The organism is Rhizobium sp. CG4 (genome assembly GCF_023701965.1).
In the GTDB taxonomy this organism is placed as follows: Bacteria; Pseudomonadota; Alphaproteobacteria; order Rhizobiales; family Rhizobiaceae; genus Agrobacterium.
Genome location: NZ_JABAEG010000006.1, coordinates 230,686 through 288,356, shown reverse-complemented (window position 1 = coordinate 288,356; position 57,671 = coordinate 230,686). Strand labels below are relative to the sequence as shown.

The window sequence follows — 57,671 nt, the reverse complement described above, 5'->3', positions numbered from 1 at the left end:
ACAAAACGTTCGTTTCTTGGCACGAGCGGCGCCGGCAGAACAATATTGAGATCATATTGTTCGAAACGGCTTTCGGTGCGCATTTCGATGACGTCACGGAAGCCCTTGGTGGTGATGAAGGCCGTGCGCGCGCCACGTCGTTCAATCAATGCGTTGGTCGCCAGCGTGGTGCCGTGGATGATCGTATCGATCTCGGAAAGCTCGACACCCGCCACCTCCGCCACCTGTCGGATACCCTTGACGATCGCGTTTTCGGGATAAGAGTAATCGGTCAACACTTTGATCGAATGGAGCGTGATGCCTACCTCCATCGCAACGTCGGTGAAGGTGCCACCGATATCGACACCGACCCTGATCTGCTTGCCATCTTTCGCCATTTTATAACTCATGCTCCGTAAGCGAGCTGCTGGTTGTGCCGGGCGCGGGACGTTCAATTTTTGACGTGCGTCCGCCGTTCCCCCACCCACACAATCAGGTGGAGGCCAAAAGCTCTTGAATTGTTGATATTGAGGTGTTCTGCGCGACGGCCGCAGCGGCCGCGCAGAAATTCAGCGTTACTGTTTGCCGGTGAAATCGACACCCGGCAGGGTCGTTGGCAACTTGGCCCGATCAACCCCGATCCATTTTTTGTAGGCGGCATCCAGCGTGCCGTCTGCCGTGTGGCGGGTGACAAAGTCCGTCAGGTAATCCAGCAATTCCTGATCGCCCTTGCGCACTGCCATGCCCTGGAAATTGTCTGCAACCTTGTACTTGCGGTCGAATTGCGCATCGTAACCGGCCTGCTTGATAACAATGCCGTATGTCACGCTGCCAAGAATGGCATCGACCTGGCCAGAAAGCAGTGCCTGAACGGTTGTTGCGTCATCGTCAAAACGTTTGATCTGGGTGTCTGGAGGCGCAACCTTGACCAGCAGTGGTTCAAAAGCGCTGCCGCGGTTAACGCCGATCACGAACTTGCCGAGATCTTCGTTCGCCTTGATGTCAGCATCTTTCTTGCCCCAGACCGTGATGTCATTCGATGAATAAGGAATGACATACTGGATGACCTTGGCGCGTTCCTCGGTAATCGTCATCGACGGTACCAGGAAGTCGACATTGCCGTTGACCAGCAGCGGAATACGGTTCTGCCCGGTGATGCGCTCGAATTTCACCTCAACACCAAGTTCCTTGGCAATCATGTTGGCAATCTCGATATCGAAGCCGTCGTTCTGACCCTTTGGATCAATAAAGCCCCAGGGGAACTGGTCCATCTGTACGCCAATGGTAGCGGTGCCTTTGGCCTTGATTTCTTCCGGCGTCACAGCCAGTGCCGACGTCGCAAATGAGGTCGCGGCAAGAAGGACGGCAGTCAATCCGCCGAGGGCTTTGGAACGCGAAAGAGTGAATGCTGTATTGAACATAGTGTCACCTCTGGTTGGTTTTTTGTCATGCGTTCTTGTGTTACCGAGCGGCGTTCAGGCGCCTTTCGATCCGTGCACTGCAATAGGTCAGTGGTATGCAGATGAAGAAGTAGATGAGTGCAACAGCCCCATAGACCTGCAGCGGCTGAAACGTGATGTTGGCCATTAGCTGTCCAGAGCGGGTAAGCTCTGTCAGGCCGAGAAGTGCGGCAAGAGCTGTACCCTTGATCAGATTGACCAGGAAGCTGATGGTCGCTGGCAGGCCTATGCGGAATGCCTGCGGCAGTACAATATCGACCATGCGGTGTACGTAACCAATACCAAGCGCACGCGCCGCCTCGCTCTGCCCATCAGGAACCGCCTGAATGCTGCCGCGCCAGATTTCACCGAGAAAGGCGCTGGTGTGCAGCGAAAGACCAATGGTCAGCGCCACCCAGACATCCACCTTAATGCCGACCAGCGGCAGGCCGAAATACACGAAGAACAGTTGCACGAGCAGCGGCGTACCCTGGAATATCTGGATGTAGGTCGCCATCAAAATACGCAGCCATTTCCATTTGCTGGTACGTCCAAGTGCGACTGCCAGTCCGAGCGCGCCTCCGGCTGTGAAGGCAAGAAGCGACAGGACGACCGTCCAACGCGCGCCTTCCAGCAAGAACAGGAACTCTCCCCAACCAAATTGACGGATCATCGCACTGCCTCACTTTACAGGATAGGAGAAATACACTCGGCCAATGGCGCCGAGAGCGATGGAAAAGAACTGCGACAGCGCAAGATAAATGGCACCGAGGGTGAGATAGATCTCGAAACTGCGGAAGGTCTGGGAGTCCAGCGTCTGGGCGAAATAGGTCAGTTCTTCCGCCGACACCGATGACATCAGACTGGAGTTCAGCATCATCAGGATAAACTGGCTGCACAGCGCCGGATAAACAGCACGGATGGCAGGCCGAAACACAACGAAGCGGTAAATGTCCACCGTGTGCAAACCAAGCGCTCTGCCCGCCTCGATCTGGCCAGGACGAATGGACTGCACACCGCCGCGAACAATCTCCGCCGCATAGGCCGCACAGTTCAGTGTCATGGCTAGGATCGCCGCCTGCTCTCCGCTTAACCGTATGCCCAGTGCTGGCATGCCGAAGAACACAAAGAATACCTGCACCAGAATTGGCGTGTTGCGGATCAGTTCGATGTAGCCAATGGCGATGGTGCGCAGCACGGGCGTCTTACTCATCCGCATGGACATGAAGACGATGCCAAGGCTCAAACCAAAGACCATCGACAGCGACGACATCTTCAATGTGCCGATGATGCCGTCCGCGAGCATCGGCCAGGCGGCAAATACAGGGGTAAAATCAAACGTATAATTCATCGGTCACTCCTCAGTGGTTGAGGATCTGGCTGAGGAACGTTCTGGTACGCTCATGGGCCGGATTGCTGAAGAACGTGTCCGGTTTGGCGCTTTCGATGATCTCGCCGCGGTCCATGAAAATCACCCGGTGGGCAACAGCGCGCGCAAATCCCATTTCGTGAGTAACGCAGATCATTGTGATGCCGTCATCGGCCAGCGATACCATCGTATCAAGCACTTCCTTGACCATTTCCGGGTCAAGAGCTGACGTCGGCTCATCAAACAGCATGATCTTGGGATCCATGCACAATGCCCGGGCGATGGCGACGCGCTGTTGTTGTCCGCCGGAAAGCTGGGCCGGGAATTTTTTGGCCTGTTCGGCAATATGGACGCGCTCCAGATGACGCATTGCCTTGTCTCTCGCCTCGGCAACCGGCGTTTTGCGAACGCGACGCTGCGCCAGCATGCAGTTTTCAAGAACGGTTAGATGCGGAAACAGATTGAACTGTTGGAAAACCATGCCGACATCACGGCGGATATGGTCTGCGTTGTTACCTTTCTGGCTGAGTTCGGTGCCATTAACGGCAATCTTGCCCTGCTGGATTTCCTCAAGGTGGTTGATACAGCGGATCAAAGTCGACTTTCCCGATCCAGAGGGGCCACACAAAACGATATGTTCGCCCCGTGCGACATTGAGGTCGATGCCCTTCAGCACCTGGAGCGTGCCATACCACTTGTTGACGCCGGTCATCTCTATGGCTTTTTCCGACATGCTGGTCCCGTTCATGGCCAGTTCCCCTTTTTGTTGTCAGGCGTTAGGTGCGATTTCAAATATGGCATCAATCTCGACAGATGATCCGCGCGGCAGAGATCCCGCGCCAAGTGCGGTGCGGACATGACGGCCCTTGTCTCCAAATATCTCGACAAGAAGATCGGAAGCACCATCAACGACGGCCGGATGCCCTTTGAAATCAGGTGGCGCATTGACGAAGCCGCGAAGCTGGACACAGGCAACCACCCGGTCTAGATCCCCGTCCAGCGCAGCGTTGACACGCGCTATGACATTGAGTGCGCAAAGCCGGGCGGCCTGATAACCGTCGCCGGGCGAAATATCCTGACCGACAACGCCGACAAAATGCTCGACGCCATCTATTCTGGGTATCTGACCCGAAACGAACAGCAGACTTCCCGCCACTCGGTGCGAAATGTAATTACCTGAAGCCGGGGCAATCGACGGCAATACGATGCCCAGCTCTGTGAGACGTGCGGAGACGGCACCCATAGCAGCTTTCCATTTTAATTTTTGAACGCGCAGTGTGCGCGGACCACGTTCCCGGAGCCAATCGCCAACCGTCTTGTTACATCTGACTGGTCGTAAGCTCACTTGTTCTGAGGTAGAGCATTATTGAAATAGTACCTCTTGTCAACAACAAACAAAGAGATACTATCTCTTGAAAATTAAATCCATTAAATATCTCTAACAGTATGTTTTTAATCCTTTTTATTAGTGCTATCTCATCTCTGAATTTTCTGAAATTGTGCGGCAATACAAATTTTTTTTTAAAATAAAAGCCAACTTATCGTCCAAATATACCGTACAGCCGCCATCTCAACCTCAGAGTGCGCACACTTAAAAAGCGAAAATTGACCAAAGAGGTAGCATCACTTGGCCAAGTAGTGATACCTTGCCGACAGAAGTGAGATTTTACCGCAAAACATAAGCGATACAGGAACTGCGAACTTTGGATACTCTGACAGGCCGAACCATACAGGCGTTGAAAACCCACATAAGCGAAAGCCAGTTTGAAAGTGGTTTCAAGCTGGGTTCACTCAATGACTTATCACAGCAGTTCGGCGTCAGTAGAACAGTCATCCGTGAAGCCGTCTCGGCGTTGCGATCCGACGGCGTGGTGGAATCACGGCACGGGGTTGGCGTGTTTGTCCGGCAAGCGCCCCGAGTGGCTGAGAGCGAACCGGATACATTCGATGCAGACGTAGCGCTCGCTCCATTTGCGCGCCTGAAAACTTCATTCATGGATCTCCTGGAATTAAGAATGGCCTTCGAGGTTCATGCAGCCGGCCTGGCCGCTACCCGCCGTTCATGGGCGCAGGAATCGAACATCTGGAATGCCGCGCGCCAGTTCGAAGCATCGCTGGAAGATGAAAGCGCACTCGACCATCTCGATTTCATTTTCCATCGCTCGATTGCCGAAGCGACGAATAACGGCGCCTTTATCGAATTTTTCAGTCTGATGAGCCTGCAAATCCTGCCGCAGCCAGCCTTTTCGAGACAACTCAATCCTGCACTGATTACCCCGGATTACATTCAAAACACCGTTGTCGAACACCGCGCCATCTGCGAGGCAATCAGCTCCGGTATTTCGGAAAAAGCGCGAGAAGCCATGCGCGCCCATCTGAACCGCAGCCATTTGCGCTATCGCGGATTTTCAGATGGCACCACCTCGCCGCTCAGCAATGTCGCGCGGGAAGACTGAGCGAAGCGCAGGCTCTCTGTTTAACGACCCATAGCTGGCGATAGAGCCATGCATGGCCAAGGCTGTCTCCCGATGAAAGCAGTCGGCAGAACCGGAAGTTCCTGAAGGGAATTTCCGTCAATGTGCACAACCGACATCAAACGTCCGTTGCAACCGCGCACGACCTGTGACCTCCCCTTCACGATTCACGCTTCCCCACGCGTTGGTTTGCAAAGAAATTCTCATTGTCGTCGGGATATTAGATTATATTACCTATAAATTTGATAGATTTTAATTACATAAGATGAGCGGGACAGACGTCCGTTTCCACACACTCCGAAATCGGAAAATAATTACTTATTTTCATACAGTTACACAAAACTGAGGCGCGTTGAAAACTTCATCGCCTGCGATGCATGGGCGTGAGCTGGAACACAGAACCGACACCCGAAGTACCAGTTCTATTTTTTGTTGCAGACGAGCAGTGCAGGCAAACAGATGACCCAGCGGGAAATCCACCTCAACCTTTTTATGCGGTTACAGGGCAATCACTTGTCCGGATGGCGGCACCCTAAAAACCGCATCAATGAAATTCTCGACATTGATTATTACATTGAGATCGCCCGCAAGGTTGAGGCGGCCAAATTCGACTCGCTGTTCATTGCCGACGGTCTCTCGGTCATCAATCACCCTTGGAAAGGGTTGAGTTGGCTCTTTGAGCCTTTGACACTTCTCTCGGCGCTGGCTGTCTCCACAAGACATATTGGTCTCATCGCCACGGCATCGACAACCTATTCGGACCCCTTCAGCGTCGCCCGCGCATTCGCAAGCCTCGACCACATTTCGAAAGGTCGCGCGGCCTGGAACATTGTCACGACATTCCATCCGGAATCAGCAGCAAACTTCGGAGACCGCCCGATCCCCGAACATGCGACGCGGTATGATCGTGCTGCAGAATTTGTCGATGTGGTGCGAAAGCTGTGGGACAGCTGGGAAGCAGACGCTCTCGTCAGAAACAAGGCTCAGGGAACACTGGTCGATTATGACAAGGTTCACGCCATTGATCACAAGGGGCCCTATTTTGATGTACGCGGCCCGCTGACCAGCCCGCGACCACCACAGGGCCACCCTCTGCTCGTTCAGGCTGGCGCATCAGCCAGCGGCCAGAAATTTGCCGGTGCCTATGCGGACGCGATTTACGCACCAGGCGACGACTTTGACCAGACGCTGGCGTTCACCAAACAGATCAGGGAAGCAACAGAACGTTCCGGACGGCCGCGTAACGCAATCTCCGTTCTGGCAGCCCTTTGCCCCGTACTGGCAGACACTGAGCAGGCAGCCAAAAACATCGCGCAAGAGCTGCATGAACTGTCAACAGTCGATCACGTCTATGGGTCGATGCGCAGTTGGTTTGGACTGGAACTGTCTGAGATTGGACCCGATGAACCCATCCCGCATGAGCTTTTGCCAGAGCCGGATCAGGTTCAGGGCCTAAGAAGCCGCTACGAACAAATCCTGCGTCTGATCAAGGACAAGAACCACACGCTGCGCGACATTGCCAAACATCTCGAAGGCAGCAATGACGGCGGCTATTTCGTCGGCACGCCCGAGCAGCTAGCCGACCGTCTGGGACACTGGTGGGAAACGGGTGCCGTCGACGGCTTCAACCTGTCCCTGCCCTATTACGACGAACCACTCGACATCTTCATCAATGAGGTTCTGCCGATCCTGCAAAAACGCGGGCAGTTCCGTACAGACTATGCAGCCGGAACGCTGCGTGACCGTTTCAGAGGTTGAATACAATGAGCAAGATTATCACCGATGTGCAGATTGAAGGTGCGACAACCCATATTCCGGGCCGCTTTCTGATCGGCAATGACAGCTTCCAGATCGTGACCGACGCAACCGCTGGCAAAGGTGGTCGCGGACAGGCAGCAGGCACCTCGCACCTGATTGGTGGCGCGCTCGTCACCTGTGCATTGAACGTTTTCAGAGGCGCAATTGAGCCTGATCTGCCCGCATTTCGAAATGTGCATATTGATGCCCGTTTCCAGCGGGTCGAGGGTCAGACAAACCTCGGCTCGCTCCATCTCGACGTCGCAGTCGAAGGTATCGATCAGACCGAGGCCAACCGTCTACGCCAGCTCTACCTCGATAATTGCTCGATCTATCAGGCGCTGACCGCAACGAGAGCGCTCGACATTACTGTTTCCTCCCGCCCCCAATAATCTCCCCAACGCAGGGTAAAATCCATGACCCACACGCTTTCACGTCGTCATTTTCTAGGTGCCGCAGGCGCCTCAGCCGCCGCACTGACACTGGCTGGTAAGTCCAGCGTTTTCGCAGCCGATAATGTTCAGATCCAGCAGCAGGTCTGGACAGGCGCGCAGGAAATTGTACCGCAAAAGGTTGCGAGCGCATTTCAGGCTGCCAATCCCGGCGTCAGCATCACCGTTGCACCGGGCTCATCCAATGCGGTGCTCAACACCATTGTAGCCGCCCGCAAGGCAGGCAGCCCTCCACCGATCAATGTCGGTTTCTTCAACCTCGAAAACACCGCACGTGGCCTCGCCGAAGATGCATGGGTGGCACTGAACGCTGCCGACGTAGAGAACCTCGACAATATCCACGACGACTTTCGCCTGCCAAACGACGTCGGCGCATTCCCGTGGATTGACCTCGGCGGCATCATCTACAATGCCGAAAAGGTCAAGGAACCACCGAAGTCCTGGAAAGACCTGTTCGACCCTAAGTATCACGGATGTGTCGCGACTTTCGATGGCTTCTGGACAGGCAATGGCGTGCTTGCAACCGCCTATGCCAATGGCGGCAGCATCGATGACATTGAACCTGCGCTGAAGATTTACGAAGAAGCCGCCAAGTCCGGCCACATCCATTCGCTGTTCAACTCCAACGCCCAGATCCAGCAGCTTCTGGCAAGTGGTGAAGTCTGGATTGCACCGCACTTCCGCGGTATTGTACTGCCTTGGATCAAGGAAGGCGCACCATTCGGTTATGCGATACCGGAAGAAGGGCAAATCCTGTTCCCTGAAGGTTTCCAGCTGTTGAACGGCAGCACGGATGATCAGCTGCGCGTTGGCCGCAACCTGATCAATGAAAGCCTGACACGCGAAAACATCATCGATTACGCGGTCACTGCCTCAGTTGTACCTGTCCTGAAAGATAATAGTGGTCTGCCAGAAGAACTAGCCAATGATCCGGCCGTCTCCAGCGAGCAACTCGCCAAGGCCCTGAGACTGGATTACGCGAAGATCGCTGCAAACCATGCGGGTTGGCTCGACCAGTGGAACCGGCGCGTGAAAGCGAACCTGTCGTGACGGCAGCAGCCATCGACATACGCCTAAGCAATGTCGGCAAAAAGTTTGGCGACCAGACCGTCGTTGAACCTTTGAACCTCGATATCCGTCAGGGAGAGTTCTTCTCCCTGTTGGGGCCATCAGGATGCGGCAAGACCACGACACTTCGCATGATCGCGGGTCTGGAAGCACCGACAGAAGGTGAAATCACCATCCGCGGCAAGTCGGTCATCGGTGTTCCCGTGGAGCGCCGGCCGACCAATATGGTGTTCCAGAAGCTTGCCCTTTTTCCTCATTTGAGTGTTTTTGATAACATCGCCTTCGGGCTGAAGCTCAAACGCACGTCAAAACATGAGATACGCAACCGCGTCTCTGCCATTCTGGAAACCGTAAAGCTTGAGGGATACGGACAGCGCGCCATTTCCCAATTGTCAGGCGGCCAGCAACAGCGTGTGGCTATCGCCCGTGCGCTGGTCAATGATCCTGCGGTGTTGTTGCTTGACGAACCCTTGGGCGCTCTGGACCTGCAGCTGCAATTGCACATGCAGCAGGAACTGGTTCGCATTCAACGCGCCTCCGGCACCACTTTTGTGTACGTCACCCACAATCAACAGGAAGCACTTGCGATGTCTGACCGCGTCGCTGTGATGAATGCCGGGCGTTTTGAACAGGTTGATACACCACTGGCGCTTTTTCACCGCCCTGCCTCCGAATTTGTCGCCCGCTTCATGGGGCAGACCAATGTTCTGAGCGGCGAAGTGACAGCCAAAAACGGCAATGAAGCACACGTTTCGGCGCAAGGGCTGACTTTCGTGCTGATCGGCCAGGAAACACTGGCCGTCGGTGACAAGGTGCTGCTTTCCATTCGCCCTGAACGGTTACATCTCGCCACACAACAAGACGCCAAACTCAGCCTACCACTGTTGCGCACTTTGTTTCAGGGAACGACGGTTCTCTACACATTCGGCCTGCCCGGTGGCGACGAGCTGAACGTTTCGGCACTTGCCCCCTCAGGCGCACTGCCCGAAGCCGGTCAACAGGTTGGTCTGCGCTGGGAAAATGACGCCGCAATCTTGCTCAATCGCTCGCCGGCAGAGACATCATCGAAATGACCCTCCGAGAGCGCTCACCCTGGCTGCTGCTGATCTCACCGGTCGTTGTGCTGGTGGCACTGCCGTTTATCGCCAGTCTGGCGTTGGTCATCGGCTTTGGCTTCTCCGGCAGGCAAGCTATCGGGCTGGAAGTCTGGGCACGGTTCATCACCGACCCGTTTTCGTGGAAGGTCATCTGGACCACCCTGTGGTTGGCAGCCCGTGTGACATTTTTCTGCCTCCTCATCGGTTACCCGGTTGCCTTTGCACTCAACCAACTGAAATCACCGCTGGCCCGCGGCATTGCCTTCACTGTTCTTTTCACACCTCTGTTGATGAGCGTGATTGTGCGGGCCTACGGCTGGATCGTTCTGCTCTCCAGCCAAGGGCTGGTGAACTCCGTGCTTGGTATTGCTGGCCTTGGCCCGTTTCGACTGATGCTGAATGATTTTGGCGCGCTGATTGCCATGGTGCATGTGATGTTGCCATTTGCGGTTCTGCCGCTGTTAAGTTCCATCAATCAGTTGCCACCCAGTGGCATCGAAGCGGCGAGAGATCTGGGGGCGAACCCCGTGCAGGTATTGCTGCGTGTCATCTTTCCATTGACGCTGCCCGGCATTCTCTCGGCAATCGAGATCGTATTTGCGCTTGCCGCCTCTGCCTTCGTCACACCTTCCATTTTGGGCGGTGGACGTGTGCTGACCCTGCCGCGGCTGATCTATGACAATATCGGCAGTCTCGACTGGGCACTGGCCGCGGTCCAAAGTCTCACGCTGCTTGGCATCACCGTTCTTGTTCTTTTCAGCCTTCGTCGCCTCGGACGGTTGTTCCGTTATGAAGGAGCGACGCGTTGAAACGCACCATCCTCAATATCATTCTCGGCGCAACGCTGGTCTTCATGGCCGCGCCTATTATTGTTGTGATCATCAATGCATTTAATGTCAGCGCCTATAATGCCTGGCCGCCACCCGGCCTGACTTTGGCGTGGTTTCAAAAGGCGCTTGCCAATCAGGGCTTTATCACAGGCCTGTGGCGTTCTCTGGCGGTCGCTATACTTGCAACCCTCGTCATCGTAATGATCGGCATACCCGCCGCCTACGCCATTTCGCGGTTCCGTTTCCGGGGGCGCGAAGTCCTTCGCTCCGTACTGCTTGCGCCGCTCGTCGTACCACGCGTGGTGCTGGGTTTTGGTCTATTCATCTTGTTTGTCACGACACGCTCGCAACTGTTCGGCACTCTACCGGGCATCGCGCTTGCGCATGTCATTCTTGTGGTCCCATTTGTGGTGATCATCTTCCTCGCCGCTCTCGAAGATGTCGATCCCAAACTGGAAGAAGCGGCCCGCGATCTGGGCGCCGGCCCGGTTCGCGCGTTCTTTTTGGTGACCCTGCCGCAAATGCGTGTGGCGTTGCTGTCCGCATCGTTCTTCTGCTTCATCACATCCTTTGACGAGGTGGAAACAACGCTATTTGTGGTGCAGCCCGCGGTTAAGACACTTCCCGTTGCGCTCTATCATTACCTTGAATTCCAGCAGGACCCGACAATCGCTGCTGTCTCCAGCCTGATGATTGCCGTCACATTTGTGTTCATCCTGCTCGGCCTGTTCCTGACGAACGGGCAATTCTGGAAAAAGATCTTCGCCAACTCATAAGCCGCGTAACGATCGGAACTGACAGGCCTGCCGATCGTCCAGCCGTCGGCAGGTCTGTTTTTGGGGTGATTACAAGGTTGGAACCAGAATGGCGCGCGGTTCCAGAAACTCATCCAGACCATAAGCGCCAATTTCGCGACCAATGCCCGATTGCTTGAAGCCGCCGAACGGCGCGTGAGGATCATGCGGTGCACCGTTGATGATGACCCGGCCGGCGATCAACCGGTCAGCAACAGCCAGCGCGCGGGTTGTGTCGGCAGAAAGCACATAGGCCTGCAAGCCATAATCGGAATCATTGGCGATCTCGATTGCTTCGTCGTCATCGCGGTAAGTGATGACGCTCAGAACAGGCCCGAATATCTCTTCGCGGGCGATCCTCATGTCGTTCGTCACATCGGCAAAGATTGTCGGGCGAACAAACCACCCTCTACTGATCCCGTCCGGGCGCCCCTCGCCACCGGTCAAAACAGTCGCACCTTCCTGCTTGCCGAGTTCGATATAGGATTGGATACGCTGCCACTGCCGTTCATTGACAAGCGGCCCGATCCTGACATCTGGATCACCGGGATTTCCAACCTTCAGCTTCTCGGCCTCGCTCTTCAATCGCGCCAGTATCTCGTCACGACGCGAAAGCGGGATCAGTATTCTGGTTCCGGCAACGCAGGCCTGGCCGCTATTGGCAAAGCCGCTCATCAGGGCAACCGGTATCGCTCTATCCAGATCGGCATCGTCAAGCACGATTGTCGGCCCCTTGCCGCCTAGCTCCAGAACAACCCGTTTCATCGTCTCAATGGCCGCACGCTGGATGATTTTTGCAGCAGCAGTAGAACCGGTAAAGCTGACAGAAGCGACATCAGGATGTGTGGTGAGTTCTGCTCCGACAACCGGGCCAAGGCCGTTTACAACATTCAGTACACCAGCCGGCAGATCTGCGGCATGCAGGCATTCCAGCAATATCTGGGTCTGGATAGCGCTCTGTTCGGCAGGTTTGATCACGACGGTGGAACCTGAACCAATGGCGTGGGCCAGCTTCGTGGCAATGAAACCAAAGTTGCTGTTCCATGGGGTTATGGCTGCCATGACACCCAGTGGCAGCATTTTAACGGCGCTGGAACCGGCCTGCCTGTCAAAGGCATAGTTCTCGACCGTTTCGGCCATAACATCGAAGATCGATGCGGTGTTCTGCACGGAAAAGCCGGTGAAGTAGGCGGGTGCACCATATTCATCGGTCATGGCCGCGGTCAGGTCGTCCGTCCGGTTCCGAACCGCCGCACTCAAACGATGCAACATGGCAATACGATCTGCCTTGCTCGTGCGTAACATCGCTGGAAAAGCCCGTTTGGCGGCAGTGATAGCGGCACGCGTGTCATTTGCATTGCCAAGCCTCACTGTTCCGATTTTTTCCTCGGTTGCCGGGTTGAATAGCTCCAATATGTCTGTGCCTTCAGGCGTGACGAATTGACCGTTGATGTAAATCTTGTCGATGTTTCGCATGTCTTGGCCTCCTTGGCTGTTGACAGAAATATGCGTCGAGGTCATCGATCTTATTAGATACACAATAAGACACGGGCTGATGAGGAACATTGCGCAATGACCAAGGCAAGCCTCGCCGAACTTGAAGCGGTTGCTGTCGTTGCCCGGAGGGGCGGTTTCCGGGCAGCGGCGCGGGAACTTGGCGTATCCTCGTCAGGCCTTAGTCACGCAGTTGCGGGTCTTGAAGAGCGTATGGGCGTTCGTCTGTTCAATCGCACCACCCGCAGCGTGGTGCTGACCGCAGCCGGCGAGCAGTTCATCGAGACAATTGCCCCGGCATTGGCTGCAATTGAAGGTGCGCTTGAAAATGCCGGAGAGCATGTGGCAGAACCGTCAGGTGTGTTGCGGCTGAACATGGCACTGGGTGCCGCGCGATTCATTCTCCAGCCTCTGGTGCTAGAATATCTCAGACGGTTTCAGCGCATGCATGTCGAGATTGTCACGGATTCAGAATTGGTGGATGTCATCGCCAACGGATGTGACGCCGGCATCCGGTTGGAAGATCGCGTGCCACCGGACATGATCGCGGTGCCCATCATTCCTGATATGCGCGAGGTCGTCGTTGCCTCGACAGATTACGTCAAACAGCGTGGCATACCACACCATCCCAAGGACCTGCTGATGCATGAGTGCATTCGCGCGCGCATGGCAAGCGGTCGCATTTATCGCTGGGAATTTGCCAAGGATAATGAGCGCCATGCGCTTGATGTACCTGGACGCATGGTGCTGGATGAAAGTGGCTTGATGCTTGACGCCGCGCTCAGCGGTGCAGGTATAGCCTATCTGTCGGAACGCGCGATCTCACCCCATCTGGACAGCGGCGATCTGCAGATTGTTCTCAGCGATTGGACACCGTCCACGCCCGCTCTCTGCCTTTATTACCCGGGCCGTCGGCACGTTCCGCAAAAGCTGCGGGCATTTATCGACCTTGCACGTGAGTACTCTCGCAAAGGCAGCCTCACGACATCGGCATCGCTTGGTCGCGGTTAAATGTAGCGTCTCTTGGCCCACCGGCAAGAGACGCTTTCTTTCTTGTGTTCAATAGGCCATGGCAAGGCTGAACAGACCTGCAAGCGCTGAAGGCTCTGTCGAGGCAATGTCATAGATGCACGGTGCGGCAAACACCGACGCCACAACAGTCAGAATGACCATCTTTCGCATGTCGCCCTCCCTTCAAATCAGCTTCAGCTCTACGTTGATATTGCCGCGTGTTGCCTTGGAATAGGGGCAATTCTGATGCGCCTCCTCAACGAGCGCCCGCGCCAGTTCAACCTCCAGGCCGGGCAGGCTGATATTGAGACGTGCCTGCAGAAAATAGGCGTCACCGGTCATCCCGAGATCAACCTCGGCATCGACAGCCGTTCCCTCGGGAAGGCGCAACTTGCGCTTGGCCGCTGCCAGCCCCATTGCTCCGATAAAGCAGGCCGACCAGCCAGCTGCGAACAGTTGCTCCGGGTTGGTGCCGGGTTTTGAGGTTCCTGGCGGCGACAGCTTCACATCAAGCTGTGCATCATCGCTACGGGCAAATCCATCACGACCACCTGTGGTATGGGTCTTGCCGGTATAGAGAACCTTTTCAATCTGGGTCATGGAAACACTCCTTTGTTGCTGACAAGGCGTGTTTTGACGGATCGACGTATCCTGCGTGTTTCAGAAAACCATTGAAATGTAAGCTATTGTAGGGCCTGGAGCGCGAGATACTTTGACGTACAATTTCAAGGCTTTATTCAATGATCGGAGCGCTCAGTCGAGCGTGAGTTCCGCAACCAATCCGCCACCATCACGATTGTACAAACGCACCGAACCACCAATTGCCACTGAAAGCTGCTGGGCGATCGCCAGACCAAGCCCCGTCCCGCCAGTCTCGCGATTGCGGGATTGCTCCAATCGGAAAAACGGCTGCATGGCAGCCTCCAGCATATCCTCGGGAATACCCGGACCACGATCGAGAACGCTGATAACCGTTTTCCCCTGATTGCCCTGTATCACGCTGATTTCGGCGGCCCCGGAAAACTTGATCGCATTGTCGATGAAATTTGTGAGTATCCGCCGCAACGCATGCGGTTTGGTCGCCACCGTACCTTTGACAAGATCGATGACGCGGACTGCCTTGCCGGTGTCCTGATAGTCGTAGGCGATGCTGTCGATGAACGAAGAAAGATCGATCCGCGACAGCTTTTCAGCATTGCCATGCGAACTGCGTGCATAGGCAACACCGTCCTGCACCAGTCGTTCGATTTCACTGAGATCACCGACCAGCTTGTCTTTTTCAGGCGTATCGTCCGCCATTTCGGCCCGCAGGCGCATCCGGGTAATCGGTGTTTGCAGGTCGTGCGAAATCGCTGCCAGAATTTGCACGCGTTCTTCCAGATGGTGGGCAATCCGGTCTCGCATGGCGTTAAAGGCACGCCCCGCCCGTGCGACTTCGGCAGGGCCAGTCTCACTCATCGGCGCGCCTTGTTTGCCGGGATCAACCGCATCGGCAGCGGCCGCGAGATCCGCAAGCGGACGGATCGCCTGACGCACCGCAAACCACGTGCACAGTATCAGCAATGCCATCTGGATGGCGAACACATAAGGAAGCCAGCGGGCTATCGGCATGACACCGCGCGGCGTGACATCGATCGTCAGCTGCGAGCCATCAGACAGGACAACATGCCCCTGCAGCCTCTTGTCATCACCGGGAATGGCCTCAACCTTAAGCGGAAACCGGTGGCCGGCCGCCTCTTCGATCCGCTCGGCGATTTCCGCAGCACGGCCTGACATGTCTGGTATGCCGGCAAGACCCGGCCCCAGCACGAGACGGTAATTTCCACGGCTGAGCCGGTCAATCCATTGTGGTCTCTCCTCCGCTGGCAAGCGGTCGATAACGGCAATCGATGTTGCCAGATCGCTTTCCAGCGTGCCGAGCATCACCGCCTTGGCCGACATGTAACGTTCTATGAAGAGAATGCTGAAAGAAAGACTGTAGGCGATCGCCAGACCGGCAAACAGAATGATGAAAAGCCTTGATCGCAACGTACCGGGCCACCAGCCTTGGCGGTCAGCCCCGTTTTTTGCAGCATCGATTTTGCCAACGCTGGTCATGTCCTGGCTTCCGAAATCTCGACCGGGACGGAAAAGACATAGCCTTCCGCCCGGACGGTCTTGATGTAGGTTGGCTCACGCGCATCATCACCCAATCTCTGCCGCAACCGGCTGACGAGAAGATCGATCGAACGGTCAAACAGTTCGGCATCGCGACCTTGTGTCAGGTTCAGCAGTTGATCGCGATTGAGCACCCGCTGCGGGTGATCGATAAATACCCTCAGCAAACGGTATTCCGCACCGCTGAGCGCAATTTCCGTTCCTTCTCCGTCAAGCAAATGGCGGCCGACCGTATCCAGACGCCAGTTACCAAAGGTCAACAGACGCCCTGCTTCGCTGATTTGCAGATTTGGCGGCAACATTCGTGTCCGGCGCAAAACCGCTTTGATGCGGGCAAGAAGTTCACGCGCAGCAAACGGTTTGGGCAGATAGTCATCTGCCCCCATTTCCAACCCGATGATCCGGTCCATCTCGTCATCGCGCGCAGTCAGCATCAACACCGGTGTCGCCTTGTGTTTGCCAGCCCGCAGTTCACGACACAGAACAAGCCCGTCGTCGCCCGGCATCATGACATCGAGCACGATCAGATCGACGGTGTTGTTATCGAGAAATGTCCGCATCTGCCGCCCGTCAGCGGCCACCGTTGTGCGCAATCCGTTCTTTATCAGATAGCTCGAAACCAGTTCGCGGATGTCACGGTCGTCATCGACGACCAGAATGTGGTCTATGTGTTCCATGAATGTCTTCAACGTCTTGGGGCTGGCACGCGGTGCTACACCGCATGCGTAATCTACTCTGACAAGAAAAGATATTGGCTCCTAAAACTTGCCAATGTCGAGAACCGCCTGCGCAAATGCCTGTGGTGCTTCCTGCGGCAGGTTATGGCCTATGCCACCAGTGATATTGCGGTGTTCATACCTGCCGGAAAATCTCGCGGCATATGCCGATGGGTCAGGATGGGGCGCACCGTTGGCATCACCTTCCATAGTGATAGTTGGGACGGCGATTACAGGCAGTTTGGCAAGCCGCTGCTCATAGGCATCGTACTGTGCTTCACCCTCCACCAGTCCCAGCCGCCAGCGGTAGTTATGGATGGTGATATCAACATGATCAGGATTATCGAAAGCCGGGCTTGAGCGATCAAAAGTCGCATCGTCAAACGCCCATGTTGGAGAGGCCGTCTTCCAGATCAGCCGCACGAAATCACGGGTGTTGGCCGCATAACCGGCGCGACCCCGTTCTGTCGCAAAATAAAACTGATACCACCATGATAGTTCGGCCGCAGGCGCTAGCGGGTTCTTGTTGATATCCTGACTGCCAATGAGATAGCCGCTGACAGACACCAGCCCCTTGCAGCGTTCAGGCCAGAGGGCCGCCATGATATCAGCGGTGCGCGCACCCCAGTCGTAACCGGCAACAATTGCCGTCTCGATATCAAGTGCATCCAGAAGTGCAATCATATCAACAGCGAGAGCCGATTGCTGGCCGTTGCGCGGCGTATCGCCGGAAAGGAACCGGGTTGTCCCGTATCCACGCAAGTAAGGTACGATTACCCGGTAGCCTGCCGATGCCAGAATTGGCGCGACATCGACATAGCTGTAGATGTCATAGGGCCACCCATGCAGCAGTAAAACCGCGGGACCGTCAGCGGGACCTGCCTCCGCGTAACCGACACTGAGAACGCCAGCATCAATCTGCTTCAAGGCCGCAAATTCTGTATGCCCATCCGCTTTTGTTGCGGCACTCATTGCCGTCTGCGGCGGTGCGACTGCGGCTTCAGCCTTTGCCAGGACGGGAACGCCGAGCTCGACGGCAGCGGCAGCCATTGCGGCGACACCGAAAAAGTGACGGCGATTGAGATTGATTTCGTTGCTCATGAGCTTTCTCCGATTTGCATAATCACGATCAAGAGAAAGCCCGTGCCATGTATCCCCGGTGTGTCGTTGACGACCGAAATTGCATGAACATGTAGCTTTTAGGCCCCCAGATACAATTCGATACATTTTGCAGGGCGACCGGACACATGAGGGATACGTCGTGACGACCACATTGGCGTCATCGCTGGTTTTACGATCATCACATCACACCAGCTCCACGTTTCAAGGAGACGACGATGACGCTTCTTATCATTGCCTATCTGGGCGGAGCGCTGACCATTCTCAGCCCATGCATCCTTCCCATTCTTCCCTTCATCTTTGCCCGCACCGGGCAGCCATTTCTGCGCGATACATTGCCGATGCTCGCAGGCATGGCGGTAACCTTTGCGCTAGTGGCAACGCTGGCAGCCGTTGGTGGCAGCTGGGCAATCCATACGAATGAATACGGGCGGCTTGCCGCCATAGGCTTGCTGGCGATTTTCGGCGTAAGCCTGCTGTCGCCACAGATTGCGGCTGTCATCACACGGCCTGTTGTCGATCTTGGAAACCGGCTTATCAATGCCCGTGGCAAACCCGGCGCGACAAGCTCTCCTGTCAGTGCACTCATTCTCGGTGTTGCAACCGGTCTATTATGGGCGCCCTGCGCCGGCCCTATTCTTGGCCTTGTGCTGACCGGAGCAGCTCTCAAAGGCGCCAATCTCGAAACGACCTTGCTGCTGGCCGCCTATGCGGCAGGTGCTGCCACATCTCTTGGTCTTGCGCTTTTGCTCGGCGGTAAAGTCTTCGCCACTCTCAAGAATTCTCTTGGGGTCAGCGAACGCATTCGCCAGGCTCTGGGTGTTGCTGTTCTGGCAGGTGTCGGGGTGATTGCTCTTGGCCTCGATACCGGTCTGCTCGCACGGCTTTCCTATGCCAGTACATCTGCCTTCGAACAGGCCATCCTTGACAGCGTTCATCCCAAAACAGACGGTTCCAGCTCGTTTGACGTGGCAAGCAATGGCACGCTCGTGGCACCGGCGGACCTGACCAAGCCATTTCAGGCCAATCTGCCGGTTGAAGGTCGCGCGCCATCGTTTAGCGGTGCGGTTGAATGGCTGAACTCGCCACCGCTTACCTCGGAGCAATTACGTGGCAAGGTCGTCCTTGTCGACTTCTGGACCTACTCCTGCATCAACTGCATTCGCACCGTTCCCTTTGTCCGCGCCTGGGCAGAAAAATACAAGGATCAGGGGCTCGTCGTCATTGGTGTCCATGCACCAGAATTTGCCTTTGAAAAGAAGATCGACAACGTCCGCAAAGCGGTTGGCGACTTCAAGATCGACTATCCCGTTGCCATCGATAACGACTACAAGATCTGGCGCGCCTTCGAAAACAACTATTGGCCGGCCCATTACCTGATCGATGCAAATGGTCAGATCCGGTACCACCACTTTGGCGAAGGAAACTACCGCCAAACGGAACAGGCAATTCAAGATCTGATCCACGAAGCCGGCAGCAACATGCAGGCAAGCGCACCAGTCAACCCTGCCGCACAGGGGGCTGAGGCAAGCCCAGATCTCAAGAATATCCGCTCTGGCGAAACCTATCTCGGTTATCAACGCGCGACCGGTTTTGTCTCACCGGAAACCGTCGAGCCGGGCGTCGCCACTGATTATTCTGTCGACGACCCTGATCTCAACCAATGGGGTCTGGCCGGCACATGGACCATAGACCCGGAACAGGCCGTATCGAACAAGCCGGATGACAAGATCGTCTCCCGCTTCAGCGCCCGTGATCTGCATCTTGTCCTCGGTTCCGGTGAGGCCGGCAAACCCATCCGTTTCCAGGTCACCATTGATGGCAAAGCACCGGGTGCACACCATGGTGCAGACATTGATGCCGACGGTTACGGCACGGTCAGTTCGACAAGACTTTATCAGCTTATTCGCCAATCCGGCGACGTAACAACCCGCAAATTCGAAATCCGCTTCCTTGATCCCGGTGTGGAAGCCTACGCCTTCACATTCGGCTGATGCCTGCCCCGTAACCCATTCTCAAAAAGGAAACTTCACCATGCAGCGTTCTATTTCCACAATCGCAGTGGCCTTCGTCGCCAGCCTTGCCGCTTTTGCCGCTCATGCAGCCGACGTTAAAAACATTGTTGTCGTCCATGGCGCCCTTGCCGATGGGTCAGGCTGGAAGAAGGCAACTGAAATTCTCGAAAAGCGGGGGTTTAATGTCACGATTGTCCAGCAACCAATCACCTCGCTGGCCGACGATATTGCTGCAACCAACCGGGTGCTTGACATGCAAGATGGTCCGACCCTGCTGGTCGGCCACAGCTATGGTGGCGTGGTCATTACCGAAGCGGGACATAACAACAAGGTGGCTGGCCTCGTTTACGTGGCAGCCTTTCAACCGGACAAGGGCGAAAGCCTGTTGTCGCTGGCAAGTTCCAAGCCATCTTCGGGCATGAATATCCGCGAGACACCCGACGGTCAGTATCTCTATCTCGACCCGGCAGCTTTCGCGAAAGACTTTGCGGCGGACCTTCCTCAGGATGAAACGGCTTTTATGGCAAAGGCGCAGGTTTTTGCATCCAAACAATCCTTCTCTGCCAAGGTTGGTGACCCTGCCTGGAAGGCCAAGAGCAGCTGGGCAATCGTCGCGACGCAGGATCGTTCAATCAATCCCGAGCTTGAGCGTGACATGGCCAAACGTGCAGGCAGTGCGATCACCGAAATAACAGCAAGCCATGCGGTCTTTGCCTCGCAACCGGAAAAAGTCGCAGATGTGATTGAGGCTGCAGCACGACAGTCTTCAAAATAAAAGCCAGCTCTACCCAGCGTGTTGGTTCCCGATGTCAGCCGCCCACACGAAAGGGCGGCTGAATGGATTGCTGCCTAGAGATTACCGACCCCGCCATCGACCAGCAGTTCCGTGCCGACAACGAAGGATGCTTCATCGGATGCAAGGAATACTGCGGCCTTGGCAAGTTCCAGTGGCGTGCCCAGACGACCGATTGGCACCAATTGCCGGATTTCACGGCGCAACGCTTCTTCCGCGTCACTTTCCAGACCAAGCTTGCCAAGGGCAGGTGTTTCGGTTGGACCGGGGCTCAATCCATTGACCCTGATACCCCTGTCTTTGAACTCGCCGGACAAGGTCCGCGCCAGTGACAGAAGGCCAGCCTTGCTTGCGGCATAGGCGCTGGACTGCGACAAGCCGATATGAGCGGAAACCGAGCCGCAGAGAATGACCGAAGCCGGAGCCTTCAACAGCGGTAAAAGTGCCTGAACGAGGAAAAACGGCCCCTTCAGATTGGTGGCGAACAAGGCGTCATAGGTTGCCTCGTCCCAGTCTTCCAGCGGACGGTGTGTCACATCGCCCGCATTGATGAACACCACATCGAGGACTGGCCATGCCTCACTCAATTGCGCTGCGAGTTGACGTTGTGCCGCGATATCACCCGCCTCGTTGGCAATTGCGATGACATCGGCACCCAATTGACGTTTTGCGTCCTCCAGCCGTTCGACTGAGCGGCCGGTGATGGCAACCTTTGCTCCCTCCTTCAGGAATTGGCGCGCCGTTTCCAGCCCAATGCCGCTGGTCCCACCGGTTATCAGCGCGTGTTTGCCTGCAAGGCGTCCCATAATATGTCTCCTTTTTTGATGCGAGACGATTGTCAGGGCTTTAGTATCTTTTGTATAGTAGGCACCAAATTGCTACTAAAGGAAAAAAATGAAAAAACGCATGGAGCAAATTGAACAAGGTGTACGGTGCCCAATGGTTGATTTCGTCAATCTCATCTCCGGCAAATGGGCAATCCCCGTGCTTTATCGCCTGATTGTTGAAAACCGGCCGGTGCGTTTTGGCACCCTGCAACGTGCAGCGACGCCCGTCACCCAGAAGGAACTGACCCGTCACCTCAGGCTATTCGAAAAACAGGGCTTGGTGAAACGCACGGTCTATCCGGAAATGCCGCCAAGAGTCGAATATGAAATCACGGAACTTGGCCGCACACTGAAACCAACGCTGGATTCTCTAGCCGTCTGGATGACCACACACGGTCCATCGATCCGCACGACGATTAGCGAGGAAGTTGACGCTTAGCACTATCAACCCAGTGTGCCATCCTTCAAGAGAGGCCGTGTCACCGCCACGATGGCATCAATGGCGACCCGCAGGCGAGGCAACATAACAGGAGATGCAGGCCAGATTGCATGAATCGGCGGATGTCCGGCGATCCTATCGTCCATCAAGGAGACCAGCCGACCGCTGGCCAGCTCATCTCGTACCAGCCAGCGTGGCAAAAGGCCAAGCCCCTGCCCGTCGCAGATCGCCGAATGTGTCAACAGACTCCCATCAAGCACAAGGCGCGCCTTGGGGTGCCAGCTCACCATTTCCCCGTCGAGACTGTGAAATTGCCACGGTGCGGGTTTGCCCTGACGCGGCGCTGCGATCACATCGTGATCCTCGAGATCCGCTACACTTTGTGGCATGGGTCGTGTCTCGAAATAGCTGGGCGAACCGCATAGAACGATTTGCTGCAGCCCCAAAGATCGAGCGTTCAGGCCGCTGACATCGGGTATCGCGCCAATTCTGACAGCAAGATCCGTCGTGCCATCCAGGAGATTGCTCGGTTCCGTCGATGTTGAAATACTGAAATCAAGGTTTGGCCATTCTCGGCAGAGCGCATAGAGCACCGGTGCGATAATTTTTGCCCCGAAGAGCGGCGGCAGGCTGACGTGAAGCATACCGGCCGGTTCATGCGCAAGTCCAGCGATGGCCACTTCAGCGCGCACTATTTCGCTGCGTGCCCGTAAACATACATCGCGATAAACCACACCTTCCGCCGTCAGGTTAAGGACGCGTGTCGTGCGCTGAAACAGCCGAATGCCCAGGCGGCTTTCCAACCTGCCGATGGCCTTTGCCACAGCCGACGCCGAGAGCCTTAAACGAAGCGAGGCCGCGACGAAGCTGCCCGCCTCGCAGACCATGAGAAACACGCCAATATCGTCGCCAGATTGATGTCGCATGGCAGTCTATTAGCGAATTTTGGTCGGCAATCGAAAGAAAATTATGCGTTTCCAAGTCGCTTGTGAGATAGAATATGGTTGCGTTCATGAGCACACATCGAACCTACGCCATCATCGGGGGTACGTCCGGCATCGGACTGGCCCTCGCCCGCAAACTCATTGAACGTGGCGATCACCTCTTTCTCGGCGGACGGTCGCCAGAGCGGCTTGCCACGACACTTACAACATTGGGAGACCGGGCTTCCGGTCGCACCGTGGAGATTTCCGACAAGACGTCGCTCCGTGATTTTTTCGCAGAAGCGCCCATTCTTTCAGGTCTTTTTACACCGGCCGCGTCTTACCAGACCGGTTCCTTTACAGACGGTGACATCACCACCAGCGAAGACCTGTTCAAGGCAAAATTCTGGGGCCAATACTGGGCTGTTCACGCTGCCTTTCCCCGTCTGGCACCAAATGCATCTGTTGTTCTCATGGCGGGTGCTGCCTCGGTCCGTCCGATTGGTGCACCGGCCTACGCCGCCTGCAATTCGGCGCTGGAAGGGCTGGCCCGCGGGCTTGCCATCGAACTCAATCCGATCAGGGTAAACTGCCTTTCCCCTGGCACCACCGATAGCGACCTTTGGCGCAACCGACCGCCGGGGATACGCGAGCCGGCCTATGAATACTGGAGCAAACTTTGCCTCGTTCAACGCCCGGCAACGGTCGACGAACAGGCGCATGCAGCCCTGTTCCTGCTCGACAACACCAACATGACTGGCAGTACTTTGTTCAGTGACGGTGGGTATTCGTTACGCTAGTCGACTGTATCAGTGTGCCATAGTCCGTGCAGATCAGGGATCGTATGGACTATGGCCAAGGCACCTCCCTCAGTAGATTACGCCGACCTAAAACATGACCATTTGAAGAAAGTATATTGAAATAAAAACTACAAATGTGTAGTCAGGCCAACGTGACGCCGCCGTGGCATCGCCTTGGAGACATCGCGGCCCCGCCGCCGAGAGAGACACATGACCCTGACTCGCCTCTTTTCCAACCATACTTTGCGCGCACTCTGCGCAGCATTTGCAGCAACATTGTTTGCGTTCACGACGACACCGGTCCTGGCGCAGGAGACGCGCACCATCACCCACAAACTGGGTGAAACCGAGATCGCCGGCACCCCTGCTCGCATCGTCGTGCTGGAATTTTCCTTTGTGCAGGCATTGGATTCGCTTGGAGTGACGCCTGTTGGCATTACCGATGACAATCAGCCGGATCGCATCGAGCAGAACCTCGGTAAAAAGATCGAATACAGCTCCGTCGGGACTCGCCTGGAACCAAACCTCGAACTGATCAGCGCACTGCAGCCGGACCTCATCATTGCCGATGAACGCCGCCATGGCGCAATCTACGAACAGTTGAGTGCCATCGCGCCAACCATCGTTCTCAACAGCTGGGATGGCAGTTACAAGGACATCAAGGATGCCGTCATAACGATCGCGGATGCTATCGGTGACAAGGCCAAGGGTGAAAAGGTCGTTGCCAACCATGAGGCAAAGATGGCCGCCATCGCCGCAAAAATCCCGGCCGGCAATGATCGCAAATTCATGCTTGCCGTTGCCACAGCCGACAATTGGTCTTTGCACACATCCGATTCCTTCAGTGGCTCGATCTTTGCAGCCATCGGCGTTGAAGCTGCAATCAAGGCCGACAAACCGGTTGAAAGTGGCGTTGGTCTGGAACGTCTCGTTGCCGTCAATCCCGATGTTCTGCTTGTTGCCACCGATCCAGGCGGCACCATTTTCGACCGCGTGCAGGACAATTCCGCTTGGAAAGCCATTGCCGCCGCAAAGAATAATCTAGTCTTTGAAGTGAACCGTAATCAATACGCCCGTTTCCGCGATCTTCGCACCGCGGAACTGATTGCCAATGACGTATTGAACAAGGTTTTCAATGTCCAATAAGGCCGAGAGGGCCACAGGGCCTTCTGCCCATGAAAACACCAAGATCGGGTGGAGCGGAGCTTTTCGCCGCCATCCGGTCTGGCTGTTTGGTATTCTGCTGGTACTGCTGTCAATTGTGGCTATCGGCAATCTTATGGTGGGAGCCGCTGGCCTCACCATCCAGCAATCGCTTGCCGCCCTGTTCCAGCCTGATAGTTCGGTGGAAACTGCGCTGATCTGGGATGTTCGCCTGCCGCGCGTGTTGCTTGCCATACTGGTCGGCGCCAATCTGGCTGTCGCCGGTGTATTGATCCAGGCACTGACCAGAAACCCGCTCGCCTCACCTCAGACATTCGGCATAAATGGTGGCGCAGCATTAGCGATTGTCGTTTGCGTCATTGCACTCCCCGGACTTTCCGGCGGAACAACGGTGCTACCGGCTTTTGCTGGCGCAGCGGCCATCGGCTTCATCATGTGGGTGCTATCGCTTTCCAACGCCATCACGCCGCTGAAACTGGCGCTCGCAGGCGTGGCTCTGCAACTGGTGCTCGCCGCTCTTGTGCAGGCAGTGCTCATTGCCAACAATGCATCCACAGACATTGTCTACTGGCTAGCGGGTTCTGTCACCTCTGCCCAGTGGTCAAAGGTTCTGATCATTCTGCCATTCACAGTCATCGGTATCATCATCACCATTGCAGGCGGCCATCATTTCGGTCTGCTGGCGCTGGATGCAAGCACCGGCCAATCGCTTGGGCAGAATGCCCAGCGAACTGGTGGCCTTGCGTCAATATTGATCGTTGTCCTCGCCGGTTCATCTGTCGCTGTTGCCGGTCCAATCGGCTTTGTCGGACTGATGGTGCCGCACATCGTCAGAAGCCTTATCGGTGAAGACTTGCGCACCGTACTCAGCCTCAGCACCGTCGCAGGTCCACTGCTTCTTGTCGGCGCCGATCTTGGTGGCAAACTCGCGACTTACCCGGCCGAACTGCCGGTTGGCATCGTCACTGCCATTCTTGGCGCACCAGCCTTTTTGCTCATCACGTGGAGAAACCGCAATCAATGAACGCAGCGCTGGTTGATCCATCAACATCTCACCCCTTGCGCACCACGCTGGTATGCGTTGGCCTTGCGGTATTGCTCGTTCTGCTTGCCTTGGTCAGTATGGCACTTGGCGCTGTCCCGCTTTCTCTCAACCGAGTGCTGGCGGGTCTTTTCGGCGGACCAGATGCCTTCATCATCGGCCAATATCGTCTGCCCCGCGTCATCGTCGCCATTCTCTCCGGTGCTGCACTCGCTTTGGCAGGTCTTTTCTTACAGGTGGCTTTGCGAAACCCGATCGCCTCGCCCGATGTAGTCGGCATCACTAAGGGCGCGGGTCTCGGCGCGATGCTGGCACTGATTTTTGCACCACCAGCCTGGATCATCTGGAGCGTGCCGGTTGGTGTTATCATCGGCGCGGGTGCCGTTGCGGCCCTGCTGCTGGCGATCGGCCGCGGCCTTGGCGGTGGCGTCACCACCTTGGCGCTGGTCGGCGTTTCGCTTGGCGCACTGGCACAAGCCATGATGCAGTTTTTGATGGTGCGTTATCCACGGGGTATCGACCAAAGCATGGTCTGGCTGGCAGGCAGCGTCTACGGCAGCACAATTTCCGACATTCTGTCGCTGTCAGTCTGGCTTCTCGCCTGCCTGCCAGCCATCATTCTGCTCGCCATGGTTCTCGACATTTCTGCCTTTGGTGACGATACGCTGAAAAGCCTTGGCATCTCACCCAATCTTTTACGCACCAGCCTTGTCTTGACCGCAGTGGTCTTGACGGCAGGCGCCGTCGCAAGCGTCGGCAGCATCGGCTTTTTGGGTTTGCTGGTGCCCCATATCGCTCGGCTTATGGTGGGACCACATGCCCGCCATCTCGTTCCAGCCACCGCACTGACCGGGGCACTGGCACTTCTGTTGGCGGATTTGATCGGACGACTGGTGGCACTGCCAAATGAAATTCCGGCCGGCATTGTCGCTTCGGTGATCGGTGGACCCTATCTCTTCTTCCTCTTGCTTTGGGAGGCTCGCCGTCGTGGCTGATATCCAACAGGACCGTTTACAAGCTGCAACCTTGAGCGTCGGTTATGGCAATAACTCCGTACTCAATCAGGTGTCGCTGGCAATCCCGGACGGAAAGATTACGGCACTGATTGGTGCCAACGGCTCCGGTAAATCCACATTGCTGCGTACCTTGGCACAGGTCCTGAACCCTGTTGGTGGCACGGTCCTGCTGGATGGCAAGGACATTACTCAAAGCCCAGGCAAGGCTGTTGCCCGCATCATGGCGCTGTTGCCACAAAATCCTGTCGCACCGGATGGTCTGACAGTTCGCCAGCTGTGCCGCTTCGGTCGTTACCCGCACAAGGCGCTACTGGCGCGCTCCAGCGACCATGATGAAGCGGTGGTCGATACCGCTCTTGCCGACGCAGGCCTGGCCAATCTGGCAAACCAACCGCTGCACCGTCTGTCGGGCGGTCAACGCCAGCGCGCCTGGATCGCCATGGCACTTGCGCAGGAAACACCCATTCTGCTGCTCGATGAACCAACAACTTATCTCGACATCGCGCACCAGATGGAAGTCCTGCAACTACTGCGTCAACTCAACAAGCAGCTAGGGCGCACCGTTGTCATGGTGGTACATGACCTCAATCATGCCGCCCAGTTTGCCCATCACATTATTGCGGTTGCCGACGGTGGCATTCATGCTGCCGGTAATCCGCAGGAACTGCTGACCGCAGAGCTGATAAAAAGCGTGTTTGGCGTGGCGGCCATGGTCATCCCTCACCCAAGTGACGGCACACCACTTTGCCTGCCACTTGCCGCAGTGTCCTGACAATGACGGCATTCCCATACTGTGTTAGGCAAACCCAATGACCGACCCCTCGCACACAGATTCGGGCGTTGCCCAAGCCTCGGCACTTCTGCGCCGCCATTACGATGCCAATGCGCGCACGCTGACACGGACCGAGCGTCGCGTCGCCGATTATCTGCTGACGCTGGCGCCAGCCGATCTGGCATTTCGCAGCGCAGGTGAGATTGCGGCCGCGAGCGACACCAGCGATGCCACCGTCATTCGCACGGCCCGCCGTCTGGGCTTTTCCGGCCTGCCGGAACTGAAACGCCTGATCAATCGGCCTATCGCCACCCACACATCGCCCAGCACACGTCTTGGCCACAAGATCAATTCCGTGGCGCCGGACGCATTGGCGGCCCGCGATGCCATCTTCGCAGCCGCACACGAAATACTGGAAGCAACCCGCGAAGCGCTTGATCCTGGCGCTATCGAGCAGGCGGTGACACTGTTTGAAAATGCCGGAACAGTCTGGTGTCTCGGCATAGGCGTGGCGGAACAACCAGCACGCCATCTGGCCACCGGTCTGTTGCGTGCTGGCCTTGTCACGCAGACCGTTGCAAGCAGCGGCTTTGATCTTGCCAACAGCATGATTGGCCTTCGCAAGGGCGATACACTGGTGATTTTTCATGCCGCGACCCGCCGTAAGGATATCGCCGCGCTAATAGAGCACGCTGGCAAGATTGGCGTTTCAACCGTTCTGGTGTCCGGCACTCAGCTCAATGAATTGTTCCGCGATCAGGTAACAGTTGCCCTGCATTCCATGGCTGTGGCGTCGAAATTGGCCAGTTGGCTGATTGGTGCAACCGTTATCGGTGATCTCCTCACCTTCCGGTTCTCCGCAAGGAATACGGCGCGCGCCACCGCAACGCATGACAATCTCAACCAATTACGTGCAAAATTCGAGTAAAGCTGTTTTTTCTACAATACTTGGCTGGGCCTTCGGCTCCAAGACCTGCGGCGACTTTACCCGCAACCAGATCGCACCATCGTCACGACACGACACCAATGTACGGTTGAGAAAATTATGTTTTTTCAGCGTGATCTGTCCGGTTATGGTATTTATTTGACCGATTGCAGAATCAACTCCGTAAATTATTTGCTGCCCGGCAGCAGTGACCTTGGAATATCATGCTCAAGATTGATCAGCGAACCTCGCGCGCGATGAACCGGCGCCTTGTCCTAAATTTGCTGCGCCGGGAAGGTCCATTGAGCAGGGCCGAAATCGCTGATGTGACGGGACTTAGCCGGGCTACGGTCACCTTCGTTGTTGGCGATCTCGTCAAGGAAAACTACCTCATCGAGCAGGAAACGACACGTGGTGCCAGCGGTCGACGCCCGACACCAGTGGCCATCAATTATGATGGTCATGCGGCTATCGGCATCAAGATGAACATCGACAGGATTGAGTGCATCCTGACGAACCTCTCGACAACACCAATCCTGTCTCACGCGATTGACTATTCCAACACCCGTCCTGAGACAATTGTCGAGGCATCCCATCAGGCAATCAAACACCTGATTGCCAATGCGCCCAAAGGGATCGGCCCAGTAACAGGCATTGGTTTTTCAATGCCCGGCATCATCGACAATCGCAACGGAATTTGTCTGAAAAGCCATCGTTTTGGCTGGAACAATGTACACTTCGCCGAGCAGCTATTTGCAAAATCGCGCATCCCCGTATGGATGGAAGATGACACGATTGCCTTTGCGCTGGCTCACCACCTTTTCGGGCTTGGCCGCAACGTCGGTACATTTATCGCACTCGCCATTGGTGCCGGTATTGGCTCTGCAACCGTGGCAGATGGCGTGGTTCTGCGCGGTGCGCACGGCCATGCCGGGAAACTGGGGCATGTCAAACAGCATCTGGAAGGACCGCTCTGCGAATGCGGTCAACGGGGCTGTCTGCAGGCATCCTATTCCGAACCCGCCATTGTTGCCCGGTGGCGCAAAACCAAGGACTTGCCTGCCGCCAAGGACCGCTTTGACATGCTGGAAGCTGCCAAACAGGGTGATGCCGAAACACGTGCAATTCTGAAGGATGCAGGCGAGCAGATCGGGATCCAGCTTGCAGCCCAGATCAATACGATTGACCCGGAAATCGTTATCGCAGGTGGCGAGGCAACCGCATTCGGGCCGTTCCTGCTCGACCCGATGACGGAAACGCTGGGAAAATACTGTTTTATGCAGGCGCCACCCATCCTAGCGGATGAACGCGACAATTTCTGGAGTCCGGGTGCTGCAGCGCTCGCGACCCAACGACTGTTCGACTTCGAAGTCGATGTGGCCGCAGACGAAACACCAGTCTGACCAGCCCGCTATGCAGATACAAAAACGTGCGGGGCACCTAGTTCCCCGCACGTCTTGATAGCTCGAGCATCACTCTCCTGGGAGGGTGGAGACTTAGCTGAGCTCAATCACCAGGCAGCCGTAGCCAGCCAGTTCAGTTGGGCCTGACACGGCTGAATCCGTCAACAGATCCTGACCAGCAGGCAGTGCCTTGAAAGAGCGGCTTTCGCTTGTCGTGTTGATGACGAAAAGCAGGCGACGATCTTCTGCCGTGCGGAGCGATACTTCGACGCCGGATGGCAAATCTTCAACCAGAGGCTCGGCACCCGACTGTGCAATGACAGTCGATACCAGAAGCTCAACCACCTCAGGTGTGAGATAGGTTGCGAGATAGATCGCACGTCCCTGCCCGACGTTGCGCTCGGTCAGCATCGGTTTTCCAGCCAGGCTGCGATCGGACCAGGACCCCAGGACCTTCACATCGTCAGCGATTTCGATGGTCTCGTAGAGATGTTCGGCCGTCGCCTCACGGTTACCGATCTGCATCTTGTAGGACCGTTCCGACGACGAAGACGGCAGAACCTGCGGCGGCACATACATGCCGGCATCAGGCGCATTGCGCTGGAACAGACCTTGCCCGCCACCCGCCACAACACGGCCGAACTCTTCAACCCTCACTCCGGTCAATTCGGAAAGCTGTGCGCCCGGCGCCTGCTCACGAATGATATGGTTGTTGCTGTCACGGGTACCAGTCATCGCGCCAACGATCACCGTACCACCAGCCTCAACAAAGGCACGCAGTTTTGGTGTCCAGGCATTATCCCACATGACCCAGTGCGGAATGTAGTAGACCTTCAGGCGAGACAGGTCGTCTTCCGGATGGACGAAGCCGGTCGCGTAACCGTTCTGGTAGGCGAAGCGGTGCAGATGAACTGCATCTTCCACCGGCGACGGCAGGCCGATCGGATAAGTCTTGTGGGCTTCCTGGTTGTCGAAGTCCGCGCCGGCAATGCCGATGTCGATCTGAACACTGGTGCCCAGCAACTTGCTCTTGATCTTGTTGATGTCCGACGCGAAATGACGAGCCTCTTCATAACGGCGACGTGGCACGTCATCGTGGTCGAGAATGCCCATCCAGTAGATTTCCGCACCAAAATGCGCCGGGCGCCAGCGGAAGAACATCAGACCATCTGCACCACGCGCCACGGATGACAGTGCCATGCGGCGCATTTCGCCGGGCTCTGGTGTCATCGTCGTGAAGGCTGGCTGGCTGCCAAGACCAGAGGCCTGCTCCGGCACGATGAAGTTCCCGGAATAGCTGCGGCACAAATCCATCTGCAGGGCTTGCGTTGCGGCATGGCCGCCCGTCCGGCGGAACTCGTCATAGAGCATCGGATAGATGTCGAAACCGATGAAGTCGAGGTCTTGACCAAACTGACCACGGAAATCGATATCGGTGAGATTGCCGAGATTGTGGAAGATGAACCAGTCGGAATTGGTTTCACGCAGGATCTTGACCTGATCATGCTGGAAGGTTGCGGTCGCTACAGCCAGGAAGCGGTGATAGTCCTGGACGTGGCCGGGGCTCAAATAGGATGGTGCCATCGGCATTGGCAACACGACCTGATCGAAATTGTCATAGGCAGTGGCCCAGAAATGGCCGCCCCAAGCGAAGTTCAAATCATCGATTGTCTGATATTTGTGACGCAGAAAATTACGGAACGCGAGTGCGGCAGAATCCGAGAACGATTCCGACACCGTGGTGTTCAGCTCATTGTCTGTCTGCCAGCCGATAACATAGGGATTGTCCTTATAGTGTTCGGCCATTGCCTTGGTAATGCGGCGGCTGTGGTGACGCAGCACAGGGCTGGTCGTGTCGCAATGCTGGCGTGAGCCGTGGCTTGCCCGACGGCCGTTGCGGTCAACACGCAGCACTTCAGGATAGTTATGTGTCAACCAACGCGGTGGTGTCGCCGTTGGTGTGCAGAGAACGGTGTTGATGCCAGCCTTGCCAAGCACCTCAATCGCCCGGTCGAACAGGTCAAAGTCGAACTTGTCCTCAAAGGGTTCCCATATGTGCCAGGCAAATTCGCCCATACGCACCGTGTTGAAACCGAGTTCCTTCATCCGCTCGGCATCACGCTGCCAGTAGCTTTCATCGACATGCTCAGGATAATGCGGCACGCCAAGCAAAAAATCGTCAAGGTTAAGCGTGCGCCAAGCCGAAAGCGGCGCTGGATTGGACCGTTTCATATCTTCAAAACTCCAAATTAAATTAAGTGCGGGTGGCGGCTTTCGCAGGAGTGATCGTTTTGCCGTCAGGCCCGAAGAGGTAAGCGTCCGAGAGGTCGAAGCTGACCTTCACCGACTGACCGTTGGAAAAGGCAACGACATCACCCAATTGAACAGTAATGTTCTGGGTGCCGGTGTCGGAGCCGGTGGTGACCACAGGACCGCCGTCAACGTGAAGGATTGTCTCGCGGCCAAGATGTTCGATCAGGCGGATTTTCGCCTCGAAACTGGCGTCACCGGTCTGCTCTCCGGTTTTAAACCGTTCCGGACGCACGCCAACCATGACCTTGTCGCCGACAGAAAGTTTCACGTCGGCGATATCGGCAAATTGCAATTCCGGTAGTCCCTCGACAGTGACGCTGACGCGGTTGCCCGAAACGGTCACGACACGACCTTCAAAGAAATTCATGCGCGGCGCACCGAGGAAGCCGGCGACAAAATGGTTGATCGGGTTGGCATAGAGCTCAAGCGGCGAACCAACCTGTTCGATTGCCCCCTTATTCAGCACCACGATCCGACTGGCCATCGTCATCGCCTCGACCTGATCGTGGGTGACGTAAATCATCGTTGAGCCAAGCTCGGCATGCAGCGTCGACAGTTCCACGCGCATCTGCGTGCGCAGTGCCGCATCCAGATTGGACAGCGGTTCGTCAAACAGGAATACCTCCGGAGAACGCGTAATAGCCCGTCCGATCGCTACGCGCTGGCGCTGGCCGCCGGACAGCTGCTTTGGCCGCTTATCGAGCTGTTCGGTAATACGCAGGATTTCGGCAGCGCGCTTTACGGCGGCATCAATCTCGGCCTTTGGCCGTTTTGCCATTTTCAGGCCAAAGCCCATGTTTTCGCCAACCGTCATGTGCGGATAAAGCGCGTAGGACTGAAATACCATGGCTATGCCACGATCGCCCGGCTCTTCCTTGGTCACATCACGACCATTGATCGTCAACGTGCCAGAGGTAACGGTTTCGAGACCGGCAATGGTCTTGAGTAGCGTGGACTTACCGCAGCCGGATGGACCGACCATCACGATAAACTCGCCCTTTTCAATCGTAAGGTTGATGTCCTTCAGCGCGTGGAAACCACTATAGTGCTTTTCGACATTGGTAAGTTCGACGCTTTTCATGCCGATCTTGTCCTTATTGTTCGTCTGGTTGGTGGGCGTCGGGTTCTGGGCGGCAACAGTCATCCTTTGACCGCTCCCATGGTGAGGCCCGAAATGAAGTGCTTCTGCATCAGGAAGAACATGACGACCGGCGGGATCGCGACGAAGATCGTGGCGGCCGAAACAATGTTCCAGGCAGAAACCCATTCACCCTTGAGGTTGGAGAGACCGGCAGTAACCGGTTTGACGACATCACTCTGAGTCAGCACCAGCGCCCAGAAATAATCATTCCAGATGAAGGTGAAGGCGAGAATGGCAAGTGCTGCGAGCGCAGGGCGGACAAGGGGCACGACAATGTGGATCAGTGTCTGCCAGGGTGACGCACCCTCGGCACGTGCCGCCTGGAACAGTTCGTCCGGTAAGGCGGCAATGAAGTTGCGCATGAACAGTGTGGCAAAGCCGGTCTGGAAGGCAACGTGGAACAGGATCAGCGCATAGAAGGTATCGTAGAGGCCGATCGAAACCATCAGGTCGCGGATCGGAATCATCATGATCTGCTGCGGCAGGAAATTACCGCCGACAAAGATCGCAAAGATCACCATCGAACCCCGAAAACGATAGCGCGACAGCACAAAACCGGTCAGCGTCGAGAACACCAGAACCATGATGACCGAGGGCACCGTAATGATCAGGCTGTTCATGAAATAGCGGGTCATCTTGGTCTGTTCGAAGACCGCGACATAGTTCTCGACGAGATTGAACTTGCTGGGCCAGCCCCAGTAGTTTCCGGCCATTACGTCATCAAACGACCGGAAGGACGTCATGATGACGGCAAACAATGGCAACAGCCACAGGACAAGCACCAGCGAAACGCCAGCCATATATCCAAAGCGGGCAAGTTTTTTGTTCTCGGGTATGGGACGAGGATACATCGGATCAGCTCCTCTTTTCGGATTTGATCAGCCCGCGCAGATACCAGGCAATGAATATGGACATGATGAGGAACAGGATGGTGGCAATCGCAGCCCCATAACCGAAACGGTACGAGAAGATCGACTGATCATACATCTGGTACGCTAGCACCATGGAGGAACCGAACGGACCACCGGCGGTCATCACCGAGATCGCATCGAACGACCGCAGGGCACCGACAACGGTGATGGCAACGGCGATAAAGGCAACTTGGCTGAGCTGCGGCAGAACGATATGGCGCAGCATCTGCCAGCCTTTCGCGCCATCAACACGGCCAGCACCGATCAACTCCTCATCGAGATTGTTGAGACCGGCCAGAAACAGCACCATACAAAAGGCGATCTGTGGCCACAGGGCAGCGCCAACAACAGCGAAGGTCACAAGGTTTTCATCGGAAAGAAGCGCTGGCGCCTCCGCACCGAATGCGTGGTAGATGATGGCCAGCAGACCGAAGGTCGGATCGTAGAACCATCCGAAAATCACACCAACCGTGACGGTTGCCAGCACCAGCGGCATGAAGAACAGCGATTTGATAAATCGCATGCCAGCAATTTTCTGATTGACCAGAAGCGCGATCGCCAGACCGGCGGGCGGCGCCAGCAGGAACGTGATCAGCCAGATCGTGTTGTTCTTCAGCGATACATAGAACTGCGGATCGTCGAACAGTTCACGGTAGTTGCCAAGACCAACCCATGTCTTCGGGCCCATGCCGTCCCAGTCGTAAAACGAGATACGGAACGTCTCAAGCGACGAGGCAATGATGACAACGAGGAAAAGTATCAGGCCCGGCGCAAGCAACAGCGCGGGTGTCAGCCAGTTACGATGGCTGCGCCACCAAAGAGACATGGGCATATCCTATGGAAATGATCGGAGGTGGAACAAGCCCACCTCCTTTTGAAACGAAGCGGCGATCAGCCGTGGATGCGCTGGCGAGTACGCTCGATCTGCGTCAGGATTTGCTCGCGACGCTCAGGCTTTGCCATGAACTCCTGGAAGCCCTTGAGGCCGGCCTGCGCAAGATCAGGATCGCTGTCGCGGTCGTAATACTGCGAAGTGCCCTTGACGTTTTTCAGCTCAGCGACTGCCATTTTCAGGATCGGATCGTCACCGATCGTGCAGTCGCTGCGGGCAGGCACATTGCCTTCCGGCGCAAGGTAAGCACTCAGGTTTTCCGGCTTGTAGAAGTAAGCCAGGAATTCACGTGCCAGTTCCTTGTTCTTCGAACCCGACGGCATGTGGATCGAATCCACCGAGAAGTCCTCGAACTGGTCCATGCCCGGATTGATCGTCGGGAAAGGCGCAAAACGCACATGCTGCAGATCTTCGGCCGGGAACGCATATTTGATAAAGTTGCCGAGATCCATCATCGCGGACTTTTTCTGCACCAGGCTGGCCGCGGCAGGATCCCACTCGTAGGACGAACCGTTTGGCGTGAAGAAATCAGCCTTGATCAACGCTTCCCACTTGTCGAAAACATCCTTGAGCGATGCATCGGTGTATTTCACCTTGCCGTTCATCAGATCCATGTGATGCTCAAGACCATTGATACGCAGGTTCATGTGGTCGAACCACCCGCCGCAAGGCCACTGATCCTTGGTGCCCATGCTCATGGGAATAATGCCAGCCTTCTTGGACTGTTCAGCCAAGGTAAAGAAGTCATCGAATGTCTTTGGAACGGTCAGACCGTGCTGGTCAAACGTATCCTGGCGGTAGAACAGACCCCAGAGGATACCGCCGGTCGGCAAACCATATTGTTTGCCATCAACAGTAACGGAACCGAGCGTACCGCCCAGCACATCCGCATAATTTTCCTTGGCTACGAGATCGGAAACGTCCTCGAACAACCCCTTTTGCACAAAACCACGCATACGGCTGCCGGAGAACCAGAAGCAGATATCCGGCGGGCTTGCCACGAGATAGTTGCGGATCGCGGTCTTATGCGCCTCGTGATCCATGTTATTGACGGTGACATTTGCACCGACAGCCTTGCCAAATTCAGCTGCAATCGTTTCAAGCGCTTTGCGCTGACCGGCGTTGCCGCGGTTGGAAATGATCGTCAGCTGTTTCTCCTGCGCTATAGCAGGTGCTGACAGCGCGCTGGATGCCAGAACGGCACCTGTCAGCTGTACAAAGCGGCGGCGGGTCGGCTTCAGAATCGTGGTCATGATGTCCTCCTAAAACAAACGAGAGCTCCCGATCTCAGCGGTATCACTAGGCGAACGCCTATCACTCGTCAATGGTTAGTTTAATAAATTAATGATTGGAATTGCGGTTTTTCACATCGAAGTCAGCGATCGGGACAAACCAAAATATAAAGCCCATCGGGATTGCTAACATTCACTGCTGCTCAGGGAATTGAAGGCTTTGGGACCATGCAATTCACAGCTGCACTCAGCCACCAGACAGACACATCCGGCAGTCCTGAAAAGGACAGAACCAGGAAATGTCATATAGGATTTACCGGCGATACAGAGGATGCCGAGATGACCACAAGCAACCCAGCCGCGATCGACTGGCCTTATTTCCACTCGCATTTTATACCAAATGGACCTACCAGCGGATGTTCCTGTTTAGATGCGAAGAAAGCTGAACTCAGATGCGAAGTCCAAAGCGCGAGACGCGAAAGAATGATCCCGACAAAACCAAGGAAGACATTCTGGCAGCGGCCACGGAAGAATTTGCCGCTCTGGGACTGGCCGGCGGACGGGTTGATGCGATAGCCGAGCGCACCAAGACATCCAAGCGGATGATCTATTATTACTTCGGTGGCAAAACCGGCCTTTATCTTGCGGTTTTGGAGAAGGCCTACATTCAGGCCCGGACATTTGAGAGACAATTGAACCTTGCGGCACTCTCTCCTGTTGAAGCCCTGAAAAAATTGATTGAACACACATTCGACCACGATGAGGCCAACCCCGGTTTTGTGCGTCTGGTAATGAATGAAAATATCCACCAAGCCATGCATCTGAAGCAATCGAAGGCGATCGGGGATGCGGGCCCGCCCGTGCTTAAAACATTGGAAGATATCATCAGCCGAGGCCGGGAAACCGGTGTGTTTCGCCGCGATATCGAACCGCTTGATCTGCACATGTTGATCAGTTCACAGTGTTTTTTCCGCGTTACCAACAAACATACATTCGGCACACTCTTCCAGTGCGACCTCTCCGTACCCGATATCTACCAGCGGCACAGACAGATGGTGGTCGATTCCGTATTGGCCTATGTCACCACGGACTGTTCCGGCAGCCAGTGGGCTGCTCCATAAAAATGCCCGGCGCATGGCCGGGCATTTCTTTTTCCAGGAAATGTACCTGACGGCTTAGTTTGGCAGCGCGTAGGCGATCACATAGTCGCCGCGATCAGGCGACTGACGTGCACCACCGGCCGAGATGACAATGTACTGCTTGCCAGTCTTCGGCGACTTGTAGGTCATCGGCGTACCCTGGCTTCCAACCGGCATACGGGCCTTCCAGATTTCCTTGCCTGTCGCACTGTCAAATGCGCGCAGATAGTAGTCCTGGGTGGCGGCAAAGAATACCAGACCGCCCTGCGTGGCCAGCGAGCCACCAATGGTCGGCATACCGATCGGGATTGGAAGACCCATCTTGATACCCATAGGGCCGGTATCTTCAACCGTACCGAGCGGCACCTGCCACTTGATCTTCTGACTGTCCATGTCGATGGCAGTCAGCGAACCATAGGGAGGGGCCTGGCACGGAATACCGAGCGCCGACAGGAAACGGTTCTTGTCGACCGCGTAAGGTGTACCGCGCATCGGCACGAGGCCCATGACGGTATTGGTCGCTTCCGAACCGCTGTTGACGGCAGTGCTTGGTGCGGCTTCCTTCATCTGAATCCACAGACCAAGGCGCATGTCGTTGACAAATATGGTGTTTGTCGTCGGATCGGTGGAGAAACCGCCCCAATTCATGCCACCAAGCGAGCCTGGGAAATTCAGCGCCAGATCTGTTCCCGGAACGGTGTAGACACCATCATAACGCATGCCCTTGAAGGCAATGCGGCACAACAGCTGATCAAACGGCGTCGCACCCCACATGTCGCTTTCCGTCAACGTCTGCGCACCGATCTGCGGCATGCCAACCGACAATTTTTGTGTCGGAGCATAAGGTTCGTTCGGGATTTTACCTGGTTTGACCGGCACGTCGGCGACATCAGTCAGAGGTTGACCGTTCGCACGATCGAGCACCCAGATCTGGCCAGCCTTGGTCCCGAAGGTCAGGGCCGGAACAGTCGATCCATCAGCCTTCTTGAAGTCGAAGAATGACGGCTGCATTGGCACGTCAAAGTCCCAGAGATCGTTATGAACGGTCTGATAGACCCACTTCTCGCGACCTGTGGTGGCGTCCAGCGCCAGCATCGACGCACCGTATTTGTGGTCAAGGTCCGTACGCGTCGCACCGTAGAGGTCAACTGATGGGCTACCAACCGGCAAAAATACAGTGTTCGATGCTGCATCATAGGACATTGCGGCCCAAACATTCGGTGTCGAACGTGTATAGGTCTGACCTTCTGGAGGTAGCTTGGTGATTTTAGGATTGCCCGGGTCAAATGCCCAACGCAATTCGCCAGTGATCACATCGAAACCGCGCATGACGCCGCCCGGCATATCGACCTGAACGTTGTCGGCAATACGACCGCCGACAACAACAGTGGTACCAGCAAGCGTCGGCGCTGATGTCAGCACATATTGCGGATCAGGGGCATCGCCCATACCAATCTTCAGATCGACGCGGCCGTTGGTGCCAAAATCAGGGCAAAATGCGCCGGTGTCGGCATCAATTGCAAAAAGCTCGGCATTGATGGAGTTCATCAGCAGGCGGCGCTGGCAAAGAGCACCTTCCGGAACTGTGGCTGCTGTGACCGGCGTCGAGCCATCAACGGTTGGCTGCTCAAGCGGACGGGTCGCATCGAAATAGGCAAGACCACGGCAGCGCATCCACACGGACGACTTGGCATTGATCTCGTTTTTCCAGATTTCCTTGCCCGTGTCCGCATCGATAGCGATGACGTTGTTATGCGGTGTGCACAAGAAGACGCGGTCACCAACCTGCAACGGTGTCAACTGGTCTTCCGCACCACCGCCACCGGGGCTGATGGGCGTATCACCGGTCTGGTAGGTCCAGGCAACGGTCAAATCCTTGACGTTATCGCGAGTAATCTGGTCAAGCGCTGCAAAGCGCGAGCCACCGGTCGTGTTGCCGTAGGCCTCCCAGTTCTTCTGCTCCTTGGCCGGATCAACTGGCGTCAAAGGCACAACGGTACCGTTAAAGGCAACGGTCGGATGCGGCACGAACATGCCAGCAAATCCGGCTCCTGAGACAACCGCCAGAAGCGCTGCGATGGCAAAAGACGGCAGATAGGCCGGTGTCTTTCCGGAAGCCTTGCGCAACAACGGCAGGCTGAGCACGACCACAGTCGCACCGACACCAAAGGCCAGCAAACGCGAGATCAGCGGCCAGAATTCAAGGCCGGCATCCAGCAACGCCCAGACAACCGTAGCCGCTGTAACCAGGCAGAAAAGAAGTGCGCCAGCGGGCTTGCGCATCATGACGAGCAAACCGGCAACGACGATGGCAATGCCGGAAATCAGAAAGTACCAGCTACCGCCCAGCGACACCAGCTTGCCGCCAGCAGCGGCAAAGAACAGACCGGCGAGAATGAGAACGGCGCCAAGCACGAATAGCCATAACCTGGCTATCGGGGACAGGATGCCTTTAGAGGCTTTCATTTATCTCTAGCTCCAATTGTGGATTCGACAGAGTCGACAGTCAAAGCCCACAGCGACGGAAGCAGAAGCGGAGATCACATTCAATTACGGTCACCACACTGCTTTCGAACGGGCGCCGACATCTTGGCCGGTCCAGATGACCAGCAATTCAGGGAGCGCCCTCTGCAAGGACTTTCTTATATTACCACCATGCCCTCCCGCGCACGACAGCGAAGGGAATTTCTTCCCGAGACTGCGGTATAGTGCCGCTGGCATCTGTTTTGCAACCACATACGTACTTGTTCGTACATTTTTACATCAACAATTACTGAAAGACCTTTTGAGCGGATGCCGCCAGAATATTTGCATCGTGAGATTAATAGGAGCACCGGTAAGGCTACCGGCTGGACGCAAGCTTTTAGCTACAACCCGCTGATTGCGGACAAGGCACAACTCAAATCTAACGCGAGTACCGAAATGAGGACTTCCGTCCTTGTAAGGCGCAAAAATTAAATCGATAAGCCTATCAATTGATCATTTGCCGCTTTTGGACTCAGACTCATTTTGGCGCCACCCCTCCATTTTGCCCACAACAGCGGCAATTTGCCTGCATTCAGTTCAAAACACCGTCAGATGCACAACGTCGTGCATCTGAGCCGATCTGCACTAACTCCCGCCGCTAGCCACCAGGCACGGATGACGGGCGATGCATCCGGCGCCTTGCGAGAGCACTGTCCCAGTGGGTTTGCCGATTGAAAACCGGCGGCCCTCATGCCTTCTTATTGATGATGAAAGGAGTGTCGCCATGGCGACCGTCGACGAGAAACTTGAACCCATTCTAGCACAGGTCCTGCAGCGCAATCCTGCGGAGCCGGAGTTCCATCAGGCCACCCGCGAAGTACTGGAAAGCCTCGGCCTCGTCGTCTCCAAACATCCCGGTTACCTCGCCGATGCCCTGATCGAGCGCATCTGCGAACCGGAACGTCAGATCATTTTCCGCGTGCCATGGGTTGATGACAAGGGTCAGGTACAGATCAACCGTGGCTTCCGCGTGCAGTTCAATTCGGCACTCGGTCCTTATAAGGGCGGCCTCCGTTTCCACCCTTCCGTCAATCTCGGCATCATCAAGTTCCTTGGCTTCGAACAGATCTTCAAGAACGCCTTGACCGGCTTGCCGATCGGCGGCGGCAAAGGCGGTTCGGACTTTGATCCAAAGGGTCGTTCCGAAGGCGAAATCATGCGCTTTTGCCAATCCTTCATGACCGAACTTTATCGTCATCTCGGCGAACACACCGATGTACCTGCTGGCGATATTGGTGTCAGCGGCCGCGAAATCGGCTGGATGTTTGGCCAGTACAAGCGCCTGACCAACCGCTTTGAGGCAGGCGTCTTCACCGGCAAGGGCCTGAGCTATGGCGGCTCTCTGGTGCGCAAGGAAGCGACCGGCTACGGCGCCGTCTATTTCACACGCGCTATGCTCGAAAGAAAAGGCACCGACTTCGAAGGCAAGAAGGTTACCGTTTCCGGTTCAGGCAATGTGGCGATTTATGCCATGGAACAGGCTATCAGCTATGGTGCAACCGTCGTCGCTTGCTCTGACAGCAGCGGCTACATCATTGACGAAGAAGGCATCGATCTTGACCTCGTCAAGGAGATCAAGGAAGTACGCCGTGAACGCATGTCTGAATATGCCCGCGTCAAGTCCAAGGGCGTCCATTTCATTGCATCCGGTAGCGGCTCGATCTGGGACGTGCCTTGTGACGTTGCGCTACCTTGCGCCACGCAAAACGAATTATCCGGTCGCGATGCAAAGACCCTGATTGCCAACGGTGTGATTGCCGTCGCGGAAGGCGCCAACATGCCGTCGACGCCGGATGCAGTTCGCGCGTTTCAGGAGGCAGGCATTCTTTTCGGACCGGGCAAAGCGGCTAATGCTGGCGGCGTTGCCACCTCGGCACTGGAAATGCAGCAGAACGCCAGCCGTGACAGCTGGAGCTTCGAGACTGCCCGCGAGCGTCTTGGCCAAATCATGCAGGGCATTCATGACCGCTGTGCAGAAACAGCTGAAGAATATGGCGCGAAAGACAATTACGTGCTTGGCGCCAACATCGCCGGCTTTATTCGCGTGGCAGAAGCCATGCGGGCGCACGGCGTGATCTAAAGTGTAGATTTAGCCTATTGAACGGCTCCGGCGTTTTTGGCCGGGGCTGTTTTTTCCGGCACCTGAAAACGGACCGTGGTTCAGAAAGACACTGGCGCAGTCAAGGCATACACAATGAGCCGCAGATGCTGCCCACCATCGACTAGCAGCGACGTATATTCAAAGTTCAGTAATGTCCCATCGACCGCAAGCGTGCGAACACCCGTACAGGGGGCAAGTACGTCCTGTTGACGCCACATGGCCTTAAACTCTGGCGATACATGTTCCAACTCATCGATCAGGTGACGCATGCCGACCTCGTCACGCGAGCCTGCATAATCACGGCGGAAGCTTTCCAGAACCGCAGGGGCGTCCTTTTCCCATTGCGCAAACGTGTTCCGTAAAACCGGATCGGTGAACAGCATCCAGAGAAGGTTGCGTCGCGTCGGTTCATGTTTGCCGAAGCCAAAAAGATGATCGGCAGGGCCATTATACGTCAATACGTCCCATCGTAGATTGATGATGTAGGCGGCGTGAGGTGCAAGATCTGAAACCAGCCTCGCAGCCAATCGTGGCACCGAACAAAAGGTAATGCCTGGCTCCGCTGGTGGACGCGCATGCGCCAGCAGAAACAAATGCCGACGCTCCGTGGCATCGAGTTTGAGTACTCGCGCAAGATTATCCAGAAAGTCAGAAGAGACGCCAATCTCTCTCCCCTGCTCCAACCATGTATACCAAGTAAGACCGACGCCAGCGAGTGCGGCAACTTCCTCGCGCCGCAAACCCGGCGTGCGCCGACGTTTTGCTCTCGGCAATCCGACATCTCCAGGCGCCAGCCGCTCACGGCGCGCGCGCAGAAATTCGGCAAGATCGGGCCTGGTTCTGTCGAGAATTCTCATGATCAACCTATTGCTGGCTGTAATAGTATAATAAGTTAAATTGTAACAGCTTCACATTCGAGCCACATCTACCGCGTCACAACAAAGGGACGCAAGATGAGCACTGAAATCTGCACGAGCGAAACAAGGACAAGACACGTTTCGCACCAACCGGAAACCGGAAGAAATCCCACAGCGCCTCTGCCTTGGCTCGGGCTTTTTGTGTTGCTTCTCGCAGGGTTTGTAACGATCTTTGACCTATTCGTCGTGAATGTCGCAATTCCGTCTATGCAGTCCAGCTTGGGTGCAAGCCTGTCAGAACTTGGCTACATCATTGCAGGTTACGAGTTGGCATTTGGTGTATTGCTCATCACCGGCGGCCGGCTTGGTGATCTCTACGGTCGGCGTCGGTTATTCATCACTGGAATGGCTGGATTTACAACCGCATCACTGCTTTGCGGGATCGCGCCAGGCGTGGAAATACTGATTGCCGCGCGTGTATTCCAGGGGTTGGCAGCAGCACTATTATTCCCGCAAGTTTACGCATCGATCCGTATCAACTTCCCAGGAGATGCTGGACGCAAAGCCTTTGGCCTGCTTGGGATGACGCTTGGCCTAGCAGCAATTGCCGGGCAGATCCTTGGCGGCTTGCTGGTGGAAGCCAACGTCTTCGATCTCGGCTGGCGAACAATCTTTCTGATCAACGTGCCTGTTGGGATATTTGCCATATTCGCTGCTCTTCACATCCCGGAGACCTGTTCACAACAGCGTCCGGAAATGGACTGGCCGGGCGTGGCCTTGGTGAGCCTCGGTCTGACAGCACTGCTGATACCGCTCCTTGAAATGCCCACACATGGCTGGCAAATCTGGAGTAGTGTCTCGCTGCTTTGCGCAATCACCCTGCTTTTGGTGTTCTATCACTATGAGGAAAAACGAAGACTGTCGGGACACGCCCCCTTGGTGGACATGACACTCATGCGCCAAGCACGCTTTGCAAAAGGCGGCGTGCTTGTTTTGTTGATCTACTCCACGTCCTCGTCATTCTTTTTATGTTTTGCCTTGCTTGCTCAAACCGGTTTCGGCCTCAACCCGCTTGAGGCTGGCAGCATTTTTGTGCCTTGTTCAATTGCCTTCGTCGTCATGTCGATCATCGCACCACGCCTGTTCGCACGGTTCGGCGCGCTGTCAATTGCAGTCGGCGCCTTGGTTTACACCCTGTCATTTGCCGCAATGATCATGCAGGTGTGGGTGGCGGGGGCAGGATTGGTCATCGCACATCTTATTCCCGTCCTAATCCTTATCGGAGGGACTCAGGCAATGATCATGACGCCACTGCTTAACCTCGTGCTTGGTTTTGTGAGTGAACGACAGGCTGGCATGGCCTCGGGCATGATTTCAACGCTTCAGCAGGCAGGAGCAGCACTCGGCGTTGCAGTCACCGGCATTCTTTTTGGCTCGGTGCTTTCGAGCGGCGTGGCTCCAAGTGAACAGCAAGGCTTATACGCCACTGCCTTCGTTTGGGGTATGAGCTGCAATCTCGTTGCCGCGAGCCTTGCTGCTGTATTGCTCTTCACCCTGAGAAAAACCAAACCGCCACTGCCATCACATATCTAAACGCCGACGCGGCATCACTCAGACAACACATCATAAGTTGTACTCCATTGAGAGAGCGACCTTTGGGAAATTGAGATTTGAACAGTTCACCCGCAGCACGTGATGCCGATAATCGACTGACAACCATAAACATTCAGAGCATTCTGCCTGGTAGATGCACATCATAAAAGCCAAGCGAATCAGATGCTTTAGATATGAATAGGTGGACTAAAAATACTGTACCCACATCCACCGGTTTGTTTCATAGCGTCGGGATCATCTGAGGCAGTGGCTTTTCATTACTCGATAAATCAATTTTAGATTGAAATTTTAGCATGACTAAAAAATGCTTGACAAAAACCCACTCCAATCCTTTGATTGTAGTAATACTAAAAAAGAGTGGAACTAAAAATGAATCCTGTAAGCGGCCCTGCGCATAGCGCAGCCGACATTCAGCCTTTGGGAGAACGGTTGCGCCTTTGCCGTAAGGAGCAAGGCCTGACCCTGCAGGAAGTTGCTGATAAGGCAGGATTCTCGGTCGGTTTCATTTCCCAGATCGAACGCGGAATTACAGTTCCCTCCCTCACCTCACTGGTCGCTGTATGTCGCGTGCTGAAAGTCGACGCAGGTTCATTTTTCAACTCGCAGAAACCCAGCTCCTCGGTTACCCGGCGGGAAAGCCGTGAGGCCTACGGCCTTGGGGGCGAAGCTGGTCGTGCCGTCACCTATGAGCGCCTGTCGGCAGCCTTCCCCGGCAATGTTTTGCGCAGCACCCTCATTCACGAGCCGCCGGGATATCGAAGCGAGCCGATGTCGCATGAGGGGGAAGAGATATTCTTCGTGCTGGAAGGTGCCCTCACCATCGAGATTGATGGCGAGCGCATGATTTTGGAAGCAGGCGATTCCGCCCACTTTCCGTCGACACGGGTCCACGCCACCTGGAACCACACCACGGGAACAACGACGGTTTTCCACACCTGCACCATGGATGTTTTTGGTGACGACCATACCAACACCAACGGCGACAGCCTTGTTGTGACGCGCGCGGCCAGCCGACGCAGCGCGCCCAAGCAGCCGGTCATTGGCTCCAAGACGCCTCCCATGAAGTCCAAAAAGCCCATAACAAAAAAAGGGAACAGGAAATGAAAAACAGTTTCAAGTTATTATCAGCAGCATTGATTGCTACCGCATCGCTCTACGGATACGCACAGGCAGAGACCGTTCTAAGGCTGGATGAATCGCCCGTGGGTGAGCTGGATCCGGCCAAGGCGTCCGATTATGCCGACTCCATCCTGATGTTCAATGTTTATGATGCGCTGGTCATCCCCAAACAGGGACAACCTGGATACGATCCCTACCTCGCGACCGGCTGGGAAATTGACGGAACGGCATATACGTTCAAACTGCGCGACGACATCAAATTCCAGAGCGGCTATCCGTTGACGGCAGACGATGTCGTGTTCTCGCTAGAGCGCATGAAGGCACTGGGTGCTGGCCTTTCCTACCTGTTCACCAAGGTTGAAAAGGTTGAGGCGATTGACGCAACCACTGTGAAATTTACGCTCGCCGAACAGGACGCCCCCTTCATCTCGGCACTGACCCGCCTGCCAATCGTCGACAAGAAACTTGTTCTCGAAAATCTGGGTGACGGCGAAGGCGACATGAAGGACTGGGGACAGGCTTACCTCTCCGGTCATGCAGCAGGCAGCGGCGCTTACAAAGTCGTTTCACACAATCCGCAGGAAGAAACCGTGATGGCTAAAAATGCCGGTTATTTCCTTGGCGTGCCGCCCAAAGCCCCAGACACGGTACGTCTGCGCTACGGTCTGGAGGCGGCAACCGTCAGAACCCTGATTTCGCAGGGCCAGCATGAAATTTCCTCGCAGTGGTTGCCACCGGAAGTCCTGAAATCTCTAGCGGCCAGCGGCGCTCAACTGCTAACCGAGCGCGGTACATCCGGCTTCTACGTCAAGATGAACACCACCAAGGCCCCATTCGACGACGTGGAATGCCGCCTCGCGGTATCCTACGCCTTTGATTACAACGCCGCCGTCAAAATCGTGGCCGTCAATGACACGATCTCGCAGGGCAGTGCTGCCACCGGTCCTATTCCGGTCGGCATGATGGGTGCCTTGCCTGCAGACCAGACACTGGCGCAGGATCTGGACAAGGCCAAAGAACATCTGGCCAAGTGCAAATACAAGCCAGAAGACATCAAGATGGATATCTCCTGGATTGGTGAGGTGCCGTTGGAAGAGCGTTTTGCATTGCTGATGCAGGCCAACTTCAGCCAACTGGGCATCAAGGCAAACGTCAAAAAAATGCCATGGGCGCTGTTTTCCGAACAGGTGACGAAAGCAGAAAACACACCTGAAATCAGCCAGGTCTTCGTCAACACAATGACCGGAGACCCTGATACGCTGCTTTACAGCATGTATCACTCAACCGCTGCCGGCACATGGATGTCGCCAGAACATCTGAAGGACCCGGAGGTTGACGCATTGCTCGACAAGGGCCGTGAAACAACCGACGAAGCAGAACGTGCGAAGATTTATCAGGAGCTTGGTCTCAAGCTGAAATCCATCGCCCCGTCCATTTATGGTCAGGATCAGATTTCGGTTTTTGCTGCCTCGCCCAAGGTGTCAGTTCCAGCGCTCACCGATCCTGCCAAGGCGTTTCCTCTTGCAGCGTTTGGCTTCACATTCCGTCTGATGGAAATGAACGAGTAAAGATGATGTGCCGGGCGGTCCCCCGTCCGGCACTCCTTTAACTTTCTGAAAGAAAAACAGATGTTTCCTGTCCTGCATCTTCTCGCGAAGAAGCTGGGTACGTCGCTTATCGTCCTTTTTGGCGTGTCCCTGCTGATCTTTGCCATAGCCCGGATCATTCCCGGCGACCCGGCGCGCATTGCGCTCGGCCCTAATGCCACGGCTGAAGCCGTTGAGGCTCTGAGAGTAAGGCTGCATCTCGATGCACCCTTCATCGAGCAATATGGCTATTTCATCGGTAATCTTCTGCGCGGTGATCTCGGCATTTCACTTTATACCAACCGTCCGGTAACAGCCGACATCGCACAATTCCTGCCGGCCACGCTCGAACTTGTCATCGTGTCAGGTATCATGATGGTGCTGTTCGGTGTGCCGCTTGGTGTTTTGTCCGCTCGGTTTCGTGGCACCGTCGTGGATCACGTAATCCGCCTGATAACGCTGCTCGGCGTGTCTGCTCCCGGCTTCGTTTGGGCGGTTATCCTGATGCTCGTCTTTGCCTATTACCTGCCTATTTTCCCGATTGCAGGACGGATTGCAGACAGTTTCACCATTGCACCTGTGACCGGCTTCTTGTTGCTCGACACGTTGCTGGCAGGTCGCCCGGACGCCTTTGTTGACGCCCTTTCGCACCTCATTCTTCCAGCCTTCGCGCTTGCCCTTTCCGGCATCGGACAGGCCGCCCGTCTGGTCCGTTCCAACATGGTGGAAACCTACGATAAGCCCTATATCGAAATGGCGCAGGCCTATGGTTTTCCGGAAAAGCGGATTTCACGCAAATATGCCTTCCGGCCATCGATGATCCCGTCTTTGACGATCATCGGTCTCGATTTTGCGGCCATGCTCGGCAATGCGTTCCTCATCGAAGCTGTTTACGCCTGGCCCGGCCTGTCACGTTACGGCGTCGCAGTGGTTTTGCGAAAGGACCTCAACGCCATTATCGGCACGGTTCTGATCATTTCCGCCATGTTCCTCATCGTCAATCTCGTCGTTGACTTGCTGGTCTCCGTCATCAATCCGAAAATTCGCCTTGCAAGGGGGAAAGCATGAGCAAAACCCTCTTTGTACTTGTGCGCAATCCGCTTTCCCTGATCGGTCTGATGCTTGTGGCTTTGGTGGTATTCTCGGCGGTTTTTGCCGACTTCATCGTGCCCTTCCCCGAACATCAGGGTGCTGTCGTCGATTTCCTGAACTTCAACAAGGCACCTGAATGGCCCTACATATTCGGCACTGATCTTGTCGGCCGTGATCTCTTTACCCGCATCATCTATGCGTACCGGGTATCGCTGATCCTCGGCATCGTGGTGCTGGCGATTGCAGTTCCGGTCGGCGTCGCCATCGGTCTTGCCGCCGGTTACCTCGGCGGCTGGACGGAATATGTGCTGATGCGCATCACCGACGTGTTCCTGTCTATCCCACCACTGGTTCTTGCCATGTCGATGATGGGCCTCCTGGAACCGACACTGACAAACGGCATGATCGCGGTCACTGCCATGTGGTGGCCTTGGTACACACGCCTTGTCTACAACCTTGCCCGATCCGAAAAAGAAGAAGGTTATGTGCTTGCCGCCGAAGTGATCGGCGCCTCGCGTCTGCACATCATGTTCCGGGAAATCCTACCGAACTGCGTACCCTCGATCCTCACCAAGATGACGTTGGATTTCGGCTTTGTTATTCTCATCGCCTCCTCACTCTCCTTCTTGGGGCTTGGCGTACAGCCGCCAACACCGGATCTGGGCTCGATGGTTGCCGAAGGTGCAAAATATCTGCCTGATAGTTGGTGGCTGACCGTATTCCCGGGCCTTGCCATTCTGATTGCGGTGTTCGGTTTCAACCTGATTGGCGATGCGCTGCGCGAAATTCTGGGAGTGGATCAATGAAAACCCCAACCCTGAAAATCGAAAACCTCAAGCTTGGTTTCAAGAGCTTTTCCGGTACCAACGCGGTGTTGCACGGCATATCGCTGCACATCGCCAAGGGCGAAAAGGTGGCGCTGGTCGGTGAATCCGGCTCCGGAAAATCCGTAACTGCCCGCATCGTACTTGGACTTCTGCAGGAGCAGAAAAATGCCAAGATCACCGGCGGACTGGAGTTTGAAGGTCGCAACCTCAACGCCATGACTGCACGCCAGCGCAAGGCGTTGCGCGGCACGGATATGTCGATGATCTTTCAAGATCCGTCCTCGTCGCTAAACCCGGTCTACACCATCGAGGTGCAGTTTCACGAGGTTCTCAAACGCGCGCGGCCTGATATCAAACGTGCCGAGGCCCGTGCACTTGCGCTTCAGGCACTGGCAGATGTGGCCATCAACGAACATGAACGGGTTCTGGATTCCTACGCCTTTCAGCTGTCCGGTGGCATGAACCAGCGTGTGATGATTGCCATGGCGCTTGCCAACAATCCTGCCCTGCTTCTGGCTGACGAGCCGGGAACAGCACTTGATGTGACCGTACAAGCCCAGACGCTGAAACTGATGGGAGAACTGGTGGAAAAACACCATACGTCGGTCTTGTTCATTTCCCACAATCTTGGTGTTGTGCGGGAATTTGCAGACCGGGTTTACGTCATCTACAAGGGTAACATCGTCGAGCAGGGCAAGACCGAAACCCTGTTTGATAATCCGCGCCATCCTTACACGCGCGCTCTCCTGTCTGCCGTTCCACGCATCACCGGCGGCGGTATTCCCGACATCGATGACGATCCCGCGCATTTCAGTGCGCCGCTCATCGCGCATGAAGGCTTTAGCGAGAAGGAGCTTCTGGCATGAGCGCGCTTCTATCCGTTCGCAACATCTCCAAAACCTTCAATGTCGCCGGCCGAGACGTCACGGCGCTGGAAAATATTTCCTTCGACGTCAATGCCGGAGAATGCCTGGCTGTGGTTGGTGAATCCGGCTCCGGCAAGAGCACGATCGCCAACATCATTTTAGGCATTTATGCGGCCACGTCAGGTGATGTTGCCTTCAAAGGCGAGATGCTTCCGGCAAAACGGACGCAGACACATCGGCAGAACATTCAGCTTGTGCAGCAAAATCCCCTCTCATCGCTCAATCCACGCCGCAGCATTGGCGCCTCGTTGCGACTGGCTCTCGACGTTCACAATATCGGCGACAAGTCCGGACGGGACAAACGCACCGGTGAACTGCTGGAAGAAGTCGGATTGCCGGAAGATTTCCGCAAACGGTCTCCATCGGCCCTGTCCGGTGGCCAGCGCCAACGTGTCGCCATTGCGCGTGCGCTGGCCTGCCAGTCGGAACTGGTCGTTCTGGATGAACCGACATCCGCACTCGACGTGCTTGTACAGGCACGCGTGCTGAAACTCTTGAAAGAGCTGAAGGACAAGCGTGGCTTGACCTACCTCTTCATTACCCACGATCTGTCCGTGGTGCGCAATATTGCAGACCGTGTCGCCGTTTTTGAAAAAGGCCGCATCGTCGAAATCGGCAGCACGGACGCCATCTTCACCAATCCCCAACATGCCTACACACGCCGGCTTATCGGCGCAGTTCCGGTCGTCAGCCGCGATGAAGCGGCCCTGCGCGATCGCCTAATGGAGCAGGAAAATGCAAATGACTGACTATAGCGATTTCAATGCCGCACTCGCTGAAGCTGGCGATCAGCCACACAAGGCCATGGTGGCGCTGGAAGCTCTGACAAAAAAGCTTGTCGGCGCAAAGCTCTTCACCATCATGACCGCAGACACCGTGGGTAAAAACTCCGAGCGCGTTTATTCCGGCCTGCCAGATGTCTATCCCGTTTCAGGTACGAAACCTTACAATGAAACCCGCTGGTCCGAAATTACCCTCAAGCAAAAGCAGACCTTTGTCGCCAACACGATCGAAGACATTGCCACTGTTTTCGATGACCACGAGATCATCAAATCGCTGGGCTTGGGAAGCGTCATCAACGTGCCGATCATCGTCGACGGCAATGTTATCGGCACGCTCAACTGCCTGCATGAAACCGGTTTTTACACGCCAGAACGCGTAGCTGCAGCCGAAGCGCTGAAATTGCCGGGCACCATTTGCATGCTTCTTCACACCAAGAATAAGGCTGGAGCACACTGATATGAGCGGAAAAACCATTCGCGTCGCAACCGATGTCGGTGGCACGTTCACCGATCTCGTTTGCTTCGAAACGGACCACGCAACCGGTGAAGCAACCATCACCACCGCAAAGTCGGACACCACGCCTCCCAACTTTGAACAGGGTGTTCTCAATGTTCTGGACAAGGGCGGCATTGATCCTGCCAGCGTGGATTTCTTTGCCCACGGCACCACCGTTGTCATCAATGCGCTGACTGAGCGCAAGGGCGTCAAAGTTGGCCTGATCACCACAGAAGGTTTCCGTGACACGCTGGAAATTGCCCGCGGCAACCGCCCGGACTTTTTCAACCTGCATTATGAAAAGCCCGACGTTTTTGTGCCGCGTTATCTGCGTCGTGAACTGCCGGGACGTTTTACCTACAAAGGCGAGGAAGTAACGCCGCTTGATCTCTCTACACTGCCGGAGATTTTGAAGATTTTCCGGGATGATGGCGTTGAAGCCATCGCCGTCTGCTTCCTGCATTCCTATGCCAACCCATCGCATGAACAGGCTGTTATTGCCGAGATCGCAAAGCTGTGGCCAGAAGTGGCGGTCGTCTCCTCACACCAGATCACCCGTGAATGGCGCGAATATGAGCGCAGCAATACCACTGTTATGTCGGCCTATGTGCAGCCAGCCGCCGAACGTTATCTCAAACGGTTGAACGATGGCCTGAAAACCAAGGGTTTTGATGGCAACCTGTTTATCATGCAGTCCAACTGCGGCGTAGATTCGCTGGATTCGGTTTCGAAAATCCCGATCACCATGGTTGAATCGGGCCCTGCCTCCGGTTTCTGGGGTGCCGCAGAACTGGGCAAGCTAATTGGTGAACCAAATGTGCTGGCACTTGATATCGGTGGCACGACGGCAAAATGCTCGCTGATCGAAGGCGGTCAGGTCCGCATCATGACCGATTACTGGATCGAGCGCGACCGCACCTCCGCCGGATATCCAATCATGGTACCGGTCGTCGACCTCGTGGAAATCGGCAACGGTGGCGGCTCGATTTCCTGGGTAGATGATTTCGGCAAGCTGCATGTCGGTCCGAAATCGGCAGGCGCGATGCCTGGACCTGCGGCCTATGGCCGTGGCGGCACGGAAGCGACAACAACGGATGCCAATCTTTGGCTGGGACGTATCAACCGTGATTATTTCTGCGGCGGTTCGGTCGAGGCCGACATGGCCGCGACTGAAAAGGCGCTGAATGCCGTTGGCGGCAAGCTTGGCGTATCTTCCGACGAGGTAGCACGTGGCATTATCCGTATTGCCAACAACAACATGGTCAACGCGCTGAAGCTGGTGTCGCTGAACCGTGGCTTCGACCCGCGTGACTTCACCCTGGTGGCGTTTGGCGGCGGCGGTGCCATGCATGCCGTGGCACTGGGCATGGAACTGGGCGTCAAAAAGGTTGTGATTCCGGCAGGTGCATCGGTTTTCTCTGCATGGGGCATGATGATGTCCGATCTGCGCCGCGATTATTTCGTGACCAAGCTGGCCGACCTGAAAGATGGTGCCGCGGCAATGATCGAAAACCTGTTCAGCGAAAGCGAAACGCTGGCCAAGGAGCAGTTTGCCGCCGAAGGCATCGACGCCCCCAAGGTCAAATTCCTGCGCTATGGCAAGTTCCGCTACCAGAACCAGGAACATACGACGGAAGTTCTGATCGATGGAGGCACGATCACGCAGGCACGCTTGCAGGAAATCGAGACCGACTTCCACGAAACCTATGAGCGCGAATACACCTATCGTCTCAAGGCGCCGGTGGAACTGGTCGGCATTCACCTCGTGGCCTTTGCCGAGGTTGGCAAACTGAAGATGCAGGAAAAACCGCTTGGCAACAGCGACGCATCGCCAGCTACCAAAAGCACCCGCAAGGTCGATTACGCTCTGGAAGGTGTTCACGACGCTACGATCTACGACGGCACAAAATTGCAGCCCGGCATGCAGGTGAAAGGCCCGGCCGTGATTGAAGATCCTGGCACCACCATCGTCATCCATCCCGACAATCGCGTCGAGGTCGATGGTTTCGGCAACATTCACATCCATCTTGGCGCCTGAAGGAGCTGGACATGGCAGAACAAATCCACGACCCCATCACGCTTGAAATCATTCAGAACTCATTGCAGGCCACGGCTGACGAAATGTTTGCCGCCATGCGCAAAACGGCGATGAGTTCCATCATCTACGAAGTTTTGGACATGGGCACGGGCATTACCGATGCCAAGGGCCATCTGGCTTCTTCCGGAGCAGGTATTCCGGGCTTCATCGGTGTTCTCGACAAGTCGGTAAAATTCGTTGTTCAGAAGTTCTCCGAGCCCGGCGATATTGAACCCGGTGACGTTTTCATCACCAACGACCCCTATTACGGCGGCGTGACCCACCTCAACGACCTGATCGTTGTCATGCCGGTGTTCTCCGAAGGGCGGATCATTGCCTGGACAGCGAACATTGCCCACAATTCCGACATTGGCGGCATGGCGCCGGGATCCTTGTCGTCGGAGGCAACGGAAATTTTCCAGGAAGGTTTGCGCCTGCCTGCCATCAAGATGATTTCCCGTGGCCAGCCCATCCGTCCGGTTTTCGAGATCATCACCACCAACTCCCGCATGCCGGACTTTCTGGAAGGCGATCTCTGGGCGGCAATCGCCTCGGTTCGCATCGGCGCCAAACGGCTTGAAGAACTGGCGGTCAAATACGGCGTTTCGACCTTTGAAGCGGCTATGGTGCAGTTCATGAATTTCGGGGAACAGGTATCGCGTGCCGAACTGGCCAAATTGCCGCACGGCACCTACTCACTTTCGGAAGAGCAGGATGACGGACGTTTCTTCAATGTTTCCATCACCGTCTCGGCCGATGAATTCATTGTAGATTTGCGCGATAATCCGGATCAGGACAATGGCCCGTTCAACGCCGGACGCGATGACACGCTGGTCAGCATGCAGGTCATTTTCAAGGCGCTGACCGACCCTGCCTCACCGGCCAATGAAGGCTCCTTCCGTCCGCTGAAGGTGCTGACGAAAGAAGGCACCGTATTCCATGCCAAGGAACCGGCCGCCGTTGGCTTCTATTACGAAGTCGGCATTCGCGTTTACGATCTGGTCTGGCGCTGCCTTGCTCCACATATGCCGGGCAAGCTGCCATCCGGTCACTTCTCATCCATCGCCGGAACCTTCATCGGCGGTATTCACCCGGATACCGGCCGGCAATACACCATCATTGAACCTCAGATTGGTGGCTGGGGTGCCAGCGAAGGCCGCGATGGTAACAGCGCCATCTTCTCAGGCGTGCATGGAGAGACCTATAATTGCCCGGCGGAAATCTCCGAAGCCCGCAATGGACTGATCATCGACCGCATGGAGTTGAACACCGAACCGGGCGGCGAAGGCAAATGGTCAGGCGGCCACGGCATTCGCATCGATTACCGCATTCGACGCGATAACTCCTTTCTCACACTCGGTTATACCCGCTCACGGATCATGCCGTGGTCGCTGGATGGCGGCAATGAAGGAACGGCAAACTATGCCCTCGTCATGCGCAAGGATGGAGCACAGGAACGCCACGCCTATGCATCCGGCATCCGTGTCGACAAGGATGACGTGATCCGCATCATTACGGGTACCGGCGGCGGCTTGGGCAACCCGAAAGAGCGTGATCCGGCACTGGTCGCGCAAGATATTCGCAATGGCTTCATTACGCCTGAACGTGCTGCCGATGTTCATGGTTACAAGGTCTGAGATCGCGCCATGACCAACAAACCTCTCAAGATCATGTACCTCAATCCGGTTGCCGCAAATCCTGAGGTCGATGCCATCTTTGCGGAGATGGCACGTGACCATAAACTGCCGGGCACTGAGGTGCATGTAACCGCCTTGCCGAAAGACCAGTACGGTTTTTCGCATATCGAGTTTCGGGCCTACGAGGCACTGGTCACCAGAGGCATCATGCGGGCGGTCAGAGCCGCCGCGCAGGAAGGTTTTGACGCGCTTGCCATCGGTTGTTTTTACGACACGGCCCTGCATGACGCCCGCGAAATTTCGGGTGACATGATCATCACAGCACCATGTGTTGCTTCCTGCGAGATCGCTGCCAGCCTCGTCAATCGCTTCGGAATTATTGTTGGCCGCCGCAAATGGGTAAACCAGATGCACGCCAATGTCGTGGAATACGGCCATGGCAAACGCCTTGCCGGATTTTACGAGGTCGGGCTTGGTGTCGATGATTTCCAGAAAGACCATGACGAGACGGCACGCCGACTGAAACAGGCGGGTCGCAAGGCCGTTGAAGAAGGTTATGCAGAGGCACTCATCCTTGGCTGCACCATGGAAATCGGTTTCTACAAGGAGCTTGAAAAGGAGCTCGGTGTACCGGTAATCGATCCGTCGATTGCAGCGTTGAAACGGGCAGAATATGCCGCCCTTCTCAAACAGCAATGCGGTTGGGGACCGGGGCGCAAATGGTCCTGCGAACCACCATCAGAAACGGAAATGGCAAAATTTGATGCCTTTGGCGGTGACGAACCCGTCTTTGGCAGCCGCATCATTATTGCGGCAAACTAGGAGGACACACATAATGGGCAACCAGACACAAAACCGGCTTTCCGCCTTGCGCGCACAAATGAAGGCAACGGGTACGGGACTGCTGGCCGTTGGCCCCGGTTCACATATGGAATGGGTGCTGGGCTTTCACCCAATGCAAGATGAGCGGCCTTGCCTGCTGCTGGTTTCGCCAACCAAGGAAGCATTTTTGATGCCGGCCCTCAATGCGGACGGCACTCGCGAGCATACCGACATATCTTTCTTCAATTGGAGTGACGACCAGGGACCGGAAAAGGCGCTGAAGGAAGCGCTTGAAGCCATCGGCGCCACTGCGCCTGGTGTGGTCGCCTTGGATGAAACCATGCGCGCCGATTTTGCTCTTTTGCTGCTGCATGCCTTGCCGGACAACACGAAAAGCGAGTTCACACCGGCGTCCCTCGGCGGGTTGCGCATGCGTAAGGATGCCAGCGAATATGAAAAGCTGAAAATGAATGCCGGCATCGCAGACCGCGCCATGCAAAAGGCCTTTGCCACGCTGCGTTCAGGCCTCAGCGAAAACGAAGTTGCCGCAGAAATCCGTGCACATTTTTCCTCGGAAGGTGCTGATCCAAAATTCTGGATTGTCGGCGCTGGCGGCAATGGTGCATTTCCACATCACCATACCGGTGATCGGATCATCCAGAAAGGCGACGCCGTGGTTATCGACATTGGTGGTCGCAAGGATGGTTTCCCAAGCGATATTACCCGCATGGCGGTGGTTGGTGAGGCGCCGGAAGGCTATGCCGAAGTTCATGCCATTGTCGAAAAGGCAGTTCAGGCTGCTCTCAAAACCGCCCGCCCCGGCGTGAAGGCAAAAGAGGTTGATGCTGCCGCACGTTCGGTCATCACCGAAGCCGGATACGGCCCTTATTTCGTGCACCGGACCGGTCACGGCATGGGCATTGACGGCCATGAGCCACCCTATATCACTGCCACCTCGGAAACGGTGCTCGAAGAAGGCATGGTTTTTTCCATCGAACCCGGCATCTACCTGCCCGGCCGTTTCGGTATTCGTCTGGAAGACATCGTCATCCTGCGCGCCGATGGCCCGGAGATTTTCTCCTCGCTGCCACGTGATCTGCACACAACGAAGGCATGATCCCGACATCGTTTTGCAGGAAGGACAAAAGCCATGGCACGTGCCTGGGTCATCAACAGCTATTCCGGTTATCAGGGGCTTTCACTCGTGAATGTCCCCGTCGAACAGCCGGGACCTGGTGAGGTCAGGCTAAGGGTCGAGGCTTTTGCCCTGAACTGGGGCGACATGGATCTGATGTTGGACAATTACTCCTTCAGCTTCCATGACTTTCCCGCCAGGATCGGCATGGAAGCTGCGGGCATTGTGGAAGCCGTTGGAGAGGGTGTTGAAGGGATCGCAATCGGCGAGCGTTACTGCACATTACCCTATTTCTATTACCAGCGTGGCGCCAGCACCGAGACATTGATCATTGACGCCAGGTACGTAACGCCGGCGCCGGAAGGGCTCTCCGCTGTCGAAAGCGCTTCCATCTGGATGCAATATATGACGGCCTATTTTCCGCTGGCCGAAATCTCAAAGGTCGGAGCTGGCAATCACGTGCTGGCGACGGCAGCAACCAGTACGGCCGGAACTGCCTCGTTGGAAATTGGACGCATTCTGGGTGCGACG

At 55.7% G+C, this 57,671-nt stretch carries 54 protein-coding genes (2 of these 54 only partly in view); 33 read left to right on the top strand and 21 right to left on the bottom strand.

Features of this window, described 5'->3' with window-relative positions; translation table 11 throughout:
* The 6 genes from HGO37_RS18305 to HGO37_RS18280 form a co-directional block, all read right to left on the bottom strand.
* On the bottom strand, positions 1–377 hold the 5' portion of the coding sequence (locus tag HGO37_RS18305) for a hydantoinase/oxoprolinase family protein (protein ID WP_250984570.1). It extends 1,714 nt beyond the left edge of the window; only the first 377 of its 2,091 coding nucleotides appear in the window; it begins with the start codon at positions 375–377; its stop codon lies off the left edge, out of view.
* A gap of 177 nt (positions 378–554) precedes the next feature.
* Positions 555–1,400, bottom strand: a complete 846-nt coding sequence (locus HGO37_RS18300) for a transporter substrate-binding domain-containing protein (protein WP_192489667.1) — start codon at positions 1,398–1,400, stop codon at positions 555–557.
* Positions 1,401–1,440: 40 nt separating this feature from the next.
* A complete protein-coding gene (locus HGO37_RS18295) occupies positions 1,441–2,091 on the bottom strand; it encodes an amino acid ABC transporter permease (RefSeq protein ID WP_060725904.1) in 651 nt (216 codons plus the stop codon).
* A gap of 9 nt (positions 2,092–2,100) precedes the next feature.
* On the bottom strand, positions 2,101–2,769 hold the full coding sequence (locus tag HGO37_RS18290; RefSeq protein WP_192489668.1) for an amino acid ABC transporter permease: 669 nt from the start codon (positions 2,767–2,769) through the stop codon (positions 2,101–2,103).
* A gap of 10 nt (positions 2,770–2,779) precedes the next feature.
* The gene (locus HGO37_RS18285; RefSeq protein WP_174014749.1) at positions 2,780–3,535 is read right to left on the bottom strand and encodes an amino acid ABC transporter ATP-binding protein; all 756 of its coding nucleotides are present in this window, start codon (positions 3,533–3,535) and stop codon (positions 2,780–2,782) included.
* Between the two features lie 21 nt (positions 3,536–3,556).
* Entirely contained in the window at positions 3,557–4,030 is a 474-nt protein-coding gene (locus tag HGO37_RS18280; protein WP_250984569.1) for a RidA family protein, read from the bottom strand.
* 460 nt (positions 4,031–4,490) lie between these two features.
* Between HGO37_RS18280 and HGO37_RS18275 the strand changes: the two genes are divergently transcribed.
* The 7 genes from HGO37_RS18275 to HGO37_RS18245 all read left to right on the top strand — a co-directional run bounded on the left by HGO37_RS18275 (position 4,491) and on the right by HGO37_RS18245 (position 11,281).
* On the top strand, positions 4,491–5,243 hold the full coding sequence (locus HGO37_RS18275; protein WP_250984568.1) for a FadR/GntR family transcriptional regulator: 753 nt from the start codon (positions 4,491–4,493) through the stop codon (positions 5,241–5,243).
* Between the two features lie 477 nt (positions 5,244–5,720).
* The gene (locus tag HGO37_RS18270; RefSeq protein ID WP_250984567.1) at positions 5,721–7,019 is read left to right on the top strand and encodes an LLM class flavin-dependent oxidoreductase; all 1,299 of its coding nucleotides are present in this window, start codon (positions 5,721–5,723) and stop codon (positions 7,017–7,019) included.
* 5 nt (positions 7,020–7,024) lie between these two features.
* The gene (locus tag HGO37_RS18265; RefSeq protein ID WP_250984566.1) at positions 7,025–7,450 is read left to right on the top strand and encodes an OsmC family protein; all 426 of its coding nucleotides are present in this window, start codon (positions 7,025–7,027) and stop codon (positions 7,448–7,450) included.
* Between the two features lie 24 nt (positions 7,451–7,474).
* Positions 7,475–8,560 carry an ABC transporter substrate-binding protein gene (locus HGO37_RS18260; RefSeq protein ID WP_250984565.1) on the top strand — a complete coding sequence of 362 codons (1,086 nt, stop codon included), beginning with the start codon at positions 7,475–7,477 and terminating at the stop codon, positions 8,558–8,560.
* The gene (locus HGO37_RS18255; RefSeq protein ID WP_250984564.1) at positions 8,527–9,651 is read left to right on the top strand and encodes an ABC transporter ATP-binding protein; all 1,125 of its coding nucleotides are present in this window, start codon (positions 8,527–8,529) and stop codon (positions 9,649–9,651) included. The genes HGO37_RS18260 and HGO37_RS18255 overlap by 34 nt, the downstream gene beginning before the upstream one ends.
* Positions 9,648–10,484, top strand: a complete 837-nt coding sequence (locus HGO37_RS18250; protein ID WP_250984563.1) for an ABC transporter permease — start codon at positions 9,648–9,650, stop codon at positions 10,482–10,484. Before HGO37_RS18255 ends, HGO37_RS18250 begins: the two co-directional genes overlap by 4 nt.
* Positions 10,481–11,281 carry an ABC transporter permease gene (locus HGO37_RS18245; RefSeq protein WP_250984562.1) on the top strand — a complete coding sequence of 267 codons (801 nt, stop codon included), beginning with the start codon at positions 10,481–10,483 and terminating at the stop codon, positions 11,279–11,281. Before HGO37_RS18250 ends, HGO37_RS18245 begins: the two co-directional genes overlap by 4 nt.
* A gap of 69 nt (positions 11,282–11,350) precedes the next feature.
* Here HGO37_RS18245 and HGO37_RS18240 read toward each other — a convergent pair whose 3' ends face one another.
* Positions 11,351–12,775, bottom strand: coding sequence for an aldehyde dehydrogenase family protein (locus HGO37_RS18240; protein ID WP_250984561.1), 1,425 nt, complete (start codon positions 12,773–12,775; stop codon positions 11,351–11,353).
* A 96-nt stretch (positions 12,776–12,871) separates the two neighbouring features.
* Here HGO37_RS18240 and HGO37_RS18235 point away from each other — a divergent pair, with 96 nt between their 5' ends.
* Positions 12,872–13,804 carry a LysR family transcriptional regulator gene (locus HGO37_RS18235; RefSeq protein ID WP_250984560.1) on the top strand — a complete coding sequence of 311 codons (933 nt, stop codon included), beginning with the start codon at positions 12,872–12,874 and terminating at the stop codon, positions 13,802–13,804.
* Positions 13,805–13,852: 48 nt separating this feature from the next.
* On the opposite strand, the gene HGO37_RS26390 is transcribed toward HGO37_RS18235, so the two are convergent.
* The 5 genes from HGO37_RS26390 to HGO37_RS18215 all read right to left on the bottom strand — a co-directional run bounded on the left by HGO37_RS26390 (position 13,853) and on the right by HGO37_RS18215 (position 17,778).
* Entirely contained in the window at positions 13,853–13,975 is a 123-nt protein-coding gene (locus HGO37_RS26390) for a hypothetical protein (RefSeq protein WP_256435714.1), read from the bottom strand.
* A 12-nt stretch (positions 13,976–13,987) separates the two neighbouring features.
* Positions 13,988–14,404, bottom strand: coding sequence for an organic hydroperoxide resistance protein (locus tag HGO37_RS18230; RefSeq protein ID WP_250984559.1), 417 nt, complete (start codon positions 14,402–14,404; stop codon positions 13,988–13,990).
* Positions 14,405–14,557: 153 nt separating this feature from the next.
* Positions 14,558–15,901: an ATP-binding protein gene (locus tag HGO37_RS18225; RefSeq protein ID WP_250984558.1), complete on the bottom strand. Its 1,344-nt coding sequence runs from the start codon at positions 15,899–15,901 to the stop codon at positions 14,558–14,560.
* A complete protein-coding gene (locus HGO37_RS18220; RefSeq protein ID WP_250984557.1) occupies positions 15,898–16,638 on the bottom strand; it encodes a response regulator in 741 nt (246 codons plus the stop codon). The genes HGO37_RS18225 and HGO37_RS18220 overlap by 4 nt, the downstream gene beginning before the upstream one ends.
* Before the next feature lie 81 nt (positions 16,639–16,719).
* Complete coding sequence (locus tag HGO37_RS18215; protein WP_250984556.1) at positions 16,720–17,778, bottom strand: alpha/beta fold hydrolase; 1,059 nt, start codon at positions 17,776–17,778, stop codon at positions 16,720–16,722.
* Positions 17,779–18,014: 236 nt separating this feature from the next.
* Here HGO37_RS18215 and HGO37_RS18210 point away from each other — a divergent pair, with 236 nt between their 5' ends.
* Together HGO37_RS18210 and HGO37_RS18205 are read left to right on the top strand one after the other, a co-directional pair.
* Complete coding sequence (locus HGO37_RS18210) at positions 18,015–19,790, top strand: cytochrome c biogenesis protein DipZ (RefSeq protein ID WP_250984555.1); 1,776 nt, start codon at positions 18,015–18,017, stop codon at positions 19,788–19,790.
* Between the two features lie 40 nt (positions 19,791–19,830).
* Positions 19,831–20,586 (top strand): alpha/beta fold hydrolase, encoded by a 756-nt coding sequence (locus HGO37_RS18205; RefSeq protein ID WP_250984554.1) that lies wholly within the window; start codon positions 19,831–19,833, stop codon positions 20,584–20,586.
* A 74-nt stretch (positions 20,587–20,660) separates the two neighbouring features.
* Here the strand turns inward: HGO37_RS18205 and HGO37_RS18200 are convergent, their stop codons facing one another.
* A complete protein-coding gene (locus HGO37_RS18200) occupies positions 20,661–21,410 on the bottom strand; it encodes an SDR family oxidoreductase (protein WP_250984553.1) in 750 nt (249 codons plus the stop codon).
* Between the two features lie 100 nt (positions 21,411–21,510).
* Between HGO37_RS18200 and HGO37_RS18195 the strand changes: the two genes are divergently transcribed.
* Complete coding sequence (locus HGO37_RS18195; RefSeq protein WP_250984552.1) at positions 21,511–21,870, top strand: winged helix-turn-helix transcriptional regulator; 360 nt, start codon at positions 21,511–21,513, stop codon at positions 21,868–21,870.
* 5 nt (positions 21,871–21,875) lie between these two features.
* On the opposite strand, the gene HGO37_RS18190 is transcribed toward HGO37_RS18195, so the two are convergent.
* Complete coding sequence (locus HGO37_RS18190) at positions 21,876–22,796, bottom strand: LysR family transcriptional regulator (RefSeq protein ID WP_250984551.1); 921 nt, start codon at positions 22,794–22,796, stop codon at positions 21,876–21,878.
* Positions 22,797–22,882: 86 nt separating this feature from the next.
* Between HGO37_RS18190 and HGO37_RS18185 the strand changes: the two genes are divergently transcribed.
* The 7 genes from HGO37_RS18185 (at position 22,883) to HGO37_RS18155 (ending at position 29,915) form a co-directional block, all read left to right on the top strand.
* A complete protein-coding gene (locus HGO37_RS18185) occupies positions 22,883–23,593 on the top strand; it encodes an SDR family oxidoreductase (RefSeq protein ID WP_250984550.1) in 711 nt (236 codons plus the stop codon).
* A gap of 210 nt (positions 23,594–23,803) precedes the next feature.
* Positions 23,804–24,739, top strand: a complete 936-nt coding sequence (locus tag HGO37_RS18180) for an ABC transporter substrate-binding protein (RefSeq protein ID WP_250984549.1) — start codon at positions 23,804–23,806, stop codon at positions 24,737–24,739.
* Positions 24,729–25,781: a FecCD family ABC transporter permease gene (locus HGO37_RS18175; protein WP_250984548.1), complete on the top strand. Its 1,053-nt coding sequence runs from the start codon at positions 24,729–24,731 to the stop codon at positions 25,779–25,781. The genes HGO37_RS18180 and HGO37_RS18175 overlap by 11 nt, the downstream gene beginning before the upstream one ends.
* On the top strand, positions 25,778–26,794 hold the full coding sequence (locus HGO37_RS18170) for a FecCD family ABC transporter permease (RefSeq protein ID WP_250984547.1): 1,017 nt from the start codon (positions 25,778–25,780) through the stop codon (positions 26,792–26,794). Before HGO37_RS18175 ends, HGO37_RS18170 begins: the two co-directional genes overlap by 4 nt.
* Positions 26,787–27,587: an ABC transporter ATP-binding protein gene (locus HGO37_RS18165; RefSeq protein WP_250984546.1), complete on the top strand. Its 801-nt coding sequence runs from the start codon at positions 26,787–26,789 to the stop codon at positions 27,585–27,587. Before HGO37_RS18170 ends, HGO37_RS18165 begins: the two co-directional genes overlap by 8 nt.
* 37 nt (positions 27,588–27,624) lie before the next feature.
* Positions 27,625–28,515, top strand: coding sequence for a MurR/RpiR family transcriptional regulator (locus tag HGO37_RS18160; RefSeq protein ID WP_250984545.1), 891 nt, complete (start codon positions 27,625–27,627; stop codon positions 28,513–28,515).
* Positions 28,516–28,814: 299 nt separating this feature from the next.
* Complete coding sequence (locus HGO37_RS18155; RefSeq protein WP_250984544.1) at positions 28,815–29,915, top strand: ROK family transcriptional regulator; 1,101 nt, start codon at positions 28,815–28,817, stop codon at positions 29,913–29,915.
* Positions 29,916–30,008: 93 nt separating this feature from the next.
* Here the strand turns inward: HGO37_RS18155 and HGO37_RS18150 are convergent, their stop codons facing one another.
* From HGO37_RS18150 to HGO37_RS18130, 5 genes are all read right to left on the bottom strand, one after another.
* Positions 30,009–32,147, bottom strand: a complete 2,139-nt coding sequence (locus tag HGO37_RS18150; RefSeq protein ID WP_250984543.1) for a beta-galactosidase — start codon at positions 32,145–32,147, stop codon at positions 30,009–30,011.
* A gap of 22 nt (positions 32,148–32,169) precedes the next feature.
* Positions 32,170–33,309 (bottom strand): ABC transporter ATP-binding protein, encoded by a 1,140-nt coding sequence (locus tag HGO37_RS18145; RefSeq protein WP_250984617.1) that lies wholly within the window; start codon positions 33,307–33,309, stop codon positions 32,170–32,172.
* Positions 33,310–33,368: 59 nt separating this feature from the next.
* Entirely contained in the window at positions 33,369–34,220 is an 852-nt protein-coding gene (locus tag HGO37_RS18140) for a carbohydrate ABC transporter permease (RefSeq protein WP_250984542.1), read from the bottom strand.
* Positions 34,221–34,224: 4 nt separating this feature from the next.
* Positions 34,225–35,106 (bottom strand): carbohydrate ABC transporter permease, encoded by an 882-nt coding sequence (locus HGO37_RS18135; RefSeq protein ID WP_192489695.1) that lies wholly within the window; start codon positions 35,104–35,106, stop codon positions 34,225–34,227.
* A 65-nt stretch (positions 35,107–35,171) separates the two neighbouring features.
* A complete protein-coding gene (locus tag HGO37_RS18130; RefSeq protein WP_250984541.1) occupies positions 35,172–36,425 on the bottom strand; it encodes an ABC transporter substrate-binding protein in 1,254 nt (417 codons plus the stop codon).
* Between the two features lie 431 nt (positions 36,426–36,856).
* On the opposite strand from HGO37_RS18130, the gene HGO37_RS18125 reads away from it, so the two are divergent.
* Positions 36,857–37,525: a TetR/AcrR family transcriptional regulator gene (locus tag HGO37_RS18125; RefSeq protein WP_250984540.1), complete on the top strand. Its 669-nt coding sequence runs from the start codon at positions 36,857–36,859 to the stop codon at positions 37,523–37,525.
* 54 nt (positions 37,526–37,579) lie between these two features.
* Here HGO37_RS18125 and HGO37_RS18120 read toward each other — a convergent pair whose 3' ends face one another.
* A complete protein-coding gene (locus tag HGO37_RS18120; RefSeq protein WP_250984539.1) occupies positions 37,580–40,009 on the bottom strand; it encodes a glucose/quinate/shikimate family membrane-bound PQQ-dependent dehydrogenase in 2,430 nt (809 codons plus the stop codon).
* A 784-nt stretch (positions 40,010–40,793) separates the two neighbouring features.
* On the opposite strand from HGO37_RS18120, the gene gdhA reads away from it, so the two are divergent.
* The gene (gene gdhA, locus HGO37_RS18115; RefSeq protein ID WP_250984538.1) at positions 40,794–42,149 is read left to right on the top strand and encodes an NADP-specific glutamate dehydrogenase; all 1,356 of its coding nucleotides are present in this window, start codon (positions 40,794–40,796) and stop codon (positions 42,147–42,149) included.
* Between the two features lie 80 nt (positions 42,150–42,229).
* On the opposite strand, the gene HGO37_RS18110 is transcribed toward gdhA, so the two are convergent.
* Complete coding sequence (locus HGO37_RS18110) at positions 42,230–43,027, bottom strand: helix-turn-helix transcriptional regulator (protein ID WP_250984537.1); 798 nt, start codon at positions 43,025–43,027, stop codon at positions 42,230–42,232.
* A 96-nt stretch (positions 43,028–43,123) separates the two neighbouring features.
* On the opposite strand from HGO37_RS18110, the gene HGO37_RS18105 reads away from it, so the two are divergent.
* The 13 genes from HGO37_RS18105 to HGO37_RS18045 form a co-directional block, all read left to right on the top strand.
* Positions 43,124–44,620, top strand: a complete 1,497-nt coding sequence (locus HGO37_RS18105; protein WP_250984536.1) for an MFS transporter — start codon at positions 43,124–43,126, stop codon at positions 44,618–44,620.
* 390 nt (positions 44,621–45,010) lie between these two features.
* Positions 45,011–45,745, top strand: a complete 735-nt coding sequence (locus HGO37_RS18100) for a helix-turn-helix domain-containing protein (RefSeq protein WP_192489700.1) — start codon at positions 45,011–45,013, stop codon at positions 45,743–45,745.
* Positions 45,742–47,328 carry an ABC transporter substrate-binding protein gene (locus tag HGO37_RS18095; protein WP_250984535.1) on the top strand — a complete coding sequence of 529 codons (1,587 nt, stop codon included), beginning with the start codon at positions 45,742–45,744 and terminating at the stop codon, positions 47,326–47,328. Before HGO37_RS18100 ends, HGO37_RS18095 begins: the two co-directional genes overlap by 4 nt.
* A gap of 60 nt (positions 47,329–47,388) precedes the next feature.
* Entirely contained in the window at positions 47,389–48,414 is a 1,026-nt protein-coding gene (locus HGO37_RS18090) for an ABC transporter permease (RefSeq protein WP_250984534.1), read from the top strand.
* Entirely contained in the window at positions 48,411–49,244 is an 834-nt protein-coding gene (locus HGO37_RS18085) for an ABC transporter permease (RefSeq protein WP_250984533.1), read from the top strand. Before HGO37_RS18090 ends, HGO37_RS18085 begins: the two co-directional genes overlap by 4 nt.
* Complete coding sequence (locus HGO37_RS18080) at positions 49,241–50,131, top strand: ABC transporter ATP-binding protein (RefSeq protein ID WP_250984532.1); 891 nt, start codon at positions 49,241–49,243, stop codon at positions 50,129–50,131. The genes HGO37_RS18085 and HGO37_RS18080 overlap by 4 nt, the downstream gene beginning before the upstream one ends.
* A complete protein-coding gene (locus HGO37_RS18075) occupies positions 50,128–50,940 on the top strand; it encodes an ABC transporter ATP-binding protein (protein ID WP_250984531.1) in 813 nt (270 codons plus the stop codon). The genes HGO37_RS18080 and HGO37_RS18075 overlap by 4 nt, the downstream gene beginning before the upstream one ends.
* Positions 50,933–51,430, top strand: coding sequence for a GAF domain-containing protein (locus tag HGO37_RS18070; RefSeq protein WP_250984530.1), 498 nt, complete (start codon positions 50,933–50,935; stop codon positions 51,428–51,430). The genes HGO37_RS18075 and HGO37_RS18070 overlap by 8 nt, the downstream gene beginning before the upstream one ends.
* Before the next feature lies 1 nt (position 51,431).
* Positions 51,432–53,507 carry a hydantoinase/oxoprolinase family protein gene (locus tag HGO37_RS18065; RefSeq protein ID WP_250984529.1) on the top strand — a complete coding sequence of 692 codons (2,076 nt, stop codon included), beginning with the start codon at positions 51,432–51,434 and terminating at the stop codon, positions 53,505–53,507.
* Between the two features lie 11 nt (positions 53,508–53,518).
* Positions 53,519–55,183, top strand: coding sequence for a hydantoinase B/oxoprolinase family protein (locus tag HGO37_RS18060; RefSeq protein WP_250984528.1), 1,665 nt, complete (start codon positions 53,519–53,521; stop codon positions 55,181–55,183).
* Between the two features lie 9 nt (positions 55,184–55,192).
* Complete coding sequence (locus tag HGO37_RS18055; RefSeq protein WP_250984527.1) at positions 55,193–56,005, top strand: aspartate/glutamate racemase family protein; 813 nt, start codon at positions 55,193–55,195, stop codon at positions 56,003–56,005.
* Between the two features lie 13 nt (positions 56,006–56,018).
* Positions 56,019–57,122 (top strand): M24 family metallopeptidase, encoded by a 1,104-nt coding sequence (locus tag HGO37_RS18050; protein WP_250984526.1) that lies wholly within the window; start codon positions 56,019–56,021, stop codon positions 57,120–57,122.
* 33 nt (positions 57,123–57,155) lie between these two features.
* A protein-coding gene (locus tag HGO37_RS18045) for a zinc-binding dehydrogenase (RefSeq protein WP_250984525.1) crosses the window boundary here: on the top strand, positions 57,156–57,671 show its 5' portion. It continues 489 nt past the right edge of the window; 516 of the gene's 1,005 nt are visible here — the first part of the coding sequence; its start codon is at positions 57,156–57,158; the stop codon falls past the right edge of the window.

What these genes read in the sequence shown, in the direction of transcription:
- HGO37_RS18200 (WP_250984553.1), bottom strand. Translation starts at nt 21,410, where the DNA reads ATGGGACGCCTTGCAGGCAAACACGCGCTGATAACCGGTGGGACCAGC.
- HGO37_RS26390 (WP_256435714.1), bottom strand. Translation starts at nt 13,975, where the DNA reads ATGCGAAAGATGGTCATTCTGACTGTTGTGGCGTCGGTGTTTGCCGCA.
- HGO37_RS18130 (WP_250984541.1), bottom strand. Translation starts at nt 36,425, where the DNA reads ATGACCACGATTCTGAAGCCGACCCGCCGCCGCTTTGTACAGCTGACA.
- HGO37_RS18110 (WP_250984537.1), bottom strand. Translation starts at nt 43,027, where the DNA reads ATGAGAATTCTCGACAGAACCAGGCCCGATCTTGCCGAATTTCTGCGC.
- HGO37_RS18230 (WP_250984559.1), bottom strand. Translation starts at nt 14,404, where the DNA reads ATGACCCAGATTGAAAAGGTTCTCTATACCGGCAAGACCCATACCACA.
- HGO37_RS18065 (WP_250984529.1), top strand. Translation starts at nt 51,432, where the DNA reads ATGAGCGGAAAAACCATTCGCGTCGCAACCGATGTCGGTGGCACGTTC.
- HGO37_RS18055 (WP_250984527.1), top strand. Translation starts at nt 55,193, where the DNA reads ATGACCAACAAACCTCTCAAGATCATGTACCTCAATCCGGTTGCCGCA.
- HGO37_RS18260 (WP_250984565.1), top strand. Translation starts at nt 7,475, where the DNA reads ATGACCCACACGCTTTCACGTCGTCATTTTCTAGGTGCCGCAGGCGCC.
- HGO37_RS18250 (WP_250984563.1), top strand. Translation starts at nt 9,648, where the DNA reads ATGACCCTCCGAGAGCGCTCACCCTGGCTGCTGCTGATCTCACCGGTC.
- gdhA (WP_250984538.1), top strand. Translation starts at nt 40,794, where the DNA reads ATGGCGACCGTCGACGAGAAACTTGAACCCATTCTAGCACAGGTCCTG.
- HGO37_RS18150 (WP_250984543.1), bottom strand. Translation starts at nt 32,147, where the DNA reads ATGAAACGGTCCAATCCAGCGCCGCTTTCGGCTTGGCGCACGCTTAAC.
- HGO37_RS18195 (WP_250984552.1), top strand. Translation starts at nt 21,511, where the DNA reads ATGGAGCAAATTGAACAAGGTGTACGGTGCCCAATGGTTGATTTCGTC.
- HGO37_RS18290 (WP_192489668.1), bottom strand. Translation starts at nt 2,769, where the DNA reads ATGAATTATACGTTTGATTTTACCCCTGTATTTGCCGCCTGGCCGATG.
- HGO37_RS18050 (WP_250984526.1), top strand. Translation starts at nt 56,019, where the DNA reads ATGGGCAACCAGACACAAAACCGGCTTTCCGCCTTGCGCGCACAAATG.
- HGO37_RS18215 (WP_250984556.1), bottom strand. Translation starts at nt 17,778, where the DNA reads ATGAGCAACGAAATCAATCTCAATCGCCGTCACTTTTTCGGTGTCGCC.
- HGO37_RS18100 (WP_192489700.1), top strand. Translation starts at nt 45,011, where the DNA reads ATGAATCCTGTAAGCGGCCCTGCGCATAGCGCAGCCGACATTCAGCCT.
- HGO37_RS18265 (WP_250984566.1), top strand. Translation starts at nt 7,025, where the DNA reads ATGAGCAAGATTATCACCGATGTGCAGATTGAAGGTGCGACAACCCAT.
- HGO37_RS18190 (WP_250984551.1), bottom strand. Translation starts at nt 22,796, where the DNA reads ATGCGACATCAATCTGGCGACGATATTGGCGTGTTTCTCATGGTCTGC.
- HGO37_RS18205 (WP_250984554.1), top strand. Translation starts at nt 19,831, where the DNA reads ATGCAGCGTTCTATTTCCACAATCGCAGTGGCCTTCGTCGCCAGCCTT.
- HGO37_RS18135 (WP_192489695.1), bottom strand. Translation starts at nt 35,106, where the DNA reads ATGTCTCTTTGGTGGCGCAGCCATCGTAACTGGCTGACACCCGCGCTG.
- HGO37_RS18225 (WP_250984558.1), bottom strand. Translation starts at nt 15,901, where the DNA reads ATGACCAGCGTTGGCAAAATCGATGCTGCAAAAAACGGGGCTGACCGC.
- HGO37_RS18080 (WP_250984532.1), top strand. Translation starts at nt 49,241, where the DNA reads ATGAAAACCCCAACCCTGAAAATCGAAAACCTCAAGCTTGGTTTCAAG.
- HGO37_RS18060 (WP_250984528.1), top strand. Translation starts at nt 53,519, where the DNA reads ATGGCAGAACAAATCCACGACCCCATCACGCTTGAAATCATTCAGAAC.
- HGO37_RS18210 (WP_250984555.1), top strand. Translation starts at nt 18,015, where the DNA reads ATGACGCTTCTTATCATTGCCTATCTGGGCGGAGCGCTGACCATTCTC.
- HGO37_RS18300 (WP_192489667.1), bottom strand. Translation starts at nt 1,400, where the DNA reads ATGTTCAATACAGCATTCACTCTTTCGCGTTCCAAAGCCCTCGGCGGA.
- HGO37_RS18145 (WP_250984617.1), bottom strand. Translation starts at nt 33,309, where the DNA reads ATGAAAAGCGTCGAACTTACCAATGTCGAAAAGCACTATAGTGGTTTC.
- HGO37_RS18175 (WP_250984548.1), top strand. Translation starts at nt 24,729, where the DNA reads ATGTCCAATAAGGCCGAGAGGGCCACAGGGCCTTCTGCCCATGAAAAC.
- HGO37_RS18285 (WP_174014749.1), bottom strand. Translation starts at nt 3,535, where the DNA reads ATGAACGGGACCAGCATGTCGGAAAAAGCCATAGAGATGACCGGCGTC.
- HGO37_RS18095 (WP_250984535.1), top strand. Translation starts at nt 45,742, where the DNA reads ATGAAAAACAGTTTCAAGTTATTATCAGCAGCATTGATTGCTACCGCA.
- HGO37_RS18185 (WP_250984550.1), top strand. Translation starts at nt 22,883, where the DNA reads ATGAGCACACATCGAACCTACGCCATCATCGGGGGTACGTCCGGCATC.
- HGO37_RS18270 (WP_250984567.1), top strand. Translation starts at nt 5,721, where the DNA reads ATGACCCAGCGGGAAATCCACCTCAACCTTTTTATGCGGTTACAGGGC.
- HGO37_RS18085 (WP_250984533.1), top strand. Translation starts at nt 48,411, where the DNA reads ATGAGCAAAACCCTCTTTGTACTTGTGCGCAATCCGCTTTCCCTGATC.
- HGO37_RS18170 (WP_250984547.1), top strand. Translation starts at nt 25,778, where the DNA reads ATGAACGCAGCGCTGGTTGATCCATCAACATCTCACCCCTTGCGCACC.
- HGO37_RS18280 (WP_250984569.1), bottom strand. Translation starts at nt 4,030, where the DNA reads ATGGGTGCCGTCTCCGCACGTCTCACAGAGCTGGGCATCGTATTGCCG.
- HGO37_RS18105 (WP_250984536.1), top strand. Translation starts at nt 43,124, where the DNA reads ATGAGCACTGAAATCTGCACGAGCGAAACAAGGACAAGACACGTTTCG.
- HGO37_RS18160 (WP_250984545.1), top strand. Translation starts at nt 27,625, where the DNA reads ATGACCGACCCCTCGCACACAGATTCGGGCGTTGCCCAAGCCTCGGCA.
- HGO37_RS18070 (WP_250984530.1), top strand. Translation starts at nt 50,933, where the DNA reads ATGACTGACTATAGCGATTTCAATGCCGCACTCGCTGAAGCTGGCGAT.
- HGO37_RS18140 (WP_250984542.1), bottom strand. Translation starts at nt 34,220, where the DNA reads ATGTATCCTCGTCCCATACCCGAGAACAAAAAACTTGCCCGCTTTGGA.
- HGO37_RS18090 (WP_250984534.1), top strand. Translation starts at nt 47,389, where the DNA reads ATGTTTCCTGTCCTGCATCTTCTCGCGAAGAAGCTGGGTACGTCGCTT.
- HGO37_RS18180 (WP_250984549.1), top strand. Translation starts at nt 23,804, where the DNA reads ATGACCCTGACTCGCCTCTTTTCCAACCATACTTTGCGCGCACTCTGC.
- HGO37_RS18240 (WP_250984561.1), bottom strand. Translation starts at nt 12,775, where the DNA reads ATGCGAAACATCGACAAGATTTACATCAACGGTCAATTCGTCACGCCT.
- HGO37_RS18075 (WP_250984531.1), top strand. Translation starts at nt 50,128, where the DNA reads ATGAGCGCGCTTCTATCCGTTCGCAACATCTCCAAAACCTTCAATGTC.
- HGO37_RS18120 (WP_250984539.1), bottom strand. Translation starts at nt 40,009, where the DNA reads ATGAAAGCCTCTAAAGGCATCCTGTCCCCGATAGCCAGGTTATGGCTA.
- HGO37_RS18220 (WP_250984557.1), bottom strand. Translation starts at nt 16,638, where the DNA reads ATGGAACACATAGACCACATTCTGGTCGTCGATGACGACCGTGACATC.
- HGO37_RS18125 (WP_250984540.1), top strand. Translation starts at nt 36,857, where the DNA reads ATGCGAAGTCCAAAGCGCGAGACGCGAAAGAATGATCCCGACAAAACC.
- HGO37_RS18295 (WP_060725904.1), bottom strand. Translation starts at nt 2,091, where the DNA reads ATGATCCGTCAATTTGGTTGGGGAGAGTTCCTGTTCTTGCTGGAAGGC.
- HGO37_RS18235 (WP_250984560.1), top strand. Translation starts at nt 12,872, where the DNA reads ATGACCAAGGCAAGCCTCGCCGAACTTGAAGCGGTTGCTGTCGTTGCC.